This window comes from Campylobacter sp. MIT 12-5580 (assembly GCF_005406235.1).
Classification (GTDB): Bacteria; Campylobacterota; Campylobacteria; order Campylobacterales; family Campylobacteraceae; genus Campylobacter_D.
Map to the genome: position 1 here is coordinate 223,332 of NZ_NXLK01000002.1, position 57,671 is coordinate 281,002.

54 protein-coding genes and 3 pseudogenes (2 of these 57 cut by a window edge) are annotated in these 57,671 nt (G+C 35.4%); 23 read left to right on the plus strand and 34 right to left on the minus strand.

All coding sequences use genetic code 11. The features are described 5' to 3' along the window. Positions 1 to 76 carry the beginning of a class I SAM-dependent methyltransferase gene (locus CQA38_RS03140; RefSeq protein WP_137632532.1) on the minus strand. The gene continues 623 nt to the left of window position 1, outside the view, so only the first 76 of its 699 coding nucleotides appear in the window; its start codon is at positions 74 to 76; the stop codon falls past the left edge of the window. Positions 77 to 154: 78 nt separating this feature from the next. Between CQA38_RS03140 and CQA38_RS03145 the strand changes: the two genes are divergently transcribed. Further along, on the plus strand, positions 155 to 361 hold the full coding sequence (locus tag CQA38_RS03145) for a TOBE domain-containing protein (RefSeq protein WP_137632533.1): 207 nt from the start codon (positions 155 to 157) through the stop codon (positions 359 to 361). A gap of 46 nt (positions 362 to 407) precedes the next feature. Further along, positions 408 to 1,637 (plus strand): HD domain-containing protein, encoded by a 1,230-nt coding sequence (locus CQA38_RS03150; RefSeq protein WP_137632534.1) that lies wholly within the window; start codon positions 408 to 410, stop codon positions 1,635 to 1,637. Here CQA38_RS03150 and CQA38_RS03155 read toward each other — a convergent pair. Continuing rightward, positions 1,634 to 2,389 (minus strand): SDR family NAD(P)-dependent oxidoreductase, encoded by a 756-nt coding sequence (locus CQA38_RS03155; RefSeq protein ID WP_137632535.1) that lies wholly within the window; start codon positions 2,387 to 2,389, stop codon positions 1,634 to 1,636. The genes CQA38_RS03150 and CQA38_RS03155 overlap by 4 nt on opposite strands. A gap of 102 nt (positions 2,390 to 2,491) precedes the next feature. On the opposite strand from CQA38_RS03155, the gene CQA38_RS03160 reads away from it, so the two are divergent. Continuing rightward, positions 2,492 to 2,860, plus strand: coding sequence for a hypothetical protein (locus CQA38_RS03160; RefSeq protein WP_137632536.1), 369 nt, complete (start codon positions 2,492 to 2,494; stop codon positions 2,858 to 2,860). 83 nt (positions 2,861 to 2,943) lie between these two features. Here the strand turns inward: CQA38_RS03160 and CQA38_RS03165 are convergent, their stop codons facing one another. Together CQA38_RS03165 and bamE are read right to left on the minus strand one after the other, a co-directional pair. Continuing rightward, positions 2,944 to 3,294 carry a hypothetical protein gene (locus tag CQA38_RS03165; RefSeq protein WP_137632537.1) on the minus strand — a complete coding sequence of 117 codons (351 nt, stop codon included), beginning with the start codon at positions 3,292 to 3,294 and terminating at the stop codon, positions 2,944 to 2,946. 9 nt (positions 3,295 to 3,303) lie between these two features. Further along, positions 3,304 to 3,636 (minus strand): outer membrane protein assembly factor BamE, encoded by a 333-nt coding sequence (bamE, locus tag CQA38_RS03170; RefSeq protein ID WP_137632538.1) that lies wholly within the window; start codon positions 3,634 to 3,636, stop codon positions 3,304 to 3,306. 142 nt (positions 3,637 to 3,778) lie between these two features. Here bamE and CQA38_RS03175 point away from each other — a divergent pair, with 142 nt between their 5' ends. Continuing rightward, positions 3,779 to 3,973: a hypothetical protein gene (locus CQA38_RS03175; protein ID WP_137632539.1), complete on the plus strand. Its 195-nt coding sequence runs from the start codon at positions 3,779 to 3,781 to the stop codon at positions 3,971 to 3,973. 29 nt (positions 3,974 to 4,002) lie between these two features. On the opposite strand, the gene CQA38_RS03180 is transcribed toward CQA38_RS03175, so the two are convergent. Then, entirely contained in the window at positions 4,003 to 5,307 is a 1,305-nt protein-coding gene (locus tag CQA38_RS03180; RefSeq protein ID WP_137632540.1) for a Na+/H+ antiporter NhaC family protein, read from the minus strand. 466 nt (positions 5,308 to 5,773) lie between these two features. Here CQA38_RS03180 and CQA38_RS03185 point away from each other — a divergent pair, with 466 nt between their 5' ends. Continuing rightward, complete coding sequence (locus CQA38_RS03185; protein WP_137632541.1) at positions 5,774 to 7,480, plus strand: hypothetical protein; 1,707 nt, start codon at positions 5,774 to 5,776, stop codon at positions 7,478 to 7,480. Positions 7,481 to 7,482: 2 nt separating this feature from the next. Continuing rightward, positions 7,483 to 8,280: a hypothetical protein gene (locus CQA38_RS03190; protein ID WP_137632542.1), complete on the plus strand. Its 798-nt coding sequence runs from the start codon at positions 7,483 to 7,485 to the stop codon at positions 8,278 to 8,280. A 51-nt stretch (positions 8,281 to 8,331) separates the two neighbouring features. Here the strand turns inward: CQA38_RS03190 and CQA38_RS09305 are convergent. The 6 genes and pseudogenes from CQA38_RS09305 to CQA38_RS03215 form a co-directional block, all read right to left on the minus strand. Further along, positions 8,332 to 8,550 (minus strand): annotated as a pseudogene (locus tag CQA38_RS09305) (GNAT family N-acetyltransferase); the annotation flags it as partial. 42 nt (positions 8,551 to 8,592) lie between these two features. Further along, the gene (locus tag CQA38_RS09310; RefSeq protein ID WP_212741809.1) at positions 8,593 to 8,775 is read right to left on the minus strand and encodes a hypothetical protein; all 183 of its coding nucleotides are present in this window, start codon (positions 8,773 to 8,775) and stop codon (positions 8,593 to 8,595) included. Positions 8,776 to 8,882: 107 nt separating this feature from the next. Next, on the minus strand, positions 8,883 to 9,236 hold the full coding sequence (rplT, locus tag CQA38_RS03200; RefSeq protein ID WP_137632543.1) for a 50S ribosomal protein L20: 354 nt from the start codon (positions 9,234 to 9,236) through the stop codon (positions 8,883 to 8,885). 93 nt (positions 9,237 to 9,329) lie between these two features. Further along, a complete protein-coding gene (rpmI, locus tag CQA38_RS03205) occupies positions 9,330 to 9,521 on the minus strand; it encodes a 50S ribosomal protein L35 (RefSeq protein ID WP_034905871.1) in 192 nt (63 codons plus the stop codon). Positions 9,522 to 9,586: 65 nt separating this feature from the next. Further along, positions 9,587 to 11,821, minus strand: a complete 2,235-nt coding sequence (pbpC, locus tag CQA38_RS03210) for a penicillin-binding protein 1C (protein WP_249355165.1) — start codon at positions 11,819 to 11,821, stop codon at positions 9,587 to 9,589. After that, on the minus strand, positions 11,808 to 17,144 hold the full coding sequence (locus CQA38_RS03215) for an MG2 domain-containing protein (RefSeq protein ID WP_137632544.1): 5,337 nt from the start codon (positions 17,142 to 17,144) through the stop codon (positions 11,808 to 11,810). The genes pbpC and CQA38_RS03215 overlap by 14 nt, the downstream gene beginning before the upstream one ends. A 169-nt stretch (positions 17,145 to 17,313) precedes the next feature. Here CQA38_RS03215 and CQA38_RS03220 point away from each other — a divergent pair, with 169 nt between their 5' ends. Next, entirely contained in the window at positions 17,314 to 17,616 is a 303-nt protein-coding gene (locus CQA38_RS03220; protein ID WP_137632545.1) for a c-type cytochrome, read from the plus strand. 61 nt (positions 17,617 to 17,677) lie between these two features. On the opposite strand, the gene ccoS is transcribed toward CQA38_RS03220, so the two are convergent. Further along, complete coding sequence (gene ccoS / locus CQA38_RS03225; protein ID WP_137632546.1) at positions 17,678 to 17,908, minus strand: cbb3-type cytochrome oxidase assembly protein CcoS; 231 nt, start codon at positions 17,906 to 17,908, stop codon at positions 17,678 to 17,680. Then, on the minus strand, positions 17,905 to 20,262 hold the full coding sequence (locus CQA38_RS03230) for a heavy metal translocating P-type ATPase (protein WP_137632547.1): 2,358 nt from the start codon (positions 20,260 to 20,262) through the stop codon (positions 17,905 to 17,907). The genes ccoS and CQA38_RS03230 overlap by 4 nt, the downstream gene beginning before the upstream one ends. Positions 20,263 to 20,451: 189 nt before the next feature. Between CQA38_RS03230 and rho the strand changes: the two genes are divergently transcribed. Together rho and CQA38_RS03240 are read left to right on the plus strand one after the other, a co-directional pair. Beyond that, entirely contained in the window at positions 20,452 to 21,744 is a 1,293-nt protein-coding gene (gene rho, locus CQA38_RS03235; protein WP_137632548.1) for a transcription termination factor Rho, read from the plus strand. A gap of 24 nt (positions 21,745 to 21,768) precedes the next feature. Beyond that, positions 21,769 to 23,373 (plus strand): DNA polymerase III subunit gamma/tau, encoded by a 1,605-nt coding sequence (locus CQA38_RS03240; RefSeq protein WP_137632549.1) that lies wholly within the window; start codon positions 21,769 to 21,771, stop codon positions 23,371 to 23,373. Positions 23,374 to 23,399: 26 nt separating this feature from the next. Here CQA38_RS03240 and CQA38_RS03245 read toward each other — a convergent pair whose 3' ends face one another. The 5 genes from CQA38_RS03245 to CQA38_RS03265 all read right to left on the minus strand — a co-directional run bounded on the left by CQA38_RS03245 (position 23,400) and on the right by CQA38_RS03265 (position 27,422). Next, complete coding sequence (locus CQA38_RS03245; RefSeq protein ID WP_137632550.1) at positions 23,400 to 25,520, minus strand: cation-translocating P-type ATPase; 2,121 nt, start codon at positions 25,518 to 25,520, stop codon at positions 23,400 to 23,402. A 3-nt stretch (positions 25,521 to 25,523) separates the two neighbouring features. Next, the gene (locus CQA38_RS03250) at positions 25,524 to 25,727 is read right to left on the minus strand and encodes a heavy-metal-associated domain-containing protein (protein WP_137632551.1); all 204 of its coding nucleotides are present in this window, start codon (positions 25,725 to 25,727) and stop codon (positions 25,524 to 25,526) included. A 60-nt stretch (positions 25,728 to 25,787) separates the two neighbouring features. Then, positions 25,788 to 26,096 carry a multidrug efflux SMR transporter gene (locus CQA38_RS03255; protein WP_137632635.1) on the minus strand — a complete coding sequence of 103 codons (309 nt, stop codon included), beginning with the start codon at positions 26,094 to 26,096 and terminating at the stop codon, positions 25,788 to 25,790. A gap of 2 nt (positions 26,097 to 26,098) precedes the next feature. Further along, on the minus strand, positions 26,099 to 26,434 hold the full coding sequence (locus tag CQA38_RS03260) for a multidrug efflux SMR transporter (RefSeq protein WP_137632636.1): 336 nt from the start codon (positions 26,432 to 26,434) through the stop codon (positions 26,099 to 26,101). A 124-nt stretch (positions 26,435 to 26,558) separates the two neighbouring features. Beyond that, positions 26,559 to 27,422: a DMT family transporter gene (locus CQA38_RS03265; RefSeq protein WP_137632552.1), complete on the minus strand. Its 864-nt coding sequence runs from the start codon at positions 27,420 to 27,422 to the stop codon at positions 26,559 to 26,561. Between the two features lie 135 nt (positions 27,423 to 27,557). On the opposite strand from CQA38_RS03265, the gene CQA38_RS03270 reads away from it, so the two are divergent. The 5 genes and pseudogenes from CQA38_RS03270 to CQA38_RS03290 all read left to right on the plus strand — a co-directional run bounded on the left by CQA38_RS03270 (position 27,558) and on the right by CQA38_RS03290 (position 31,485). Then, complete coding sequence (locus tag CQA38_RS03270; RefSeq protein ID WP_137632553.1) at positions 27,558 to 28,265, plus strand: YebC/PmpR family DNA-binding transcriptional regulator; 708 nt, start codon at positions 27,558 to 27,560, stop codon at positions 28,263 to 28,265. 13 nt (positions 28,266 to 28,278) lie between these two features. Beyond that, positions 28,279 to 28,746, plus strand: a pseudogene (locus CQA38_RS03275) (peptidylprolyl isomerase); the annotation flags it as partial. Between the two features lie 449 nt (positions 28,747 to 29,195). Next, positions 29,196 to 30,580, plus strand: a pseudogene (locus CQA38_RS03280) (DUF3373 family protein). 12 nt (positions 30,581 to 30,592) lie between these two features. Then, complete coding sequence (locus tag CQA38_RS03285; RefSeq protein ID WP_137632554.1) at positions 30,593 to 30,829, plus strand: hypothetical protein; 237 nt, start codon at positions 30,593 to 30,595, stop codon at positions 30,827 to 30,829. A gap of 59 nt (positions 30,830 to 30,888) precedes the next feature. Then, the gene (locus tag CQA38_RS03290) at positions 30,889 to 31,485 is read left to right on the plus strand and encodes a DedA family protein (RefSeq protein ID WP_137632555.1); all 597 of its coding nucleotides are present in this window, start codon (positions 30,889 to 30,891) and stop codon (positions 31,483 to 31,485) included. 66 nt (positions 31,486 to 31,551) lie between these two features. Here CQA38_RS03290 and CQA38_RS03295 read toward each other — a convergent pair whose 3' ends face one another. The 5 genes from CQA38_RS03295 to CQA38_RS03315 form a co-directional block, all read right to left on the minus strand. Beyond that, positions 31,552 to 32,721, minus strand: a complete 1,170-nt coding sequence (locus tag CQA38_RS03295) for a CsgG/HfaB family protein (protein WP_170999464.1) — start codon at positions 32,719 to 32,721, stop codon at positions 31,552 to 31,554. A 10-nt stretch (positions 32,722 to 32,731) separates the two neighbouring features. Then, complete coding sequence (gene lpoB / locus CQA38_RS03300; protein ID WP_137632557.1) at positions 32,732 to 33,358, minus strand: penicillin-binding protein activator LpoB; 627 nt, start codon at positions 33,356 to 33,358, stop codon at positions 32,732 to 32,734. An 18-nt stretch (positions 33,359 to 33,376) separates the two neighbouring features. Then, complete coding sequence (locus CQA38_RS03305) at positions 33,377 to 33,760, minus strand: DUF1425 domain-containing protein (protein WP_137632558.1); 384 nt, start codon at positions 33,758 to 33,760, stop codon at positions 33,377 to 33,379. Between the two features lie 10 nt (positions 33,761 to 33,770). Next, positions 33,771 to 35,129, minus strand: a complete 1,359-nt coding sequence (locus CQA38_RS03310; protein ID WP_137632559.1) for a hypothetical protein — start codon at positions 35,127 to 35,129, stop codon at positions 33,771 to 33,773. A gap of 101 nt (positions 35,130 to 35,230) precedes the next feature. Continuing rightward, complete coding sequence (locus tag CQA38_RS03315) at positions 35,231 to 35,692, minus strand: DMT family transporter (protein WP_137632560.1); 462 nt, start codon at positions 35,690 to 35,692, stop codon at positions 35,231 to 35,233. Between the two features lie 133 nt (positions 35,693 to 35,825). Here CQA38_RS03315 and argB point away from each other — a divergent pair, with 133 nt between their 5' ends. Then, entirely contained in the window at positions 35,826 to 36,674 is an 849-nt protein-coding gene (gene argB, locus CQA38_RS03320) for an acetylglutamate kinase (protein ID WP_137632561.1), read from the plus strand. Then, positions 36,671 to 37,858 (plus strand): aspartate aminotransferase family protein, encoded by a 1,188-nt coding sequence (locus tag CQA38_RS03325; RefSeq protein WP_137632562.1) that lies wholly within the window; start codon positions 36,671 to 36,673, stop codon positions 37,856 to 37,858. The genes argB and CQA38_RS03325 overlap by 4 nt, the downstream gene beginning before the upstream one ends. A 68-nt stretch (positions 37,859 to 37,926) precedes the next feature. On the opposite strand, the gene CQA38_RS03330 is transcribed toward CQA38_RS03325, so the two are convergent. The 5 genes from CQA38_RS03330 to CQA38_RS03350 form a co-directional block, all read right to left on the minus strand. Further along, a complete protein-coding gene (locus CQA38_RS03330; protein WP_137632563.1) occupies positions 37,927 to 39,339 on the minus strand; it encodes a class I SAM-dependent DNA methyltransferase in 1,413 nt (470 codons plus the stop codon). 96 nt (positions 39,340 to 39,435) lie between these two features. Beyond that, complete coding sequence (locus CQA38_RS03335) at positions 39,436 to 40,629, minus strand: restriction endonuclease subunit S (protein WP_137632564.1); 1,194 nt, start codon at positions 40,627 to 40,629, stop codon at positions 39,436 to 39,438. Further along, positions 40,622 to 41,296, minus strand: coding sequence for an RloB family protein (locus CQA38_RS03340; protein ID WP_137632565.1), 675 nt, complete (start codon positions 41,294 to 41,296; stop codon positions 40,622 to 40,624). The genes CQA38_RS03335 and CQA38_RS03340 overlap by 8 nt, the downstream gene beginning before the upstream one ends. A gap of 8 nt (positions 41,297 to 41,304) precedes the next feature. Beyond that, on the minus strand, positions 41,305 to 42,555 hold the full coding sequence (locus CQA38_RS03345) for an ATP-binding protein (protein WP_137632566.1): 1,251 nt from the start codon (positions 42,553 to 42,555) through the stop codon (positions 41,305 to 41,307). Between the two features lie 95 nt (positions 42,556 to 42,650). Further along, entirely contained in the window at positions 42,651 to 45,431 is a 2,781-nt protein-coding gene (locus tag CQA38_RS03350) for a DEAD/DEAH box helicase family protein (RefSeq protein WP_137632567.1), read from the minus strand. Positions 45,432 to 45,679: 248 nt separating this feature from the next. Here CQA38_RS03350 and CQA38_RS03355 point away from each other — a divergent pair, with 248 nt between their 5' ends. Further along, a complete protein-coding gene (locus CQA38_RS03355) occupies positions 45,680 to 47,689 on the plus strand; it encodes an alkaline phosphatase family protein (RefSeq protein WP_137632568.1) in 2,010 nt (669 codons plus the stop codon). Positions 47,690 to 47,695: 6 nt separating this feature from the next. Here the strand turns inward: CQA38_RS03355 and CQA38_RS03360 are convergent, their stop codons facing one another. Then, on the minus strand, positions 47,696 to 48,028 hold the full coding sequence (locus tag CQA38_RS03360; protein WP_137632569.1) for a helix-turn-helix domain-containing protein: 333 nt from the start codon (positions 48,026 to 48,028) through the stop codon (positions 47,696 to 47,698). Between the two features lie 294 nt (positions 48,029 to 48,322). Between CQA38_RS03360 and CQA38_RS03365 the strand changes: the two genes are divergently transcribed. The 3 genes from CQA38_RS03365 (at position 48,323) to truD (ending at position 51,010) form a co-directional block, all read left to right on the plus strand. Further along, entirely contained in the window at positions 48,323 to 48,958 is a 636-nt protein-coding gene (locus CQA38_RS03365; protein ID WP_137632637.1) for an NAD(P)H-binding protein, read from the plus strand. 128 nt (positions 48,959 to 49,086) lie between these two features. After that, a complete protein-coding gene (locus tag CQA38_RS03370; RefSeq protein ID WP_137632570.1) occupies positions 49,087 to 49,908 on the plus strand; it encodes a thiamine-phosphate kinase in 822 nt (273 codons plus the stop codon). Further along, on the plus strand, positions 49,877 to 51,010 hold the full coding sequence (truD, locus tag CQA38_RS03375) for a tRNA pseudouridine(13) synthase TruD (protein WP_137632571.1): 1,134 nt from the start codon (positions 49,877 to 49,879) through the stop codon (positions 51,008 to 51,010). Before CQA38_RS03370 ends, truD begins: the two co-directional genes overlap by 32 nt. On the opposite strand, the gene kcuS is transcribed toward truD, so the two are convergent. The 4 genes from kcuS to fliL form a co-directional block, all read right to left on the minus strand. Then, positions 50,994 to 51,254, minus strand: a complete 261-nt coding sequence (gene kcuS, locus CQA38_RS03380; RefSeq protein WP_137632572.1) for a KCU-star family selenoprotein — start codon at positions 51,252 to 51,254, stop codon at positions 50,994 to 50,996. The genes truD and kcuS overlap by 17 nt on opposite strands. A gap of 11 nt (positions 51,255 to 51,265) precedes the next feature. Continuing rightward, positions 51,266 to 53,446, minus strand: a complete 2,181-nt coding sequence (locus CQA38_RS03385; protein WP_137632573.1) for a carbon starvation CstA family protein — start codon at positions 53,444 to 53,446, stop codon at positions 51,266 to 51,268. A 241-nt stretch (positions 53,447 to 53,687) separates the two neighbouring features. After that, positions 53,688 to 54,032 (minus strand): holo-ACP synthase, encoded by a 345-nt coding sequence (acpS, locus tag CQA38_RS03390; protein WP_137632574.1) that lies wholly within the window; start codon positions 54,030 to 54,032, stop codon positions 53,688 to 53,690. Beyond that, on the minus strand, positions 54,032 to 54,589 hold the full coding sequence (gene fliL / locus CQA38_RS03395; RefSeq protein ID WP_137632575.1) for a flagellar basal body-associated protein FliL: 558 nt from the start codon (positions 54,587 to 54,589) through the stop codon (positions 54,032 to 54,034). Before fliL ends, acpS begins: the two co-directional genes overlap by 1 nt. Before the next feature lie 86 nt (positions 54,590 to 54,675). Here fliL and CQA38_RS03400 point away from each other — a divergent pair, with 86 nt between their 5' ends. From CQA38_RS03400 to CQA38_RS03410, 3 genes are all read left to right on the plus strand, one after another. Then, positions 54,676 to 56,043: a phosphomannomutase/phosphoglucomutase gene (locus CQA38_RS03400; RefSeq protein WP_137632576.1), complete on the plus strand. Its 1,368-nt coding sequence runs from the start codon at positions 54,676 to 54,678 to the stop codon at positions 56,041 to 56,043. A 14-nt stretch (positions 56,044 to 56,057) separates the two neighbouring features. Then, a complete protein-coding gene (locus CQA38_RS03405) occupies positions 56,058 to 56,426 on the plus strand; it encodes a DUF1090 family protein (protein ID WP_137632577.1) in 369 nt (122 codons plus the stop codon). Between the two features lie 171 nt (positions 56,427 to 56,597). Beyond that, positions 56,598 to 57,227: a hypothetical protein gene (locus tag CQA38_RS03410; protein ID WP_137632578.1), complete on the plus strand. Its 630-nt coding sequence runs from the start codon at positions 56,598 to 56,600 to the stop codon at positions 57,225 to 57,227. A 37-nt stretch (positions 57,228 to 57,264) separates the two neighbouring features. On the opposite strand, the gene CQA38_RS03415 is transcribed toward CQA38_RS03410, so the two are convergent. After that, positions 57,265 to 57,671, minus strand: the 3' portion of a protein-coding gene (locus tag CQA38_RS03415; RefSeq protein WP_137632579.1) for an extracellular solute-binding protein. 334 nt of this gene lie beyond the right edge of the window; 407 of the gene's 741 nt are visible here — the last part of the coding sequence; its start codon lies beyond the right edge, outside the window; its stop codon occupies positions 57,265 to 57,267.

Here is a 57,671-nt window from a genome sequence, read left to right on the forward strand (position 1 = left end):
AGCTTTTCTTTTGTAAATGATTTAGTTTTGGCGTGTAGCGAGCGTAGTGTTTAGCTTTTATGTCCCATAAATTCATATTTTTTCCTAAAAAAATTTCATTTTTGTTTAAAAGATGATACAATAAATTTTTAAATTATATTTTAAAGGACAAACAATGAAAATCAGTGCAAGAAATCAACTCAAAGGTAAAATCACAGAGATTGAAAAGGGTTCAGTTAATGCCATCGTAAAAATCGACATTGGCGGAGGTAATATCATCAGTGCAACTATCTCTTTAGATTCTGTTAAAGAGCTTGATTTAGCCGTTGGTAAAGAAGCTACAGCGATTATAAAAGCGACTTCTGTTATGGTAGGCGTATAAATTTACATATTTTTAAGATAAAGCAAAAAAAGGCAAAGTAAAAAAAATGATAGATATTAAACTTATAGAACATATCTTCAAAGCCGCTTCAATCAGTCGTTGGAATGATTATCCTAGAATGGCAAATTTGGTTGAACTTGATAAACAAGCTCATAAATTTATCATCGCATATTTTATCGCTAAAATGGAAAAAAATGTCGATATGAGACGCATTATAGAGGCTGGAATTTTTGAGTTTTTAAGTCGCGTGGTTGTTACTGATATACGTCCTGATGTGTATCGTGAGATCGTCAAACAAAAAAAAGATGAGGTTAATGCTTGGGTTTTAAGCAAGCTTGAGCCCATGATAGAAGGGCTTGAAGGAGGCGAGTTTTTAAAACGTTTTGAGCATTATTTGCACTCAGATGAGTATGAAAAAGAAAGGCTTATCTTAAAGGCGGCTTCTTATTTTGCCACAAGGTGGGAATTTAATATCATCTATCAAACAAGTCAATTTTTAAGCGATATAGAAGAGATTAAAAATAAGGTTGAGGAAGAACTTGAGGATTATTATGAGCTCATAGGTGCAAGGAAAATCGCCTTAAATCAAAAAATCGCTAAAATCATCGATCTAAGTGGTAGACTCCGCTTTCAAAAGCGTTGGGCGCAAACACCTCGCATACCTGAAACTGCGGTGCTTGGGCATATGCTTGTAGTGGCGATTTTGAGCTATTTTTACTCACTTGAGATTAAAGCTTGTGATGCAAGGCTTGAGTATAATTTTTATTGTGCTTTGTTTCATGATCTGCCAGAAAGCTTGACAAGAGACATTATAAGCCCTGTAAAATACGGCATAGAAGGACTTCACACCCTCATAGCTGAATATGAGATGAAGCTTATTGATGAGCGAATTTTACCCTTTGTGCCAAGTGAGTTTAGGGCTGAGTTTGCTTATATTTTAGGTATTCGCAAAGATGAAAATGGCGTGTTTATTAAAAATGAATTTGAAAATAGAAGCTTTAAAAACAATCAAGTTGGCGTATGTAGTGGCAGCTTAGATTCACTTAATAGCAATGAATACAAAGCCATTGATGGAAAGGCTTTAAAATATTGTGATAAATTAGCTGCTTTTATTGAAGCTGGGCTTTCTATCAGTTATGGAGTAAAGTCAAAAGAGCTTGAGAGTGGCTTTTGGGGCATGTATGATTTTTTTAAGGATTATAGCTCTATAAATGGGGTGAATTTTTTTAAAATTTGTGAAGCTTTGATTGAGGATTTTAAGCTTACTCATCCTTAAAGTTTGGCTCTTTTTTGTAAAAAACGCACAAAATAACGCTTGATAAAAAAAGGTAAAAACGCATAAATTCTTGCAATCAAAGCGATATGAAAAGGAAAAATAAATTTTTTCTTTCTCTCTTTTATAGCGTTTAAAATTTCAAGCGAGGCAGTGTCTGCGTCCATCATCTTTAGCTTTAAGTGTTCGGTTAAATTTGTCTTAATAAAACCCGGACAAATGCAAGTAAAGCAAATTTCAGGATAAGCCAAGCTTAAAGCCTCGCAAAGTACTGAAACATAATGCTTTGACGCACTATAAGTAGGAGCATTTGGCAGGGCTAAAAGCGAAGCTATGGAAGAAACTAAGACGATTTGTCCTTTAAATTTACCCCTTAATTCTTGCTTTTGCATAGCATTTATCGCATAAAAGATAAGATTTGTAATGCCTAGGACATTGGTTTTAGCGATTTGAATTTGTTTTTGCTCGCTCTCATCATCACCGCTACTTATGCCAGCATTTAAAATAAGCAAATCCAAAGGCTCTTTAAAAAGCTCCTCACACCATGCTTTGCACGCTTTTTCATCGCACACATCAAAGGCATAAACAAAGGCTTTGCTACCAAATTCTTGTGCCTTAGCTTGCACCTTTTTAAGCCTTGTTTCATCTCTTGCGTTTAAAAAAAGTGTGGTTTGTTCTTGTGCTAAAAGCAGGGCAAGTTCTTTGCCAATGCCAGAGCTTGCTCCTGTGATCGCAGCATTTGTGTAAGTTTGCATGATGATTTCCTTTTTAAAATCATATCTTAACTTAAAAAAGCTTGAATTTGTTTTAAGCTTTGTGCTATAATCATGGCTTATTTTAACTTTTTAAGGAAAAAAATGAAAAAGATTTTTAACTCTTTAGCTCTTAGTGTTTTGGCTTTAAATGCCTTTGATTTTAGCTCTTTAAGCAAAGAAGATATTAGCACCGGCATAGAAATAGGCAAAAATGTATATGAAAAACAAGCTCAAAAAGAAAAAAACAACAAAGAAGAATACAAAGAAGAGCTTAAAAATATGGGTGCAAATGCCTTTAAATCTTACCAAGAAGGCAAAAGTGTAAGTGAAATTTATGAAGAACAAAAACAAGACTTAAAAACAAAAACAAGCGAAGGTATTAGTAAAAAACAAGAAGAAATTAAAACCGAAGTGAAAAAAGAAGCCGCCAAGCAAGCTGTGAAAAAGGTGCTTAATTCTTTTAATAAATAGCTTTTAGCGATTTTTTCGTTAATTTTTTATGAAATTTAAATTAACTGCAAAAGTCTAAAAATAGCTTTCGCAGTTATTGAGTTTTATTCTTCGTTGCGTGAAAGAAACATAAGAAGTAAAAAACCAAGTATCCCAAGAGGCAGAGCAAGCACAAATAGTATCATCTTGATTAGTATTTTGATACCAAAAAGAAGCAAAATAAAAGTTCCAGTTGCCCATAAATTCAAATTCCCAAAAAACAAATCTCTTAAATTGTCCCAAACACAAACCGCAAAGGGATAAAATATAAAATTGATGACTATAAGGCTAATAGTAGGTGCGTTTTTTATCGGGGTATAGTAAAAAAATACTGCAGCTATAAGTGCTGCAAAAACATAGTTTTTGAAAAAATACGCAAAACTTAAATTCCGTAAAGTTCTTTTAATCGCATTCATATTTTTGCCTTAGTTGCCAAGTAGGGGATTTTTGTTTCCAAAGTTAGAACTTTTGTATTTTTTCTTAAGCCTGCCTTGTTTGTCAAATTCAAAAATAGTGCTTTCATCGACATTGCCACCAAATGGATTTGCGCTAATTTTACTAAAGTCATAATACCAAATTTCGCCTCCGTTGAGATTTTGTTTGCGTTGAGGGTAGCCTACTATGGTTTCAACATCTGTTTGCGTGCTTTTGTTGATCTGAAGCTTTTCAAGCTGAGCTTGTGAAATTTCAGTGCCTTGAGTATAAGCACAAGCGGTTATAAAAAGACTTGTGATAAAAACAAAAAATATTTTTATCATGATTTCTCCTTTAAGATAAATTTAACTATAGGCATTATACGACATATTTTCTTATATTTATATAAATTTATGAAATATTGTCGCAATTTGAAATAAAGAAAAAGCTTATTACAATGATAAAAATATTTTTAGGAAAAAAGCTTTGAGATACACCCAACAAGATAAAGCAAGGATTTTAAGGCTTACGACTCGAACTTTGCAACGCTGGAAAAGCACAAAGCCTGAACTTTATGCCCTTATAGAAGCTGGTTTTAAGATGAGAGAGAGAATGAATGAAGACGAGTTGTTTAATGAAGAGATTAAAACCTTGATTAAAAATATAGACAAATCAACTTAATTTTATAAGATGATTTGCCCTATCTAAACTCATAAAAACAAAGTGATAATCGAGCCAATGACGAGCAAAGAGCCATTAAAACAGATAAAAGTTGGTATGCATACATCTTTGATGTGATCAGCTTGTGTGTCTGCTTTTAAGCCTACGCTTACGCCAAGTGTAGTTTCACTTGCTGGAGAGCCTGCATCGCCTAAGGCTCCAGCTATGCCGATGATAAAGATAATGGCAGCATAAGAAAAGCCAAGTTCTAAGCAAAGCGGGCAAAACAGCGTTGCGATGATAGGGATAGTGCCAAAGGAAGTGCCTATACCCATAGTGATGAGAAGTCCAATAAGAAGCATTAAGATGATAGCGATAAGTTTATATTCACGCATAAAAGGTAGGACAAACTCAACAAGGGTATTGATACTTCCACTTTGTTTTAAAACTTCAGCAAAGCCAGCTGCTACAAGCATCACAAAGGCGACATAACCCATGATCTTTAAGCCCTCATCAAAGACAAAATCTACTTTTTTATACTCCACCCCACCTAGAATAATCATCAAAATAAAACTTATAAGCCCACTTAAAGGCAAATTTTGAGTATAAATTTGACATGCAAGCATAAAGATAAGCCCTATAAATACGCCCCATTCTTTGCGCTGCATTTTAAGATTGTCAAGATCTAGTTTTTGAATTTGTGCTTCTTTATACTCTCTTGGTTTAGCATAAAACACACAAACGCCCAAAATCAAGCCCACAAGCATACAAATAGCACCAAGATACATAGTATTGCTTACCATTTCAAGGCTGACAAAGACATTGTTTTGATTTAAATTTTCACGAAGCAAATCTTGAAAGATCAGCCCAAAGCCCAAAGGAAGCACCATATAAGGTGTGGTTAGCCCAAAGGTTAAAGCACACGCTACTGCTCTTCTGTCAATCTTAAGTTTATTAAACACTACAAGCAAAGGCGGTATGAGTATAGGGATAAAGGCTATATGTATAGGCACGAGGTTTTGAGAAAAACAAGCAATAAGGGCTATTGAAAAGATCAAAAGGTATTTTTTGTGCGAGATGAAACGAGAGACAAAATGCACCAAAAAAGCCGTTAAATTCGTGCGAGAAATAGCCGCTGCTATAGCACCTAAGAGTATATAACTTAGAGCGGTTTTGAGGTTGCCTTGCATACCAAGTGTAAGAATTTGCATACTATCTTGCAAGCTAAAGCCACTTAAAAGCCCAGCTACAAGCGCACAGATAAGTATGCTTAAAAGCACATTAAACCGAAACAAACATAAAACACACATCAACACAACGCTGATGAGAATGGGATTGCTAAGAAGTGAAAGCATAAATCAAGCCTTTTTGATAAGATAAAGCCTTTGTTTGAAAAACATTTTGCAATTATAGCTTTTTTATTTTGAGTTTAGGTTTAAAATTTTTGTGATTTATATTTTTAAAATTTGCTTGAAGCGAGGTGGTGTGTGGGTTTAAACTTAATTTTATATAAATTTGTTTATAATACGCTTTTATTTCACTTAAGGTTAAAGCGTGAAGCAAGCGGTGCAAACACAGATTTTTAGGGATTTAAATTCACAAAAAATGAGCCAAATTCTCCTAAGGGGGGGGGGGCTTTAAAAAGTTAAATTTATCTTGCATAGCTTTTTCTTATCTTTTTAATCTTTTTTCTTTCTTTTATATTTTTATTTTCCTTTATTTTAAACCTACAAATAACTTTTTTATCAAAATTAATAAATCAATTTATACCTTGTTTTCACGGAAGCAAGGTATAAATTTATTTTTTACAAGGAGGGTTGTATGCAAAAAGAAGTTTTAGAGCTTGATTTGAGTAATACTGATTTTAAGGCTTTAGACAAAGAAATAGAGCTTTTATCAGCTCAAGATACTTTGCGTTTGCAAATTGATCAAGGCTTAGAACAAAGCCTAGCAGAGCTTAAAAATCTTGAAGCTCAATTACCAAAAGAGCAAGGCGAAACACTCTTAAAGCTTTGCGAAGAAAGGGTTATGGATACTATCATAAGTCAATTTGGCTTAACTTATGTGTTAGAAAGTAAAGATGGGGGCTTGGTAAGCACTACACATAATGTAAGACAAGGAATTTATGCTAATGAAAAGGAAAAATTAGCTTATGAAAATAGGGCTGAGTATGATTCTAAAAGCTATCACCAGCATGAAGAGTATATAAAGATTAACAAATCTCAAGGCGAGTTAAAAAAGCAAGGGCAGTTAAAAGACTATATGACAGGTAAAACTTTGAGTGCAAATGATAAAACTGATTTAGATCATATAGTAGCAGCCAAAACCATACATGATGATAGAGCTAGAATTCTAGCAGATATTGGTGGGGAAAATTTAGTCAATACAAGCTCAAATTTAAAAATGACAGATCCTTCCTTAAACCGCTCTAAAAAGGCAAAAACAGCAGAAGAATTTTTAGCTCATAGAGACAAAAGAATTGCTGATTTGGAACGGTTAGAGCAAAAAAACGGACAGCTTACCCAAAGCCAACAAAATGAAAAAATCAAACTAGAAAAGCAAAAAGAGATTAATGATGAGGAATTTTTAAAAATTTATGATGAGGAAAAGAAAAAGATAGATAAAAAAGTTGATAAGGCGTATTATACAAGTGGAAAACCTTATCAAGAGCTTTTAGCTACCGGAGCTTCTCAAGCAGCTCGTGCGGCTTTGTATTCTATTTTTGGAATGCTGATGAAAGAATTTGTTCAAGGTATGATGATAGAAGTAAGGGCTATATTTGCAAACAAAGGCAAGGAAAGTTTAGCTGAAATTTTTGCTCGCTTTAAGAAAAGAATGTATGCCATTATGGAAAATATCAAGCAAAATTGGAAAAGCTTATTTTCAGGCTCTATAGAAGCTGCGATAATGGCATTTTTATCAAACATAGTCCTTTTTGTCATCAATATCTTTGCAACTACACTTAAAAAGATAAGTCAGGTTATCATGGCTGGTTTTCATTCTCTTTGTGAGGCTGTAAAAATCCTTGTTAATCCCCCAAAAGATATGCCAAAAGATGAAGTAGCTTATGCTGCGTTAAAGGTTATCATTACAGGCATAAGTTCGGCTTTATCTCTTTTAGGAGCTGAGGTGATAGAAAAATTCATCATCTCAACCCTGCCTTTACTTACTCCTATAGCTGAACCTATAGCTATAACTCTTTCAGCAATTGGAGCTGGCTTGGTTTCTACTATAATTATTTATTTCATGGATAAAATCCGCTCACAAGGTAAAATCGCAGGCTTGCAAGTGCAAATCATGGCTCAAAGTGGGGTTGTAGTGCAGTATAGTCTAGCTAAAACTTGGCTGAGTTTAGGTGATGCTTATACACAAACTGCTAGAGATATAGACACTATGCAAAAAGTTATAACTCAGGCTCAAGTTAATATCCATAAAAGTGCCAAAAGAGCTGATGAAGCAGATTTAAAAAGAGCTGAGCTTATGAATAAACTTAAACAATTAAACAATAAAAAATTAATAAAGGAATAAAAATGTGGTTAAATTTTCTTAGTGTAGCATTTAAGGGTTTGAATAATGCACTTACTTCAACTCAAACACAAATTACCCCAAGTGAGGTAGAAAATTGGGATGAGCTTGATGAAAATACCCTAAAAGAAATGGCTTTAGCTGAGGCTACAAGGATTTTTGAAAAGCTTGATGAAGTGGATCATAAAATAGCAGAGGCACACGAATTAGTAAGAGAAGCTGAAAATTTTAGGAATAGAGGTGTGAGTGAAAGGCTTTGGGAAAAACTTCCTTTTGCTACATCTCCTGGTGAAAAAATAGGTATTTTAAATGCCAAAGCAGCTACAGCTTTGGCTGAAGCAATAGCTGAACAAAATGAAATTATTAGAGAAAGTATAGCTTTTACTCAATTTAATTCAAGATTTTCTCAAGCTATGGTAACAGCTTTAAGCTCTATGCTTGAAAATGGTTTTGAAGATGTTAATGGTAGACATAGTGAGCTTAGTGAGGATAGTGAGATTATAGTTGAGCAAATTTTACAACAAGCAGAGCAATTCATTGAAATGGAGACAAATTTAGTTAAGTTTGGTAAGGATATTGATGAATTAAAAGAATTTAAAAACACAATAGATGAAAATACAACAAAGCTAGAAAAAGAACTTGATGAATTTGAAAAAAACCATGCCTTCCAAAAAGAGCAAATCGCAGCAAATACTGAGGCTATTAAAAAACTTGAGGCTAAAACTCAAAGTAAAATTTCACTTTATACCTCTATACTTGCTTTGCTTGTTTCTTTAGCAAGCCTTGTGCTTCATTTTGTTTAATATGGGTTAAAATTTCAAATTTTTACTTAAACTTGTATGTAGGTTTTTAACTCATAGCTTCTTCACAAAACAAACGATGGTATTAGCTTGAGTGAAATTCATCGCTTTGTGAAAAAGCTGGCTTTGGGTGTTTTTTAGCTCACAATCACTTGCAAACTCAAGGCAACCCTTTTCTTTTGCCCACACCTCACAAGCTTTAAGCAGTTCTTTAGCAAAGCCTTGTTTGCGGTAGGCTTCTTTGATGAAAATGGCTTCTAAGTAGCCAACTGAGCTTGAGTTTGTGCCTTCTACATACTCATATCTTAAAGCACATTATGCAAAGCCTATGGCAGCTTCATTTTTTAAAGCGAGAAAAAACCGAGTTTTTTCATCAATAAAAGCTTGTGTAAATTCAGCTTCAAGTTCGCTTAAATTATGATTTTGCCATAGCTTTGAAGCTAAATTTACAAGTGTTTTTATATCTTTTTCTTGGGCGATTTTGATCTTTTGCGTCAAGGTTTTTCCTTTGATCTTATGCTAAAAGTAAGGATAAAATTTACACTAAAACAAGAGAATTTTAAGAGAAAGAAAATCAAGCTTTATAACAAAGCTTGATTGTAGTGTTATAAAGCTTTTTTGACTTCTTCAGCGATTTTTGCAAAGGCTGTGCTATCATTCATCGCAAGATCAGCAAGGATTTTTCTATCAAGCTCAATACCAGCTTTTTTAAGTCCATTCATAAAACGAGAATAACTTAAGCCATTGAGCCTGCATGCTGCATTGATACGAATAATCCAAAGTTTTCTAAATTCACGCTTTTTGCGGCGTCTGTCTCTATAAGCATAGACTAAACTTCTTTCAAGTTGTTCTTTTGCTTTTCTAAAATGTTTGCGACGTCCGCTGTAAAAACCTCTTGCGAGTTTGAGGATTTTTTTATGTCTTTTGCGTCTTACGACACCTGTTTTTACTCTTGCCATTTTTATTTCCTTTCATAAAGTGGCGTCTTTTTGATAAGAACTTGTCCTTGTTTCATAAAAGCAAGGAGAGTTTGAATGACTTTTGTCAAAAACTTAAATTCCAAGCATTTTTTCAACCGCTTTGACATTGGTTGCATGCACATATTTTACGCCGCGAAGATCACGCATTCTTTTAGCTGGCTTTTTAGTCAAAATATGGCTTCTAAAAGCAGAGCCTCTTTTGATCTTATTTTTGCCGACTTTGAAGCGTTTGACTGCACTTTTGACGCTTTTCATCTTTGGCATTTGCGTTTCCTTTGTTAAAATAAAAGCTAGAATTATAACTTAAAAAAGCTTTTTTTTCGCTGAATTTACTCGACTTCAAAGCTTACATTATCGCTTTGTCCGCTTGCACTCATCACAAAAAGTTCGTGCTTACCCTGAGTAAAATCAAGGCTTAAACTCTTTGTTTTTCCTTCAAAAATAAGCTTTTGATCAAGATATAAAAATAATTTTTCATCATTTAAATTTGCAAGTTTGATGATAATAGAATTTTTTTGATGCAAATCCTTAGTGCGGATAAGCTTTAAATTCGAGTTTGGATAAAGGATTTTTACGCTTTTTTCTTGCTTGAGTTTGACTTGATTGTCATTTAAAAAAGCAAGGGCGTTTAAGGGCAAAACAAGCTTTATCCTTTCTTTTGCGAATTTAAAATTCTCATCTAAAGAGTGCAATTCTTTGCCCTCATACTCAAATACTTTTTTTAAAAAAGGCGAAGTGCGTAAAAGCTTAGCTTCTTTTGGAAAAAACGTGTTTGAAGCTTGTGTTTTTAAATTTTCATCATAGCGATATCCTGTTAAAGTATCTATTTTAAGGCTAAAAAGATCACTTGGAGGTGTAAATTCTAAACTCAAGTCATCAAGTTCGCCTAAAAGCTCAAAAAGCAAATCCCCAGCTATACTTACGCCGTAAAGATTAGCATTTGCTTCTCCGTTAAAATTTCCAACCCAAACACCAAGCGTGTATTTAGGCGTAGCTGCCATAGCCCAAGCGTCTTTCCTGCCATAACTTGTGCCTGTTTTATAAGAAATGATTTTTTCGCTTTTGTTGTATTCTTCTAAGCCTACTCTTTTTAAGTCTTTAAGGCTTTGTAAGGTAAGATAAGCTGAACCTTGAGTGAAAATTTGTCTTTCATTTGTGTTGTTTGAGTTTGGGTAAAAAGAAAGCTCTTTGAGTTTGCCATAATTTGCTAAAGCCAAATACAGCTTCATCATATCTTCAAGACTAAACTCTTTGGTGCCTAGTATGAGGCTTAGTCCGTATTTTTTATAGTCTTCATCGCTAAAATTTAAAAAGCTTTTAAGCTGATAGAAAAACTTTTCATAACCGTATTCTTTTAAAAGCTGGACAAAAGGGACATTTAAGGATTTGCTTAAGGCAAAATCAGCTCTGATTAAGCCATAATACTTTTTGTTTGCATTTTGCGGAGCAAAGCTTGAAAAAAAAGTTGGCACATCAAGCACTAAAGAGCTTGGCGCGATAAGTCCTTCATCTATGCTTAAAGCATATAAAAAAGGCTTTAAAACAGAGCCTACGCTACGTTTAGCATTTGCACCATTGACTTGTCCTAAAGCAGATTCATCATAAAAATCCTGCGAGCCTACATAAGCTAGTGTTTCATAGCTTTTTGTATCAGCAAGGATAATGGCAAGGTTGTTGATACCTTTTTGCTTGAGTTTGAGGCTAAATTCTTTTGCCTTTGCTTCAAATTTGATTTGCAAATGTTTATCTATGCTTGATTTTACTTGCTTGTGCGTATCATCAAGGAGTTTTATGGCTAGATGAGGGGCAAGGTTGTTTCTTGGTTTAAAGCTTGGTAAAGGCTCGCTTAGTGCAAGTTTGAGTGTATTTTCATCAAAATAATGCTTTGCATACAGCCTGTGTAAAAGAGCATCTCTTTTAAGGCGGAGCTTGTTTTTGTTTTTTTCAAGATTAATCAAACCCGGCGCATTTGGTAAAACAGCTAAAAGCGCAGCTTCGCTCCAAGTTAAATGAGCTGGGTCCTTATCAAAATAAAACAAAATTGCTGAGTAAAAACCAACAAGATTGCCTCCATAAGGAGCATTGTTAAGATAAAGCTTAAGAATTTCATCTTTACTGAGGCTTTGTTCTAGGCTTAAAGCCTTTATCATTTCATTAAATTTATGCCAAAAAGTACGTTCATTTTGCTCTAAAAGTTTGATAACTTGCATAGAAATAGTGCTTGCACCGCTTTTTTTCTCGCCTAAAAAATTGCTTTTTAAGGCTCTTAAAATCGCAAGAAAATCCACCCCAGAATGTGAATAAAAATTCTTGTCCTCATACAGCAAAACAGCCACTTCAAGCTTTTTTGGTATGGCATTAGCTTTTAAATGCCATTGTTCTTCTTTGTTGATAAAGGTGCTTAAAATTGCGTCATTTCTATCATACAAAACCTTGCTGTATCTTGCTTCAAAATCTTTTTGAAGTTCTTTTTCATCAAAGCTAAAAAACACAAAAAGCACATAAACAAAAATACTACAAAAAGCCAAAAGCAAAAGCTTAAGGCTAAATTTAGCGTGAAACAATGACTTTTTTACCTTCACTTAAGCTTTGATAAGTGTTATCATACATTGCTTCTGCAAAGGCACCACTTAAAGTAAATTCGCCCGGTGTTACTGCGGTGAGCTTGATGAAAAAGCTTTTTGTTTCATCATTAGATAGATCAAAAAACCACATAATCTTATCATCTCTTATATCGATAAAATCAAGTTTTGAGTTGTCGGCAAATCGTGGAATTTTTGTATCTAAAAGCGTATTTGCTACTTCCCAACCACTAGGAAGCACTTGGGTAAGAGCTAAGTTTTGCACTGAAGCAGCGTTATTTAGGCTCACATCAAGTCTCATATAAAAGTTTTGCGAGCTTTGAAGCTTGCTTTCATCGATAGGCTCGCCTTTTTCGTTATAAAAACTTCGTGAAATATTAATCTTATTTGTAAAAGGCTTGCTAAGCTCAAGCTTGATGCCCTCAACACCAAAATGCCCATATATAGTGTTTTTAGCATTTAGCACCGCTTTACCTTCACTAAACTCAATGCTTTGTTTGCTGTCATCTAACTGCAAAGTTTTATTTTGAGCGTTACTTAAAAGCTCGAGTGTGCCTTGAAGTTTTCCTGCTTCATCTTCTTTTTTATTTAAATTTGCACCTTTGGCTAAAGCATAGAGCATATAGCCCGCATTTTGGGTGTTTAGATAAGTATTTGTGCCTAAAATTTCGCTAAGTTCTTTAAATAAAGGCTCATTGATTTTATTATAGATATCTATATAAGAAGCAAGGATAATCGCCTTATCTCTTAGATCAGAGCCATAACTTTGTCGGTAAAATTCCTCACTTGAATTTGGCATAAAAGAAGCATTTGCCACAAGTTTTAAAGCAATATCTTCAAGTCCAGCAAGCTTATAAGCCGCACCAAGTTGCCAAAGAGCAGTGTTGCTTAGCCTATCTTTTTGTTCATACACGGCATTCATCGCAGCGATATTTGGCTCTTGCACTAAGGCTAAAAGATATAAAGAATTCACAAGTATGGCACTATCTGTGTTGTAAAGATTGTTGTCTATATAGTCTTTTTGGTATTCAAGCCATGCATTATACACACTATCACTGACATAAAAACCATTATTTTTAGCCAAAATCATAAATAAGCCTGCGTAGTTGCTTCCCCAAGCGTTTGCTTCTTTACCACCCTGCCAATACGCAAAGCCACCATTAGCCGTTTGAAAACGTGTGTAGCGAGTAAGAGCGGCGTTTATGTTGTCAATCACTTTTTGCTTATTAATCTTTACGCCAAGTTCATCTAAATAAAGCTGAGGTAAAACAGCTGAAGTAGTTTGCTCAATGCAACCATAAGGATAAGCGATGAGGTATTTTAAGCGATGATTTAAATTTAAAATCGGCGTTGAGCTTAGCTCTAAAACAGCTTGCGTGCTTCCTTTGATATAGCTTTGATCGATATGGAATTCTTTTTTTTCATTTGGCTTGATGATGAAATTTTCGCCCTCATAAGTATAAGCATTGATAGCTTTAACATCAATTTGGCTTGTATTTTTAAAGTGATAATCCTTGCTCTTAAGCTCAAGTTCAAGCTCTTCAAGTCCTAATTTATCATCATTTACCGCGATATTAAAGATGATATTTTTAACTTTTTCATCGCCATTAAACGCAATTTGCACTTCTTCTTTATCAAGGCTAAGAAGTTTGTTTTTGCTTTTAAGGCTCAAGCTTGCGTTTGTAACGTTTTCTTCGTTTTTAAATACCTGAGCTAAAAACTCAAATTTATCATTTATTCTTAAGCTTCTTGGAAAGGTTTCAAGCACACTTACAGGCGCACTGACGATGATTTCTTTTTCCGTGCTACCAAAAGCTTTGCCATTGCTTGCTATAAGCATTACGCGCACTGCACCCATATATGCTGGCATTTGAAATTTTAGCTTTGCATAGCCTTTTTTATCACTTTGTATAGGGGCTTGATACAGCACTACAGCTTTAAATCTCTCTGCTTGCTCATCAGCCTTGTTTTTGTTTGCTCTTTTGGCTTTGTTAAAGCTCGCTTCTAAGTCTCCTCCAGTGCTTAGCACCTTTGAAACCTTGCCAAGTGTTTTAGCAATGATTTGTTCGTAAGTATCAAAGACTTTGAGTTTAAAGCCGGTTTTTGCATAAAAATATCCCCAAATATCTGGTGTTTCAAAATCACTCAAGCTTAAAAGTCCCTCATCAACTATAGCCAAAGTATAAGTAAAGGCTTTTTTATCTTTGCTTTGGATTTCAAGCTCAAATTCGCTTTGCGGTAGAATTTTATCAGGAGCTTTTAAATCAAGCTCAAGCTTGGTAGCTTTATCCTCCACAAGCACAGGCACAACCCCAAAAAGCCTCAAGGCTCTATCATTTTGCCATGAATTATAATCTTGTAGCAAAGAAACACTTACATAGACATTTGGCGCGTATTCTTTACTTAAATCCAGCTCAAATTTAGTGCTTGTGCCTTGAGGCTCTAGGCTAAATTGTTTGATGATGCCTTTATTATTACTTATCGTAATAAAAGCTTTTGAATTTTTTGTGCTTTCAAATTCGATTATAGCTTTTTCACCAACTTGGTATTTGTCCTTATCGCTTTTTATTTTAAGGCTTGAGACTATATCAGCGTTATTTACAGCTCCCCAAGAACTCACATAAAAACGCTCGCCGGTGCTTACACCGCTTTCATTATCAACTAGCTCAACAAACATTTCGCCATAATAATCCTTGCTATCAAAGCTAAAACTTACCGGTTTATCAGAGCTTGTAATCTCGCCTTGTGCGATGATTTGGGTGTTTTTGTCTTTTTTGATAGAGCGTAAAAATTCGCTGTAATTATCATAGTCAAACCACCATGAAGAGCTGTTTTTATAAATTTTATAAGTGATTTTTTTACCTTTAAGTGTGTTGAAATTTAAATCACTTGCAATGACGCTAAAGCTGATCTTATCACCGCTATTGATATAGTAGTTTTCAAGCTCTTTAATACCGATAAAGTATTTATACTTTTCAAGTTTCATTGTAGAAAGGGCTTTTGTGCTTCTACCACCAGTTTCAAAGACTTCGCTTGTAAGCAAGGCTTTAAAATTTGTTCCTTGAGTGTTGAGTATAGTTTCACCAAGCGTAATGCTTGAGCTAAGTTTTCCATTTTCATCAAGCACGCCATCATCATTTTTTGAATACTCGCTGATATAAAGGCTAGGATTTTGAAAGATATAATTTGTAAATTTTGGGTTTTTGTAATTATCTTTGATGACATTTAAAGTCGTTTGTGCTTTAAGTTTGGCTGCAGGAGCACCAAAGAGGTATTTTGCTTCTATGTTATACTCAAGCTCTGAATTTTTATTTATATCAAGGCTTTCTTCGTTGTGAAGCTGCACGGCTATGCGGTTTGGAGCTATGGTTTGCACTAATATTTTATGTGAAAAAGTTTGTGAAGCAATATCAAATTTAAGCTCGTAAATCCCAGTAGCTGCGTCTTTTGCAAGCTTTAGCTCTTGATAAAACATACCATTTGAGCTTGGATTTAGCGTGATATTGCTTAGCAAAGTGCTTGATTGTGGATCTTTAAAGCTTTTTAAAATGATGGGGTGGTTTATCATCGCTTTTTTATTTCTTGCGACGATGTTTAAATGCACGTTATCGCCGGGTCTATACACGCCCCTATCTGTGTATATAAAAGCTTCTATCAAACCTGCTTCTTGTGCGCCGCTCACATCAAAGCCATCAGTTGAAAGTGGATTTGATAGCCTTAAAATGCCAGCTTCCTCGCCCTTGCTTGCGATGATAAAAAGCACATCTTGTTCTTTTGCATCAAGCACAGCTTGTCCTTGCACATCGCTTATAGCACTTGCAATGACTTGATTTTTGCGGTTGATAGCTTCTATTTTTACGCCATTTAAAGCGTTTAAATTCGTGTAGTTATTTACACGCACAAAAATTTGATCATTTATAGCCTCAGCCATAATACCAAGATCAGAAAAAACAAGATTTTTACTCACTATAGCTCTTCGGTAAAAAAAGCGATCTTTCTCCCAATCCTCATAGCCTTCATCTTCAAAAAAGCTTGGAAACATAAGATCTTCTTCTTTAAAACTCAGCTCAACGATAAAGGCTCCTTTTAAGTCCTTAAGTGCGTCAAGCTTGATCTCATTTTGCACCCAAGTATTTGCCTGCGCGTCAAGTTTAAATTCTTTCTCAAGCACCAAATCACTTGTATATGTAGTATCATCTTCTATATCGCTTGAGTTAGGGCTTAAGCCTTTTTTACCAGTGAAGTTTTTGTATCTTAAGTATTCGTGTAAGGTGTTGGCATAAATTTGATATACTTTTAGCCTTGCTTTGTTGATATTTAGGCTTTTAAAGGCGATCTTTTTATCAGCTAGGCTTGGTAAAAAAACACCATCACTTGAAAAGCTAATCGCAGGGGCTTGGTAGCCAAAAGAGATATTTAAACTTGTGCTTTCTTCAAGTTTTGTGTTTTTATTTGAGCTAAGATTTGAAGAAAGCGTGAGTTTGTATTCATTTTGTGGTAAAAATGCAGCGTTTATTTTAAGTTTGTTGCCTATAGCAAAGGCTTTAAAATCGATCTTTGGCTCTATGCTGATAAGATCATTAAAATTTTGCTTTTCATTTAGGGCTTGGGAAAACTCAAGTTCGATTTCATCGTTATTATTTTTACTATTGATGAATGCAAATTTGTTTTTTGATGGGCTATTAAAATGAAAATCCTTGTCTTCTTTTAAGCCAAGTTTGTCAGCCCTTATGTGAAGTGTGAATTTTGAGGCTTTATCACTTAACTCAAAAACTTCACTTTGCAAGCTTATAAGTCCTTGATTGACATTTTGCAAGAAAAAATCGATCTTTTTTCCATCTCGGGTAAGACTCATACTTTGAGCTAAAATGCTTTGATTTAAGTTTTCAAATGAGCTTTTTAACTCTATAACAAGCGAGCTTTTATCCTCGCCCTTGGAGATAAATTTTGAATTTTCAAGATTTAAATTCATATAATCTGTTTTAAACTCAAGTTTCACAGGGATATTTGCTATATTAAATTCAATCTTATAGTTTTTATTAGCTTCTAAATCTGGGTATAAAAGAAGCGTTTGGCTTGAGTCAAATCTGATAGCAATCTTACTTTCTTTGCCATTGATTTTTGCATCAATGCTGTTTTGGCTTAAAATTTCTTGATCTAAACTTGTATTCATAAAGCTTACAAAAACATGTTCATAGGCTTTTATCACACCGCTTGTTTGAGCTCTTATAAACTCAGGAGAATTCTCCTTACAAGCTATAAAGATAAACATTAGCAAAAATGGTAAAATAAGCTTTTTAAACATAGTTTTTCCTTGAAAAATTTTCTCATATCATAGAGAAAAAAAGCTTAAAAATTCATTTATTTTGTCTTTATCGTTGTGATATGTTTTGAGAATTTGATAAAAAATTTGACAAAGTTAAACAAAAATAATGTATAATCAATTGATTAAATTTTTTCAAAAAGGAGAACAAATGAAAAAAGTATTAGCAATTACAGCTTTAGCCTGTATGGGGATTTCAGCTTACGCTGCTGATGGAGCGACACTTTATAAAAAATGTGCGGTTTGTCATGGAGCAAAAGCTGAAAAAGTGTATCTTAACAAAGTTCCAGCTTTAAACTCTCTCACATCAGCTGAGAGACTTCAGTATATGAAAGATTATGCTGAGGGCAAGAGAAATGCTTATGGACAAGGTGCGATTATGAAGATCAACCTTAAAGGCTTAACTGAAGCTGATTTTAAGGCGATTGAAGAATACATCGAAACCCTAAAATAAGCTTTTTTGAGCAAGGAATTTTTTCCTTGCTCTTTTTCTTACGAAATTCTTTTTTGAAATTTTATTTTTTTATGTTTTTTTCATCATTTTGAAATTTTTTGCGTTTCAAAGCTTCTTTTTTTCGCTCTTCAAGCTTGATCGCATCATGTAAGGCTTCTTCGCTATCATTTAAGCTTGTAAATTTGTATTCATCATCAAATTGTTTGTTTTTAATCCCCCATAAAAATGCGCTTAAAGCGATAAAAAAGACAAAAATCGACACCGCTATCATCATCATAATCACACCATTCATTTAAGCCCCTTTATACGCAAAGCATTAAGCACCACAACTATACTACTTGCAGACATTGAAAGAGCGGCGATGAGTGGATTAATCAGCCCTAAAAAAGCTAGCGGTATAGTCAAAGCATTATAAAATAAAGAAAAAGCAAGGTTTTGCTTAATGATAACAAAGGTTTTTTTAGAAAGCCTAAGCGCATTTTTAAGGCTTGTTAAATCATCACTTAGCATAATCACATCACTTGTTTCATTTGCTAGATCAGAGCCTTGCTTTAAGCTTATGCCAACAGCTGCATTTTTTAAGGCTAAAGCATCATTTATGCCATCGCCTACCATTAAAACTTTGTATTTTTTATTAAGCTCTTGCACGATTTGCATTTTTGTTTGTGGCAGACAAGAAGCTTTAAAGTCCTTTATATCAAGCTCTTTAGCTATTTTTGCTGCGGCTTTTTCATTATCTCCAGTAAGCATTATCATAGGAATTTGATTATCTTTTAAGTAAGCAACAAGCTCTTTTGCTCCTTTTTTTAGCACACTTTTAAATTCAAAAAAAGCAAGAATTTCATCATTTTTTGCATAAATAAAATGCGAATTTTCAAAGCTATATGCGACATTTAAGCCCTTTTCTTCTAAAAAATACGCATTTCCACCAAGCAAAAAATTCCCATTTAAGCTCGCACTCAAGCCTTTTGCTCTAAGTTCTTTAAAATCTGTGAAATTTAAATTTTCATCTTTTGCTCCCTTTTTGATTAAAAACTCAGCCAAACTTGCAGATACAGGGTGCTTTGAAAGACTGATAAAGCCTAAGAGTTCGTTTAAATTTAAGTTTTTGCTCCATTCAAAGCGCGAAACTTCAAGTTTTGCAGAGGTTAAGACGCCAGTTTTATCAAACACAACTTGATTGCACTTGCTTAAGTCCTCAATCACGCTTGAGTTTTTAAACAAAATTTTAAACTGCAAAGCCTTAAATAAAGCGATAAGATTGCTAATGGGCGTTGCAAGAGCTAAGGCACAAGGACAAGCGATGATTAAAACTGAAATTCCTGTAACCAAAGCAAGCTCAAAGGAGCTTTGAAGCACAAAAAACCACAGCACAAAGCAAAGTAAAGCCAGAACAAGCATAATTCTTGAAAAATACATACTGATTTTTTCGCTTAGGCTTTGAATTTTTGGCTTTTTGTTTTGAGAAAGCTCAAGCAAGGAGATGATTTGGCTGAGTTTTGAGTCTTTGTAAAGCTTAGTAGCCTTGTATTCTAAGCTTCCATCTATGACTATACAAGCTGAGTAAAGCTCTTTGCCTTTGTTGATTAAGATAGGTTCATTTTCCCCGCTTAAACTTGAGCTATCTATGCTTGCCTCGCCTTTGGTGCAAATTCCATCAATGATGATTTTATCGCCAGTTTTAAGGCTGATAATATCGCCAATTTGCACCGCATACGGATCTTTTGCTACAAATTTTTCGCCATCAAACACTAGAATTTCAGCTTTTAAAAACTCACTTAAGCTATCCATCGTATCGCTTGCATTTTTTTTCATCAGCACTTCAAGGTATTTTCCCACAAAAACAAAGCAAATAATCATCGCCACTGAGTCAAAATACACTTCCCCAACCCTTGAAAACATCGCCCAAAGCGAATACACATACGCCAAGCTTGAACCGCTAATGACAAGTAAGTCCATAGTAACGATTTTATTTTTTAAAGCATAAAAAGCGGCTTGATAAAAGCTTGAGCCGGTGTAAAACAGCACCGGACTTGCCAAAACAAACTCAGCAAAATTTAAAATATCTTTTGTCTCCTCATCCATACCGCTGAAAAAACCAGCGTATTTTGCTATGCTTATCCACATGATATTCATCACGCAAGCTATGGCAACGATGAGCTTTGAGTAAAACTCCCTTTTTAAAGCTATAGCTTTTGACTCAGCTTTTAAAGGATCATACGCACTTGCTGTGTAGCCTATGCTTTGAATGAGGGTTAGAATTTGCTTTAAAGAGATTGATTTTTCATCAAAAACTATACGTGCTTTGTGCGTTAAGGGGCTGATTTGCACTTCGATAATGCCTTCTTCGCTGATGAGAATTTTTTCATTAAGCCAAATACATGCCGCACAATGAATTTTTGAGATGATAAGATGAATTTCACTAAAGCCGTCTTTGTTATGACGCACAAAATTATCAAAATTACTTATTTCTTCTAATTTGGCTGGCTCAAGGCTTTGTGTGCCAAGCTTTTCATAAAAGCTTGTTAAGCCTTTATTTTCAAGTATCTCAAACACACTTTCACAGCCCTTGCAACAAAAAAAATGTCCGTTTTTCTCAAGCATTTGTGCCTTATTAAATTCAAGCTTGCAATGTGTGCATTTCATCTTTTTCTTTGTTTTATTACTTTCTTTATTGCGAATTTAAAGTTTTAATTGTAGCATATTTGCTTGAAAAAGGGCTTAGGTATAAAAAAATGCAAATTTAGCTTTTTTTTAAGTAAAACTGCTTATAATTACAAATGAATTTAAGCTTAAACATACAAAACAAACTACTTATCTAACTTACGAGGTTTTATGGAAAATAACAAAAAACAAAGAACCCACATTCCAGTGGAGGGGTATAAAATCGAAGATTTAAAGTTGCAAGACTTAGAAAGTCTCGTTAAAATCGCTAATGAACTTAGCATTGAAAACCCAAGAGAACTGCGTCGCCAAGAGCTTATCTTTGAGATACTAAAAGCTCAAACTAAAGCAGGTGGCTTTATACTTTTTACAGGGATTTTAGAAATTTCAAATGAAGGCTATGGCTTTTTGCGTGGAATGGACGCAAATTTAAGCGATAGTGTAAATGATGCTTATGTTTCAAACTCTCAAATTCGCAAATTCGCCCTAAGAGTAGGAGACATCGTTACAGGACAAGTTAGAGAGCCAAAGGATCAAGAAAAATACTATGCCTTGCTTAAGATTGAAGCCATTAATTATATGCCTTTGCAAGAAGCAAGAGAACGTCCTTTATTTGACAATCTAACCCCTATCTTTCCAACAGAAAAAATCAAACTTGAATATGAAGCCACTAAACTTACAGGACGCGTGCTTGATCTTTTTACGCCCATAGGCAAGGGGCAAAGAGGACTTATAGTAGCACCTCCTCGCACAGGAAAAACTGAGCTCATGAAAGAACTAGCTGCAGCAGTTGCTAGAAATCACCCAGAAATGCAACTCATCGTGCTTTTAGTCGATGAGCGTCCAGAAGAAGTTACTGATATGCAAAGATGTGTTAAAGGAGAGGTGTTTAGCTCAACTTTTGATCTACCAGCTTATAATCATGTGCGTGTAGCTGAACTTGTCATAGAAAAAGCAAAAAGAATGGTAGAAATGGGACAAGATGTTATCATCTTGCTTGATAGCATAACAAGACTTGCAAGAGCGTATAATACCGCTACTCCAAGTTCTGGCAAGGTTTTAAGTGGGGGCGTTGATGCCAATGCCTTGCATAAACCAAAACGCTTTTTTGGAGCAGCTAGAAATATAGAAAATGGCGGCTCTTTAACCATAGTCGCAACTGCGCTTATAGATACAGGCTCAAGAATGGATGATGTGATCTTTGAAGAGTTTAAAGGCACAGGAAATAGTGAAATCGTGCTTGATCGCAATATCTCAGATCGCCGAATTTATCCAGCCATTAATATCATCAAATCAGGCACAAGAAAAGAAGAACTTTTACAGAATCCGGGTGATTTGCAAAAAATTTGGGCGATTCGCTCAGCCATTTCTCAAATGGACGATGTAGAAGCCTTGAAATTTTTATACTCAAAGATGTTAAAAACTAAAGACAATGTCGAGCTTTTATCTATTATGAACGAATAAATTGAAAATTCAAAGAGAGTAACAATGCTTCAAGCCCTTGCCATTAAATACCGCCCTAAAACCTTTGATGAACTCATCGGGCAAAGCACGATTAGCACGAGCTTAAAATACGCTTTAAACCACCAACGCCTAGCCCATGCTTATCTTTTTTCAGGGCTTCGTGGGAGTGGAAAAACTTCAAGTGCAAGGATTTTTTCGCGTGCCTTGGTGTGTGAAAAAGGACCAAGTGCCACACCTTGTGGGGAGTGCAAACATTGTCTAGCAGCACTTGAGGGCAAGCATATAGATATTATCGAGATGGACGCAGCTTCTCATAGGGGCTTAGAAGACATTCAAGAGCTTATCGAGCAAACCAAATACGCTCCTTCTATGGCAAGATTTAAAATCTTCATCATCGATGAGGTGCATATGCTTACGCCTCAAGCAGCAAACGCTCTTTTAAAAACCCTTGAAGAGCCACCAAGTTATGTTAAGTTTATACTGGCAACTACTGATCCTTTAAAATTACCTGCTACCGTGCTTTCTCGCACTCAGCATTTTCGTTTTAAGCAAATTCCTCAAAGTGAGATTGTAAAACATTTAGAGCATATCTTAAATTTAGAAGGCGTGAAATTTGAAAATGAAGCTTTAAAACTTGTCGCAAGAAGCGGGCAGGGCTCTTTAAGGGATACACTTACACTTTTAGATCAAGCCATTATCTTTTGTGAAAATGAACTTACTAGCCTTAAAATGGCTGAAATGCTTGGATTTTTAGATCCTCAAAAGGTGAGTGAGTTTTATACGCTTATCTTACAAAAAGATAAAGAAAAGGTGCTTGAGTTTTTAAAAAGCTTGCAAGATTATGAAGCGAGCAATGTTATAGATGAGATGATTTTTTATCTTAAAGAAAGTTTTTTTGCTAAAAGCGAGGAATTTTCTTTGCTTGTTTATGAACGTTTTTTTAGGATACTCTCAAGAGCAAAAACCATGCTTGCTCACTGCGATGATGATGCTTTTGTGCTTTGCGTTATGGCTTTTATGCTTATGGAAGCAAGTGCTCTTAAGAGTATTGATGAAGAAATTCAAAACTTAAACAAGGCTCAAGCACCACAAAATGAAGAAAAACTTATAAGCACGCAAAAGATAAGCCCTAATGAGCCAAGCCCTCAAACAAGCATAAAAGAAGAAAAGAAAAATCCTTATGAACGCTTACTTGAAGCAATTTATGATAGGGATTATACCTTAGGACAATGTTTTGAACGTTCCACAGCCTTTATAAGCTTTGAAAATGATATTTTAAGTATAAGTTCTCATGCTAGCGAGGAAGATAAAGGTATTTTAAATCGTGGCTTTAAGCTTATCCAAGAGCTTGCCTTAAAGCTTTTAAATGCCAAACTCAGTGTGCAAAAAGCTATGCAAATTGATGAGAGCAAGCTTCAGGATTTACAAAAAGCTAAACAAAGCTCAAATTTAGACGAAAAAAAAAATATAAATGAAACGCAAGATTTTCAAAATGCTCAAGGTTTAACGCCTCAAAAGGATTTAAAAGCCGAGTTTGCAAGCCTAAGGCAAGGAGCAAAGGCTCGCGATCATCAAGCTGAGGCAAAAGCTGCGCTTGATGAGTGTTTTGGCGAACCTACAAAAGAATGATTTGAGTTTTTGGTTAAGCTTGTTTTTTAGATATCCTTTTTAAGCCGCAAAGAATTCATCACCACGCACAAAGAAGAAAAGCACATAGCAAGAGCAGCGATATGCGGACTTAAGCTAATACCTGGCACAAGCCCAGCAGCAAGAGGTATGCAAAGGGCATTATAAATACAAGCCCAAAAAAGATTAAGCCTAATAATACTAAAGGTTTTTTTAGAAAGCCTCAAAGCATAATCAATACCCATCAAATCATCTTTCATCAAGATAAAATCCCCATTTTCTTTAGCCAAATTTGAGCCAGCATTTAAAGCAAAACTCACACTCGCAAGTCTTAAGCTTGCTGCATCATTAACTCCATCTCCTACAAAAAAGGCATTTGGTCTTTTTTTAATAAACTCAAGCTTATCCTCAGGCTTTAAATTTGCATAATATTCTTTAATATCAAGCTTTTGAGCTACACTTTGCACGCTTTTTTCATTATCCCCGCTTAAAATGAGGCTTTTTATACCTAAAGCTTTTAGTGAAGCAATGAGCGTATGTGCTTCTTTTCGCAACTCATTTTGCAAGCACACGCAGCCAAGACAAGTTTTATCTTTAGCAAAATACACTACAATAGGAGCAAGGTTAGCATTTTCAAGCACAAAATTGTGCTGTTCTTGAGAGATTGTAACGCCTCTTTCTTTTAAAAAAGTCTCATTCCCAGCTAAAAACACAGCCTTTTCATCTGTATATAAAAGCCCACGAGCTGTGAAAAACTCAAGCTTGTCTTTATTAATATGCTTAACTTGATCCACATCATTTGTTTTTATCGCATTAGCTATAGGATGAGTGCTAAAATACTCAAGCTTGCCAAGCAATTCAAAATTTTCTTTGCTTAAATTATGAGTATAAATGCTTAATTTTTCCTCACTTAAAGTGCCTGTTTTATCAAAAATCCCCTCTTTTATCTTTCGTAAAAGCTCTATAGCACTAGGGTTTTTAATAAGGATATGATGTTTTGAGGCATTATGTATAGCTAAAACTAAAGCAATTGGCGTTGCAAGCCCTAAAGCACAAGGGCAAGAGATAAGCAAAAGCGCACTTGAATGCAAAAAAGCCTCATTTAAGCCGGCTATAAACCACCAAGCCATAAAAGTGATAAGGGTGAGCATTAAAATCGCACCCACAAAATACGCTGAAAGCTTATCAACAAGCAAAGTTATAGGCATTTTAGCATTGCTTGCTTGAAAGATGAGATTTTTAATATGCTCAAGATTACTATCCATAGCCTTTTTGCTCGCTCTTATACGCAACAAACCACTTACTAATAACCCACCAGCTTCTACCTCATCTCCTTTTTGTTTAAGCAAGGGCATAAACTCCCCACTTATCACACTCATATCCACTTCAGCCTTACCCTCAAGCACCACACCATCAACGCTAATGCTTTCACCTTCTTTAACAAGCACTTCATCGCCTACTTGCAAAAAGGAAGGATTTACAAGGCTAAAAGAGCCATCTTTTTGCACTAATCTTGCAGTTTTTAGCTCAAATTTTTCAAGCCCTTTTTGAGCGCTATTTGCCTTAAATTTAGCATTTTCTTCTAGGAATTTGCCTAAAAGCACAAAAGTGATAATCATACTTGCTTCAGCAAAATACAAATGTGTTTGGAAAATACCCAAAAAAGCCAAAAAGGAGTAAATCACAGCACTTAAAGAACCCAAGCTTACAAGAGTATTCATATCAAGAGCAAGATTTTTCAAGCCCTTAAACGCATGTATAAAAAAGCCTCGCCCACAATAAAACACCCCAAAAAGTCCCAAAATCATCTGCAAAAGCTCGCTTAAAATCCCATGAAAACTCATCATTAAAAGCATAGCCAAAGCACTTATTATCACACTTAAGATGAGGTTGAATTTTAACTTTTGAAGCTCTTTGAGTTTAAACTCATATATATCCTCATCATTTTGTAACACTTCATAGCCTAAATCTTTGATTTTTTGTTGAATTTTTGCCTTTACTTCCTCGCTTGAAAGTAAAAAAATCCCACTGGCGTTAAGATATGAAACACTTGCCTTTTCAACACCTTGCATTTTAGAGCATATACGCTCAATCGCATTTGAGCAGTTTGTGCAAGTCATTTTGCCGATTTTTACACGCAATTCTTGCATAGCTTAAAGTTCTTTTAAAATGCTAAAATTAAGCTCTTCAAGGGCTTGTTTAAACTCTGCTAGTCTTTCATCACTTAAGTTTATGCTTAAAGTTTTTGGCTCTGTGTTAAGATTGATTTTGATACTGCCAAACTCATCTTCAAGGGCGTTTTTGATTAAATTGACACAATTTTGACATTTAACATTAGCAATTTGAAATGTTTTCATGGCTTATCCTTTGCTGTGAACTTGATAAATTCTATCTTTTTAAGATGAAAAAAAGCTTAATTAAATATTTAAAAGCACGACAGCTAAGATAATGCAAGCTATACCTAAAATGCCGATGAAATTAAGCTTTTCTTTATAAAAAACATAGCCTCCCAAACAAGTGCCAATGATACCTATAGCTCCCCAAGTGCTATAAGCTATACTTAAAGGCATATATTCTAAGCTTAAAAAAAGGCAGAAAAAGGCTAGGATAGCTAGGATAATGGCAAATATCCCCCAGCTTTTTTTCTCAAAGGCATTTGATTTTTTAAGAGCCAAGTTAGCAAAAATATCTAAAATAGCTGAAGCAATGATGATAAATATATAAATTTTCATGGCTTAACCTCGCCAAAATTGATTAAAATGATACCAACAAAGGCTAAAACAATGCCACAAATTTGAGTAAAACTCAAACTTTCTTTAAAAACAAATAAAGCTATACAAACTATACCAAGCGTGCCTAAAAGCTCCCAAAGTGCATAAGCAATACCAACTTGAATACGCTTTAAACAAAGTCCCATAAAAAAATAAGAAATAGCAATAAATACAGCCATCAAAAAAAGAGCCAAACTCACATTTTCAAGCTTTAAAAAGCTCGTGCCAAGCACTTCAAAAGCTATAGCTAAAAGCAAAAAAATCCAAGACAAAAACTTTGAAGAATTGAACATAATCCTAAGCCAAGATCGATCTTTCACTCTTTTTCCTTGATTGATTTTCTAAAAATATACACTTTTAAAAAGCGTGATTATAACCAAGCAGGCTAAAATTTGTCAAGCTTATTCATGAGCTTAGTTAAGCCCTATTTTTCGCATTTAAAATCACGCTTAAGATGATGAGTATAAAAGCAAAGATATCTATGAAAGTGTATCTTGTGCCTAAAAAAGCAAAGCTCATAAGTGCTGCAGCCACGGGCTCAACGCAGGCTATCATACTTGCTTTTAATGCTCCTATATACTCAACACCCTTTAAATATAAGCAAAATGCTCCTATAGTGCCTATGAAAATTATACCAGACATTGCTAGAAAGGCTTTTATGTCAAGTTCGTGGTAAGGTATTTTAAATCCTAAAAGTACAAAAAGCATACAAGCTGCAAACAAACTTGCAAAGCCCATGACAAAAAAGAGCCCATAAGAAGCGATAATAGCCCTTGCTCCAAGTGAATAATACGCCACCCCAAAAGCACCAGCCAAAGCCCAAAATAAACCCCAAAAACTGATATTTAAAGAGTGAAAATCTCCGTGTGTTGCCAGTAAAAATAATCCTATAAAAATGAGTATTAAAGCAAGTATTTCAAGCTTTTTAGGTAAAACCTTAGCCTTAAAGCAAACAAAGATCATGATTAAAAGTGGGGCAGAGTATTGTATCATCGTAGCTGTGCCAGCGTCTGTATAAAATATAGCCTTAAAATAGCCATATTGAGTAAGCAAAAGTCCAAGCAAAGCAAAGCCTAGCAAAGAAAAAACTTTATTTTTGTGTTTAAAAAGCACAAAATTTCTTTTCTTAAAACTCAAAGCAATAAGCACAAATGAAGTAAATAAAAGCCTATAAAAGCTCACCCATTCTACGCTAAAGCCACTCTTAAAGAGATATTCAGCCAGCACCCCGCTAATCGCCCAAAACACAGCACCTAAAAGCACCAAGCCTACACCTAGCATTTTCTCCCCTATTTGAAAAAAGCTAGTATATCCCAAGTAGCTTTTATCTAAGCTTAGAAAGCTTGCTTTGAAATTTACATTTTTATCCTATACTTTCATTTTAAAAAGTCAAATTTTTATGAAAAAAGGACAGCCATGGGACGTGCGTTTGAGTATAGAAGGGCTTCAAAAGAGGCTCGTTGGGATAAGATGAGTAAGCTTTTTCCTAAACTTGCTAAGGCTATTCAAGTAGCCGCCAAAGAAGGTGGGCTAGATCCTGAGATGAATCCCAAGCTTCGCTCAGCCATCGCTACAGCAAAAGCTAGCAATATGCCAAAAGATAATATCGACGCAGCCATAAAGCGAGCCAGTGGCAAAGATGGAGCTGATATAAAAAATATCCATTATGAAGGCAAAGCTCCACACGGAGCTTTGATTATGGTTGAGTGTATGAGTGATAATCCCACACGCACAGTAGCAAATGTCAAGGCTATTTTTAGCAAAAATGGCGGAGAACTTCTACAAAATGGCTCTTTAAGCTTTATGTTTTCAAGAAAGGCAGTATTTCATCTTGAGCCTTTTAAAGGCGATTTAGAAGAACTTGAGCTAGAACTTATAGACTTTGGACTTGAAAGCTTAGAACAAAATGAAGAAGAACTTTTAATCATGGGCGATTATACCGCCTTTGGCGAGCTTAGCACCACTCTTGAAAATAAGGGTTTAGTGCTTAAAAAAGCTGGGCTTGAGTATGTGCCAAATTCGCCCCTAAGTTTTGATGAAAATCAGCTTTTAGATATAGAAAAACTGCTTGACAAGCTTGAAGATGATGATGATGTACAAGCTGTTTATACAAATATAGATTAAAAAAGGACAAACAATGCTTAAAAAAATAGATACAAGCAAGGCAAATGAGTATCAAAACGCTTTAATTACGACTTCTAAAGGGGACATAAAGCTCAAGCTTTTTGCAGATGAAGCGCCTCAAGCGGTGTGTAATTTTGCAAATTTGGCTCAAGAAGGCTTTTATAAGGGTTTGAAATTCCACAGAGTAATCCCAAATTTTGTCATTCAAGGCGGTTGTCCTTATGGTAATGGCATGGGCGGTCCAGGTTATGAGATAGAATGCGAGTGCGATAATCAAAGGCACAAGCACCTTCGTGGCACGCTCAGTATGGCTCATGCAGGACGTGATACAGGCGGAAGCCAGTTTTTCATCACACATAGCCCACAGCCTCATTTAGACGGCGTTCATACTGTGTTTGGACAGATTGATTTAAATGATGAAGCGAGTTTAAAGGTGCTTGATAGTATTAAACAAGGTGATATTATCGAAGATATAAAGATTTTTAAAGATGAAAAGGCTAAAAGTCCAACTACAAAAGCTAAAAACACCCAAACTTCCAAGGCTCAAGATGATAAAACAACCACGCAGATCAAAAAAGCTTTAAAAAGTAAGCAAAACTTAGATAAAATCTCAACACAAAAAGCTGAAAAAATTCCAGCCCAAACCCAACGCACCAAGCTTAAAAGCAAAGCTAAAAAAAGATAAACTCAATTTTTATAGCCTTTATATCGTTTAAGAACAACGATATAAAGGCTTTGATCTTTCATCAGTTTGTTTGTAGTTTTTTGTATTTTCATCTTTACTTTTTTGAGCTTAAAATACTAAGAATTTAAAGTCAAAATTTCACAAAATGCTTCTTTTTGTATGATTTTTTTAAAAAATATAAGTTTTTAAGTTTTATTTTGCTAGAATTGCAAGCGATAATTTCAAATTTTTAAGGAGATTTTTACATGAAATCAAAATTTTCAGTAGTTTTAGCTCTTGCCTTGCTTGGCTCTTCGCTTTATGCAGCCCCAAGGCAAAATGCTCCTAGACAAACTCCGCCTCAAAGAGTTGCGCCGGCTCCTCAGCCAACAGCTATGCAAAGACTTGAAACAAGGATTAGTGAGCTTGAAGAAAGACTCGATGACACAGAGTTTCAAACAGGTTTGGATAAGATCAAATTTGGTCTTGATTTTTCAATGGGCGTGGGCGATACAACCTACAACATTAACGATCAAAAATACAAAGCTCACAACAAATGGGCGAGTGAATTGCATCTTAATATGAATGCGGCGATTAACGACTATACTAAATTCTATGGTCGCTTATCTATGGCAAAAAACTGGGGGCAAATGGATGTTGCAAGTGTAGGCGATCCACTTGATATAGATGCTGGACGCAACACTCGCACAAGTGGATCAAGTATCTATGTAAGTCGTGCTTATATCGATCTTTTTGCCACTGAAGAAGTAGTTTTCACCTTAGGACGTCAGCCAGGAACTGAAGGTCCAGGAAGCAACCTTAGAAACAATGCTCTTCGCCAATCAACCTACCCAGCCCTTGCTATCAATACTTTAGGTGATGCAGCGGTGGTTACTTTTAAGCCAGCTTTGCTTAATGATTTTGCTTTTGCAGTGCGTGGAGCGTATGGAAAGGTGTATCAGTATGATGAGGAAGGAACTATTAGGGATTGGTCAGGATCGACTTCAAAGGCAGATTCTGATTTGTGGTATGCTTCAGCTGAGATGAGACTTCCTTTCGAGCAATTTGGTGTAGGTAATAACCTCTTAATGCTTTCTTATGTACGTTTGAATAATTTTTCTTTACCACTAGGTGCTACTTATGGTGGCGTGCGTAATTTGGGAAATTCTGATATCGTAAATTTACACTTTGAAGCGTATAATCTTTGGGATATAGGCTTGAATTATTTTGGCTCTTTGGGTTATTATAAGGGAAGTGATGCAAAAGAGCTTGCACCTTCTGTACCTACATCAAAACTTTTCAATGAAAAAATGCCTATGCTGCACATGTAGGTTTAAGATATGATTTTAACCAATACTTCAAACTTGGTGGCGAATACTTCTACGGAAGCCGTTTTTGGTATACCCTTTCAAGATCAAGCTTTAATGATCCTTTAAATATAAGACAAACAAGAGGACATGCTTTTGATGTGTATGCGATCGCTCAAGTGGATAAAAATCAATTCTTCCGCTTAAGCTATACAAGGATTAACAATCTTTGGGGCAACAGAGGCTTACCTATAAATGGAGCACCGGGTAAAAATCTAGGCAAAAGCGTGGGTGCTGATAGCACAGCAGATAACATTATGCTTATGTATAATGTGAAATTCTAAAAAGGAGTAAAGATGAAAAAAGTTTTATTAATAGCACTTTTTGCTTTACCAAGTTTGAGCTTAGCAGCTGATTGTGCAGCACTTTCAAAGCAATATCAAGCTCCAAATCCAGCCTCAAAAACTATGGCACAAATCGAGCGTTGGGTAAAAAACAAAGTCAGCAACCCAGCCGATGCTGATGCACTTAGAGAATGCCTTTTAGCTGGAGCTGCTGATAATCCAAATCAAGCTTCATTTGCTGGTAAATAAACCTAGCCTTTTAAAAAGCCCTTTTTGGGCTTTTGCTTCTTTTTTGTTGAAATGAATTTATGCAAGAACTCATAGACTTTATACTTCACACTGCAAGCGAGCTTGGCTATCTTGGCATAGTGCTTTTAATGACTTTAGAAAGCTGTTTTATCCCTTTTCCTAGCGAGGTTGTGATGATACCGGCTGGATATTTAGCTCATAAGGGCGAGTTTAATATATACGCGTGTATAGCGTGTGGGGTTTTAGGATCTATTTTAGGGGCTTTGATTAATTACTATCTTTGCTTTTTCTTTGGGCGAGCCTTTGTGCTTAAATGGGGTAGATATATAGGGATCAATGAAGTTAAATTTGCTAAATTTGAGGCATTTTTTAACAAACACGGCGAGTTTTCAACCTTTGTGTGTCGCTTGATACCGGGCATTCGTCAATATATCTCTATGCCAGCTGGCTTAGCGAAAATGAACCTAAAAAGATTTATCTTTTTTACAGGCTTGGGGAGTTTTTTGTGGGTCAGTATCTTAGTCTTGCTTGGATATTTTTTAGGGCAAAATGAAGAGCTTATCGCTGAGTATTTGCACCAAATTCTTATTATTATCTTTATCCTCATTGCTATTGCAAGCGTGCTTTATATCTATATACGGAAAAAAGCTAAGTAAAAGTAGAAAAAAGATCAAATAGACAAAGGGACTAGCTGTCTTTTTGTCTATTTTTGTTTTGTGAGCTTAAAAGCCTAAATTCACACCGCCATTTGTGCCAAGTTTATAAGTAGCTTCTCTGCCTTGTTCGCTTGAAAGCGTGCAAGTATCATTAAAGCTTGCTGTGCCTTGTAAAACTTTGCCTTTTGAGCTGTTTTTATTGGCACTTGTGATTTGCACCTTTGAGCTTGTGCCATTGCTTTTGTTTATACACTCATACACTGCGTTTAGCTCAAGCTCTTCTTCAAAGCTTACTTCGCCTTCATTTGCAAGCGTGATATAAGCTGGATAAAGTTCATTTAAAATGTCTTTTGAAAGAGCATTTGCTATCTTTGTTAAAGCTTCTTCATTTGTTTTAACACTCTCATCTTTAAGGCTAAGTTGCAAAGTAATGGTATTTGCAAGCTTAATCTCTTTTGTAGCAAATAAGATCAAGCGATAATCCACTGCCACATCGCCTTTAAGCGTGTTTGATTGAGTGGTAAGCTTTGAGCTTTTACTTGAACTTGCGCTGATATCTCTTAGGTTAAAAATCAGCATATAATCACTTCCTATGACATTGCCAAGCTTGAAAATATCTTCACTTGAGCCATCTTCACTCTCAATCACAGCTTTTTCAGCCTTATAATAGGCTTCGTTTTTTCTATCTAAGACATTAAATTTCTTGCTTTTTGTGAAATCATTAACAAGTTTTTGTCCTAAGTTTTCGCCCAAAGCCTTAAATCTTGAAGCATTAAAAATCACCAAATTTGGCTTTTCATTGCGTGAAAAAAGCGTCTTAAAGACATTAACGCTCACAAAATACCTTCCATTTGGCTCTAAAGCTACTTTAGTAAGCTCATAGCTGTCTATATAGCCTTTTGTGGCTTTAAAAGTTGAACTTGTGAAGACTTGAGGTTGAAAAAGATTGAAATTTGAAAAGTTTTGTGTGCGGATTTGTTGTTTGAAATTTGCTGTATTAAAGCCCTTAAGTTTCATTACCGCATCGATTATAGCAAGTCGCACAGCTTCTTCTTGAGTTGGCGCACTTGCTTGTCCGCTTGAAACTTTGATAAAGGTACCTTCTTTGCTTACAACAGAAGTGGCAGTATCTGGGCTAAAATTTGTCGCAGTAGAATTTGATTCTACTGCTTGCTCGTTTGGTTGGGCTGAAACAAAGCTAAAGGTGCATAAAACGAATAAAAAAAACCTTTTCATCATAAAAGCCTTACCAAGTTACAGACTTTTTATCGCCTGCTTTTGAGATAGTTTGTTCATCTTCCCAATACGCCAAACCGCTGTTAAGATCAGTTACGCTAAGCAAGAAGAAGTATTCAGCTTGAATATCGCCATTTCTTAGCTTAACAGTATCTTGTCTGATCTTGCCAGCTAGTGAAAAATCCGGTGCAACAAGAGTGCCTTTTTTAGCGATAGTGCCTTGATTAAACTCATCATTATCTCTTAACTCTCTTACATCATGGCTCATACTATCTCTTGCCCCACCAGCTGCTACAGCTGTAGTAAGCACAAATTTACCTGATTTTCTAAGAGCGATAGTGATCTTTGAGATGAGCTTGTCTGTGTCAATCCTTTGAGGTGTATCATTGACTATGCGTCCTATAGCGATAACCTTTCTTTGTCCTGGAGCGATATTTGCAAAAGCTGGATCTTTAAGCATACTTTGTATCATCACATCAGCAGCATTTTCAAAATCCTCTCTGTCAAGTCCTAAAGTCAGCGCATCGCCTTGTTTGACTTGTCCGCTTTTACCATCAGTATAAACAGGCTTAGTGCCGCACGCTGTGAGTAGTGCGCCAAGCATAACGCTTAGAGCTAGTGTTTGAATTTTTTTCATTGTTTCTCCTTTTTGAATTTATTTTTCACTTAAAATGATCCTAAAATCGCTAGCGTCTTTATCGCTTGCTACTCTTTGGATCAAAAACTCTTGATTTTCTTTGAGCGTAATGTCTTTAAACACACCATCTTGATAAGTCTTAAGTGTAAAGCCGTCTTCATCTTTCCACGAAATTTGATAGCTGAGTTTAAGTTCATCTTCACTTAAAAGCACAAGTTCAAATTCAAGCAAGCCGTTGCTATTGGTTTTATAGTTAAATTCTTTTACGATTTGCTTTTCTACGCCTTGAAAGCTAATGTGCTTTTGCACCCTTTTTTCTAAAGCGTTTGGTTCTTTACTTGAGCAAGCAAGAAAGACAAAAGCAAGACTTGCAAGGCTTAAGATAAGTAAATTTTTCCTCATTTTTTCTCCTTTAAGGTTGGATTAGATAAAACGCATTTGGTAAGTATCTTAAATACGATCTTATCACAAGCATAGCATTTTCATCTTTGTTGATTTCATTGTTTGTGTAAAGAATCCTGCCATCATCGCTTTTTATGACAAGTTCGCCATTATTTTCTATCATTGCTACGCTTGCAAATTTAGGCAAAGCATTCCAAAAACGCACATCAGCTCTGCTTGTCGAGGCTGTAACTATGCTACTTGCCATGCTAAGTAAGCCCCCTGTTGGATCATTTTTAGCTACTGCAGCATTAAGCGTGGTTTTAAGTATGGTTGAGCTGATAGCTTTAGTGATCTTACTTGCAAGCTCTGTTTTAAACTCAGTAGCAATCACATCATCAAAGCTGACAAATTGTGAAGTTTTAGTCTCATTTGCAAGCAGATAGCTAAAGGAATTTTCCCTTTTTTTCAAGGTTGGCAGTGCAAAAGAACTTGTGATGAGATTATCGTCAAAGATAAAAGGTAAGGTAAAGCTAAGCTCATCAAGCCCAGCTCCAAAGCCACTTTCATACACAACGAAGATGTATTTTTGAAGTCTTTGTGGGTTTGTTGAGGAAGCGTATTGGTTAAACACTCTAAATTCTTTTTTAAACTCGGCACTTCTTGAGTTAATCACCGCCACTTCTTTAAGCAAATCAACCGCCCTTGTATAATCTTTATCTAAAAAGAAAAATAAGGCTGCGGTGTAGGTAGCATAAGGGTTGATAAAGTTTTTACTTGTATCAAAGTCTTTGAGGAGGTGATCGTATTGCGAGAGCACATTTTTATAGTTTTGCTGCATATTTTCATCAAAGTTTTGAGTTTTTTTGGCTTCTTCAAATTCAACTCTACTGGCTGCGATTTGGCTTGCAAAATACTCTTTTGCCTTGTCTTGACGCATTAAAGCCCTATTAAATTCAACTCTTGCGTTTTCAAAGTCGTTTAAACTCATAAAATTTAAGCCCTTATAGACATTAACCATTATCCTTTCATAAAGCGTGCCTTGATAATCAAACACAGCTTCATTCACAAGGGCTGATCCAACAAGCCTTGCACCTTTTGATCCAAGTCCTTCTAAATCCACATCGTATTTATAAGCCTCTTCAGCTTTATCTAAAAAATCATTGCTGGTATTAAAATCTTGACAATTTCTTGCGATGGCTCCTGCGTTTAAGCCTGTGTAAATGATATCTTTGTTGCTATCCATTCGCTTTTGTTCTGCTTTAAAGAAGCTTTCAGAACAAAAATGATCGCTTAAAGCTTTTTCGTAAAATTGATTATCTGCTGCGTGATTTGCACAAGCACTGAAAATAAGCAAAAGAGCTGGTAAAACAAAAAGTATCAAACGCAAAGCATATCCTTTAATCGATAAAAAATTAACATTATAACATAAAAATCTTTTTTTATGAAAAATGAGCTTTTAAAGCTTGTATTTTTTTACAAAATATAAATTTAAAAACTCGTTTTTAACTCTTTATAAAAAAAGATCAAAAGCCCTATGATAATCACGGCTAAACCAGCGATTTTAAATACTGAAATTTCTTTGATCTCTAAGCCAAAAGCACCGATTTTATCAAGCGCTAAACTTGTGATGAGTTGTCCTACAAGCACGAGTAAAAACATATTGATAAGCCCTATTTTTGGTGCTAAAAGCACAGTTCCAAAGACAAAAAACGCGCCCAAAACGCCTCCTAAAAATAGCCACCAGCTTTGCTGAAAAAGATTTTTAATCAAATTTACATTTAAAAATCCCAAAAATAAGCTTAAAATCACAAGACAAATCAAACCCACTAAAAAAGAAACAAGAGCGCCGATAAGTGGTGAGCTTTGCAAAGATCGAGCCAGACTAGCATTGATAGGCGCTTGCATAGCGATAGCAAGCCCCATGCAAAAAGCGGTAAGATAGTATATCATTAGGTATCCTTTTTTGAGTAATTATAATTTTTTTGATTTAAAAACTTATAAATTTATATAAAACACATTAAAAATAAAGCAAAAAGATACTACAATTTTAAGAAAATTTTTGTATAAAAAGCGAGAAAAAGCGATGAAAACTTATCTTGAAAAAGCAAATACGCTCATTGAAGCTTTGCCATATATACGCAAGTTTAATTCTAAAATCATAGTGATTAAATACGGCGGATCGGCTATGGAAAATGAAGCCCTTAAAATCAGTGTTATGCAAGACATAGCCCTTTTAAAGCTTGTCGGCTTAAAGCCTGTTATCGTGCATGGTGGTGGTAAAGAAATCACTTCAATGTGCGAAAAACTAAATGTCAAAAGTGAATTTAAAAATGGACTTAGAATAAGCTCAAAAGAAGCTGTAGAAGTGGCTGAAATGGTGCTTTTTAAGATCAATAAAACCTTAGTGCAAAACCTTGAATGTCAAGGCGTGAAAGCGCTTGGAATTTGTGGCAAAGACGGCGGGCTTTTACATTGTGAAAAGCAAGATGAAAGTTTAGGCTTTGTAGGGCGTATCAAAAGCGTGCGCCAAAGTGTGCTTAAAGACTTGCTAGAAAAGGACTTTTTGCCTATCATCGCTCCTATTGGTATGAATGAAAACTATGAAAGTTTTAATATCAACGCTGATGATGTAGCGTGCGAGGTTGCAAAGGCTTTAAGGGCTGAAAAACTTGTGTTTTTAAGTGATGTTGAGGGACTTTATAAAAACTACGAGGATAAAAACTCGCTCATCTCAAGGATAGGGATCAAAGAAGCAAAAGAGCTTATCAAGCACACTCAAGGCGGTATGCTTGTAAAGCTCAATTCTTGCGTTGATGCCCTTGAAAATGGCGTAAAAAGAGTGCATATCTTGGACGGACGCGTTAAACACAGCCTTTTGCTTGAAATTTTTACAGATGATGGTTTAGGGACATTGATAGGAGGGGATTTATGAAGTCATACAAAGAACAAAGCCATATAGTGCAAACTTACAAACGCTTTGATCTCGTGCTTGAAAGAGGCGAGGGCGTGTATCTTTACGATGATAAGGGACAAGTTTTTCTTGATTTTGCTGCTGGGATAGGGGTTTGTGCTTTAGGCTATACGCACAAGGGCTTTAATGAAGCCTTAAAAACACAGCTTGATAGGCTCATACACACAAGTAACCTTTTTTATAACGAAAATATCGCTACTGCTGCTTCAAACCTAGCCAAAGCAAGTGGTTTAAGCCGTGTTTTTTTCACAAATTCAGGCACAGAAGCTATAGAAGGAGCGATGAAAGTTGCTCGCAGATACGCGTATAACAAAGGCATTAAAAATGCTGAGTTTATAGCGATGAAGCACTCTTTTCACGGACGCACACTAGGAGCTTTAAGCCTAACAGCAAATGAAAAATACCAAAAGCCCTTTAAACCACTTATTCGCGGAGTAAAATTTGCCGAGTTTAACAAGCTTGAAAGCGTGCTAGCAAAACTAAGCGATAAAACTTGTGCCATAGTGCTTGAAAGCGTGCAAGGCGAAGGAGGGATTAACCCAGCACAAAAGTCTTTTTATGAGGCTTTAAGAAAGCTTTGTGATGAAAAAGACATTTTGCTTATCGCTGATGAAATTCAGTGTGGTATGGGGCGAAGTGGGAAGTTTTTTGCATACGAGCATTTTGGCGTTTTGCCTGATGTGATGACAAGCGCAAAGGCTCTTGGTTGTGGGCTTAGTGTGGGAGCTTTTGTAGTAAGTGAAAAGGTAGCTCAGCACTCGCTTGAGTATGGCGACCATGGAAGCACTTATGGGGGCAATCCTTTAGCATGTGCGGCTGTCAATGCTGTATTTAAGGCATTTAAAGAAGAAAAAATCCTAGAAAATGTCAAAAAACTCAGCCCTTACCTAGAAAAAACCCTAGATGAGCTCGTGCAAAAATACAAATTTATACAAAAAAGAAGCGGCTTAGGCTTTATGCAAGGACTAAGCTTAAGCCCTAAGGTAAAGGTAGCTGATGTGCTTAGCAAAGCAAGAGAGAACAAACTCATACTCATTAGCTGCGGCAAAAACGACTTACGCTTCTTACCACCCCTCATCATCAAAAAAGAGCATATAGATGAGATGAAAGACAAGCTAGAGCAGAGTTTGAAAGCTTTTGTGTGAGTTAAAATTTACTTTGCTTTACTTTTAGGAGAGAGTCTTTTTACTCTTTCCTAAAGCATAAGACACTTTTACAAAATCCCCTCAATCTCGCTTAACGCAAGCTCTAAATTCTGTCTTATTTGTTCGCATAAAATTTGCGGGCTTTCTAGCATTTCTAAGTCTTGTAAATTCTCATCTTTGAGCCAAAAAATATCTAAATTGCTCTTATCTCGCTCTAAAATCTCACTTATACTAAAGCTTTTAAATCGCTCGCTTTCCTTGCGCTTTTTAAAATCTCCAGCGCAAAAACATTCCTCAAAGTCCCTTAAATGCTCGCTACTTAGCGTGTTTGTAACCAAGCTTAAATTTATATTTGTGCGTAAGTCATACACCCATACTTTTGCGTCTTTATCGCTTGTTTTGACTTTGTCAAAAAATACCACATTTGCCTTTACACCTTGTGCGTAAAAAATCCCAGTTGGCAGGCGCAAAATCGTATGCAAGCTAAAATCATTTAAAAGCTTTTTTCTCACCTTTTCGCCAGCCCCGCCCTCAAAAAGCACATTATCAGGAAGCACCACAGCGGCTTTGCCTCCGATATTTAAAATACTCATTATATGTTGTAAAAAATTTATTTGCTTATTTGAAGTGCTTGCAAAAAAATCATCTCGGCTATATTCTTCTTTTTGATTTTTCACCTTGCCATCGCTGCTAAGCACCTTTGTAGCGGACTTTTTACCAAAGGGCGGATTAGTTAGCACCATATCAAAACGCTTCTCGCCCCTTTTAGCAAGAGAATCGCCTATCTCAATATCTGGCTTATAAATTCCATGCAAATACATATTCATCGCACACAAACTCGCCACAAGTTGTGTTACATCTTTGCCTACAAGGCTTTGCGTCTTTAGCTTTTCTAGCTCATCTTTATTTGGTTTTTGTTTTTTCATATACTCAAATGCACTCAGCAAAAAGCCGCCAGTCCCGCACGCAGGGTCGCAAACACTCATGCCAATTTGTGGGCGCATAAGCCTTACAATGCTATCAATCAGCACCCTAGGCGTAAAATACTGCCCCGCTCCAGCCTTTGTTTCAGTCGCATTTTTTGCCAGCAAGCCCTCATAAATCGCACCTTTTACATCGACATTTAGCCCCATCCAAGTTTCACTATCAATAAGCGTAAAAAGCTTTTTGAGTTTATTTGGTTCTTTTATTTTATTTTGTGCGCCATTATAGATTAGCCCCATTACACCACCTTGCTTTGAAAGGGCGTTAAGCGCGTTGTTATAAGCCTCCAAAAGCTCCTCGCCATCAAGGGCATTAAGCCGCTGCCAGCGAAACTTGCTTGGAATCTGCGAAGTCTCGCCCACCTCTTCTTTTTCATCTTCCATTTTTAAAAAGAGTAAATAGCTAATCTGTGCCACATAATCCGTATAAGTAACCCCATCATCACGCAAAATAGTCGCAAAATTCCACACTTTTGTAACGATAGCATTTTCTTGCATTTTTATCCTTTTTTAGATTTATTTATCGCTTTGAGATAGCTTTTTGTCATTATGGAATCCCTCCGCGTCATTGCGAGGGCGACCAATCCATAATGCCTAGCATACTAGTTCCCCACTAAAAGCCTTATTTAAAAGCGAGGCTTTTAATTTGCTAAGTTTATCCAAACTATCATTTACAAAATAATGTAGCTTTTCTATGCCTTTAAATTTAGATTCTAGAATCTCTACGATTTGTTTTTGAGTGTCTAGAGGTGGTAGGAGAATTGGTAATTTTGCAAAATTATTTTTATTTAAAATTGGTAATGTGGTAGATGAGGCATTTGTTTTGATAAGCTCTTGAAATTTAGGTGATATGCAATAAAAATACATAAATTCTGGCAAAAAATTATCAGAAGGTAAAATAGCGTTAATTTGCTGATTGCATATACCTTCTTTTCTTATTAGCCCTGTTTTACCAATAGTTGCACCAATACAAGTAACCAAAACTGAACCACTTTGAAGTTGCCTAGAAATTTCATAACCTTTTAAAGAGACATTATCCAATGCACTATCAACGAAATATCCATTATTTAAGTCCGTTGGCTTATAAAATGGATAGTCATTTCCGTAATATTCAGCATTTTTCTTACTAGGTGTTGAGCCTGTAACAATTTCGCACACTTCCCCAAGTGTTTTAACTTCCCAATCTTGCGGTAAATTAGAAGCAGTATCATCGCGGCTTAGTGCTTGCAAGTCATTATTTTGCAATAAAGTCCCATTAAAAGCAGAGTTAAGTAATGAAGCCTTGAGTTTTACTAAGTCTTTTTTAACTAAATTTAGTGCATTTGTGGCATTTTCTATTTTAGCAAGCTTAGATTCTAGAATCTCTACGATTTGTTTTTGAGTGTCTAGGGGTGGTAGGGGGATTGGTAATTTTGAATATTCTGAAATCCAATATCTTTTATGTGTGTCGCTTCTGTGCTGAATTGTTTGCATAAAATAAAAAACAAATTTAACATTTGCGATTTTTGTTGGATTGAGAATTTTCATTGCTGATGATTTGACTTTAAAATCAAAATCCACAAATTTAGAATCTGTTGTGAAATCATCAAAAATAATTACAGGCGTTTTCATAAAAATATTTTCTGTTTCATTTGTATATCCAAGTATAAAACTTTTTCCAGCTGTTAAAACAGGAATTTCATACTCATCGCTATAAGAGGTATTTTTTACTATATATTTTGTAGGCTGTTCATACTCTAAACAATCAGCCAGTGTTTTAACTTCCCAATTTTTTGGTAGTTTAGTCATTGTTTTTGCCTATTTCCTTTATTCTTTGTACCAAATAAACTACTTGTGTATATGGGCTTATAGATTGCGACTCATTGAGTGCATTAACTTCGTTAGCATTTTTTATCGCTGTTTCAAGACTGGATTCTATAATTTTTGTAAAATCGTAATCTTTTTTGTAATCTTTTAGAAATTTTTTGTGTTTTTGAACTTCATCACAAGGACTAAGTCCGCTTGCTCCAAATTGCTGGGTTGTTTTTGTGAAATGTAACAGTATCCAAAATTCAAAACAAGGGTCAGAAACAATGCCTTTAAAAATTATATCTTTATTGCTTTTTTTATTGCTTTCTTGTATATTCTTAATAGTATTGTGAGCATTATTAAATTTTGCATGTTTGTCTTTGTCAAATACACAATAAATTTCATCATAAACATTGGGATTTTTGTCAAGTTTTTCTTTTGCGTATTTAACCACACTATTTGGCGCAGAACCAGATCCTGCATCAATGACAACTTGGACGCTTGGAACTTTAAACATGTGCTTCAAAGCCTCAAAATAGTTTTTTTCTGTTTTTTCTCCCTCGCATACTATGAGCAAGACTTTGTTTGCTGATAAATTCTTTGTAGCTCTTGTTGGCTGTTTTTGTGCTTTTTGTTGGCGTTTTTTGAAAAGATTATCAGTTCCCATGCGATACCTTAAATTTCTTTTATATTTGGTAAAGCGCCAAAGCGTCCTAAGAGGTAGGATTTTTCAAAGTCTATGCCTTCTCTTAAACCTTTAAAATCACTCATAGAATATAGCTTAGAAGCTTTGTTTTCTTTTTCGCAAAAATAAATTTGATCTTTTCTAAAAATCTCATCACTCAAGATAGAAGTTTCATGAGTTGTAAATATAAGCTGGGCATTGTTTTTGTTGATATTTGGATCATGAAAAAGACTTATGATTAACTTTGTCATCAGTGGATGAAAACTTGTGTTTAGTTCGTCTATGATAAAAATTTTTCCTCTTTCCAGTATATGCATAATTGGACCTAAAAATCTAAAAAATCTTTGTGTGCCATCTGATTCTAATTTTTCTAAGTCAAATTCTACTTTTTGGCCATTTTGTTTTAGGTGGATGGTTTTTATATCAACTATGATTTTTCCTTCTAAATCTTTTTTAACTTGTTCTGGAATTTCAGCAGGAAGATTTTCAATGCTTATTTTTTCTTTTTTAATATCCACGCTTTCAATATCCAAATCTGCTACTTTTAAATACTCTACAAATTGCTCTTTGTGTTTTTCAATCATATCAACACTAACTCCTGTAGAATTATCAAATCCAGAGACATCAGAGACTTGCAACTTGCTCAAAAACCAATCAAACACAGGCTTTAATTGCTCGCTATTTAATTGCACGGCAGTTGATAAAAAAAGCGCGTTTTCTCTTGTGGAGTTTTGCCATAACTTTTTTTCGCCTAAAAAATTTGAACCAAATTCGTATTCATATTTTTTTTCTTTTTCATCAAATGCTCTTTGAAACCATTTTTGCATTCTGTTGTTTGGATAAGCAAAAAGCCATTCTTCTAAAATTTGTGTTTTATTTGCTTTAAAGCCATATCGATAGCGGATGTTATCATCTGTTTTTGGACTTTTTGCGATAAAACTTAACTCAAATTCGCTAGGCTTGCCCTCCTCATCGCCTAGTAAAAAAGGAGTGATGGGTAAGGAAAAACCTCTTTGTGTTTGAGCACTTGTTAAGACAATTTGTTTTACACAACTGATGGCTTTGATGATGTTTGATTTTCCAGCTGCATTTGCTCCGTAAATCACCACGCTTTTTAGCAATGTAAAATCATTTGTTTCAAAAGTGTTTTGCTTGAATATTTTATTTTTATTAGCTATAAGACTTAAAACTTGCTCTTTTTGGATAGAGCGGTAATTTGAAACTCTAAATTCGATCAACATAATGATCCTTTTTTAAGATATAAATTTTGATTATATACTATTTTATATTAAAAATTTGCAATATTTTGTAAAATTTTACAAATAAAATATACTTTTTAACCCACCAAAGCCAAATTTAATTCCTCAAGAATTGTATCCAAATCCTCTTTGAAAATCGCTCTTGCTCTATAAATTCCGCCCATATCCTCGCAAATGCTTTGTATATCTTTTAAGATAACACAACCATTCATCGCTATATAGTCTTTTATAAGCTCTAAAAATTCAAGTTGTTCTTTGTTAAATTCAATGCCTTTTTTGATACATCTTCCAAGCCAAAGATTATAGCGAGAATTTGCTAGATTGCTAAAATCTTGTAAGATTTTATCTTGTCCTAGGGCAAAGCGGACAAGCTGGATTATATTTGTTAGGTTTTTGGCTGGATTTTTGCATTTTGCTACTTTTTTGGGTTCAAGCATGGTATAAGCATTCCAAAGCTTGTTTATATCGAAATTTTCAGCCCTTAACTTCTTGCTTAGCTCATTTATCAGCTCGTAAGTTAAATGCCTTTTTGCGTAGTTTTGTGAATAGATGATTTGTAGGGCTGTGATTTCATCTTTGTTTTGCAAGATAAATTGCGTAAAATCATTAATCAAATTTTGGGATTTTTCCTTGCTAAAATCAGCTTCTATAAGCTCATCTTTGCCGGCTATATCGATATAAAGCTTTGATTTTTGTGCAAATTCTAGGAGTTTGTTTGTGAATTTTTCGTTGTGAAAGATTTTGAGAATTTCTTTATTTGAGCTTTGACTTTGTACCGGGTTTTTCTCATCTAAAGGCTCATTATTTGGCTTATCCTTTATCTCAAACTCATCAGCTAAATTTAAAAGCTCGCTTGCTATGGTATTTAGGCTTTGAGGAGTTGTTAAAGTTTGCTTATCATCGTTTTTATTTTCCACTTCATCATTTGAGTTTATATCAAAGCTTGTCTCTGGGATAAAGCTTTGCAAAATTTCCATATCGGTTTCATCAAGCTTGTTTGTGATTCTAATGAGCCTTGAAGCAAGACTGGTTAGGATTTCTTTAGCTGGGTTTGGCTGTTTAAGCTCGTTTAAAAGCTCTTTAAAGCTCATATAATGCTTTTGCTCTAGCACTCTGGTGTGGTGCTTTTCACTCTCAGTTACGCCTATAGCATCAACGACATAAAAATGCGTTTTAGAATCTGCATTTGGCGTAACTTCTTGCAAGTCCTCATCGCTTATACTTCTTGCCCCACGCCCTAGCATTTGTTCATAATACGCACTTGATTTGATATCACGCATAAAGATAAGCACTTCTAGGGGTTTGATGTCTGTTCCAGTAGCTATCATATCCACACTTACGGCGATTCTAAAGCTTTGAGAGTGGCGGAATTCATTTATCAGATCGCCTGCATTTACTCCACTTACGCTATAGGTGATCTTTTTTACAAAATCATTACCTTTGTTAAAGACTTCTCTTGCTATCCTTGTGATATTTTCAGCGTGATTATCATCTTTTGCAAAGATTAAAGTTTTTGGGATAAGATCAAAATTTGCCTCTCGTTGTGGATAAAGCTTGGTAAAAATGCTGTCTTTATAGGCTTGCAAAATCGTGCGGATTTGATCTGGAGCTAAAATCCTAGAATCCAAATCTTTTTTGTCATATTCTAAATCCTCATCTAGCTCTTCATACTCAATCTTTCTTGTGTTTTTATTCATCACAGGCACTTCAAATTCGCAGTCTTTTTTGATGATATTGCCATTTTCGCTGATTTGTGTTTTTATACGCAAAATTTCATAATCCACATTAACCTTATCGATGATGGACTCTTCAAGCGTATAACTTGAGACTAAATTTTGATCAAAAAAGGCTATGGTATGTTTTGAAGGCGTGGCGCTAAGCCCTATAAGAAAGGCATCAAAATACTCCAAAACCTGTCTCCACTCGCCATAAATGCTTCTGTGACACTCATCGATAATGATAAAGTCAAAAAAGCCAATGCCAAGCTTTGGATTATAAACAACTTCTTTTGTCTTTTTATCGCTTTGATAGCTGTTTTCTAGCTCCTCATTAAACTCAAGCTCGCCTTGAAGCATAGAATAAAGCCTTTGAATCGTGGTAATAACGACTTTAGAATCATCTGCGATGGTGTTTGTTGTGAGGTGATTTACTTCATAAATTTGTGAAAATTTATACTTTGAATTTGGTGGATTAAAATCATCAAATGCCGCTTTTGCTTGTGAGCCAAGGTTGTTTCTATCCACAAGAAAAAGAATGCGTTTAGCATGGGCATATTTAAAAAGGCGGTAGGTAAAATTACAAGCCGTGAAAGTCTTGCCAGCTCCTGTTGCCATTTGGATCAAGGCTCTTTGCTTGCCTGCTTTAAGTGAATCTTCAAGGCTGTTTATAGCTTCAAATTGACACTGGCGCAAATTTAAACGCTCAAGAGGTAAAATATCATGAAGTCTTGCTCTAAGGCTAGTTTGCTCGTTTATAAGCTCTTTGAGCTCTTTTGGGTTATGAAAAGCAAAAAGCCTTCTTGCTCTTGCGTTTGGCTCTTTATAGTTTGTGAAATAAATTTCATTAGCATTGCTTTCATAGCAAAGAAAAATGCCGTATTTATCGGCATAGCCCTTGCTTTGACTTTCTGCTCCACTTAGCGCTAGCCCTTGCTTTTTTGCTCCAATGATAGCTGCTGGCTTAGAATCCACAAAAAGCACATAATCAGCCCGCTTATCATCATCAAAGATAAATTCCATCACCGCAACATTTGCTGTCAAATGCAAGCTAGAGTTTTGAAAATCCTCAAATTTACACAAAACATAACCAGCCTTGCTTAAAAGCTCATCGATTAACACTCGTGCGGATTTTTCTGGCATTGGTATCCTTAAATTTAAATTTATGACAATTATAGCACAAAACGCTTACTATCACCGAGTAAATATATCTTAAGCGTCATTATGATATTTTTATTTGCCAATCTTAAATTTGGTGCATTTTTAGCTAAAAATCTTGCAACTCAAAAGCATTTTTAAAATAGATATTTTGCTTTTTTTTGATATACTAAAGTTTAAAATTAAGAGTTTAAGCTATTTTATGAGTCTTTGCTCTTATCTTAAGGAAGTAAATGCTTACTCATAGAAATTTTTTACTTTTATGCTTTGTTTTTGCGCTCATCTTTGCCTTGAGCTTTTTTATCATGCGTTTAAGCCTTGATCTTGCTTTTTTGCCTCACCTTGACTTAGATGAGATATTTGCTCTTTATAAAATGGGCTTTTTGCTAGATATGAGAGCGATTAGCCCTATGCTTTTAATCATTTTGTGTTTGGGTTATATCGTGCTTTTAAAGCAAAAATTTGCGTGCTTTCTTGCTTCAAAGGGCTTTAACTCCGTCTTTTTTTCAAATTCTTTTGATAAAAGGTTTATTATTTTTGTGGTGGCTTGTTTTGCTGCTTTTGTCGCTTTTAGCGCGCTTGGGGGATTTTATTATTTTAAAGCTTATCATACTAAGATAGATGTTTTTATCTTTGGCTTAAAAGATGATGATACGGCTGCGATTTTAAAGATCATTTGGCAAGATTATCCTGTGCTTGTCATTACTTTTGTGTGTGTTTTATACGCATTTGTGTGTGCTTTTGTTGCTAAAAAGATACTTTTGCTTTCTTTTGCAAGACAAAGCTTTATTTTAAGTGTGATTATAAATGCGCTAGTGATTGTTTTGCTTGTCGTTGGAGTGCGTGGGAGCATTGGCACTTTTCCTTTGCGTGAGGATATGCACCATATCTCTAAAAATCCTTTGGTAAATCATATCGCTACAAATCCTATCATCGCATTTAGCTGGGCTTTAAAGCATTATAAAGAACAAGAAAATTTCCATCAAGTCAAACTTAGCGAGGGCAAGGCTCTTGAAGAAAAGCTTTTTCCTATCTTTTTTAAAGAAACTTCGCCGTTTAAGATACAAAAGCCTATGAATGTTGTTGTGGTTTTAATGGAAAGCTTTGGCACAAATATGCTTTATCTTGATGATGTAAAAGATTTTGATCTTTTGGGCGAATTTAGGCAGCATTTTGAAGCTGGTTTAAAAACAAAAGAAGGGCAGAGTGATTTTACTTTTATGCGTTTTTTATCTTCTGCTAATGGCACAGCTCCTTCTTTTGCCAAACTCTTTTTTCTTTCTGCAAGTGCGAATATCTCCTTAGGACAAGCTAAAAACACCAAGCTCGCTTTTACGCCTTTTGATATATATAAAAAGGCTGGATATGAAGTCGTTTTTATCACGACAGGCAATCGCTCATGGCAAAATTTAGGCGATTATACAAGTGTTTTAGGAGCTGATGCGGTGTATGATAGTAACTATATAATGGAGCATTTTAAAGGGAGTAGGGAATCAAAAAACACTTATGGCGTGCTTGATGAGTATGCGTATAAACTTGCTTTTGAGGTGCTTGAAAATGCCACAAAGCCTACTTTTATCGCTATGCTTACAACGACAAATCATCCACCTTTTACCCTGCCAGCTCATTTTAATGCCCCACAATACAAGCTTGAGGGCAAAACGCAGTTTTTCAAGTATGAAGAACAAGAAAAAATCAAAAATATGCTTGGTGTCTTCACTTACGCAAGCGATGCCTTTGGGCGGTTTATTTCTCAGCTTAAAGCTTCAAAACTTGCTTCAAACACTATCATCGCAGGAAGTGGCGATCATATAAGTCGTGATGTTGTGCTTGAAAATCCTTTGCTTATGCACGCAGTGCCACTTTATATGTATATACCAAAAGAGCTTTCAGCACAGCTTCATTTTGATGAAAAAGTGCTTGGCTCGCACAAGGACATTTTTCCTACTCTTTATGCTTTGAGCTTGCAAGAATATGAATTTCTCACACTTGGCGGACGCAATTTGTTTGATGGCACAAGTGATGAAAGGTATAATTTTGCTCTTAATGATAGCATTTATATCGATAAACACGGATTTTTTGCTAGGGGGGGGGGGCTTGAGATGTTGGAGTATGAATTTAAAGATCATTTTTTTATGCCAACAAATAAAAGCTTCGCGAATGAAAAACAAGGCTTTTTTAAACTTTACGATGAGCTTGATTGGTGGCAACTTAATTACCGCGTAAAAGGGCTTTTAGAGTAGCTCTTATTACGCAAGTTTTTTATAATACTCACCCCAATTTACAAGACTATTAAACACACTATCCAAGCTTAAACCAAGCTCAGTAAGTGAGTATTCCACTCGTGGTGGCACTTCTGCGTATACTTTTCTTTTGACAAGTTTTGCGCTTTCAAGCTCTCTTAAGTTTTGTGTTAAAACCTTTTGAGATATGCTTTGATTTTTCGTTGCTCCTATACAACGTTGCAGTTCATTAAAGCGTTTGGCTCCATTCATCAAATCCCTTATAATAAGCATTTTCCATTTATTGCCGATGAGATTTAAAGTCGTTTCAACAGGACATGGGGAAAAATATGTTTTCATTTTTACTTCCTTTTTTAAAAAATTTAAAAAAATTATAGCTTTTATTTACTTAATTTTCCATAATACTTACCAAAAAGATAGTATAGAATAAAAAAGTGCCTTCTTGACTTTTGAAACTGACTTTGATAAATTTTCATCATCACTTTGAGTGAATAAGCTAGCTTTAAATTTAAAGGAGAAAAGATGGATAAGCTTTCAAGAAGAAAGTTTTTACAAAAAAGCTTGGCAGGCTTAGCAGTGATTACTGCAGGAGCAATACCAGCTTTTACACAAACACACAAAAAAGGAGAAAAAATGAAAACAATCGCAGTTTTAGCCGCAAGTGGCAGATCAGGTAGGCTCATCGTAGAAGAAGCCTTAAAAAGAGGATATAGCGTTACAGCTTTTGTAAGAAGCGCAAACAAGCTTGAAGAAAAGCCGAATTTAAAAGTTGTTGTTAAAGATATCTTTGCTTTGCAAAAGGCGGATTTAGAAGGCTTTGATGTGATCGTTGATGCTTTTGGGGAATGGAAGGACTTAAGTTTACACAAAAAACATATCGATCATTTAGTGCCACTTTTGCAAAATAATAAAGCCAAATTCCTTGTTGTAGGTGGTGCAGGAAGCTTATATCTTGATCAAAGCCACACTACGCGAGTAATGGATACGCCAGATTTTCCAGATGAATTTAAAGGCGTGGCAAATGCTACAGCTGAAGTTTTGGGCGTTTTAAGAGGACAAAAAAGCTTTAATTGGGTGTATGTATGCCCAGCAGCTGTGTTTGACTTTGAAGCTCCTGCTACAAACTCATACAAAATCATCGGCGAAGTATTTGAAACAAACGCAAAAGGCGAAAGCAAAGTAAGTTATAAAGACTACGCAAGTGCTATGCTTGATATCGCAGAAAATGCGAATTTAAATCAAACTCGTGTCGGTGTTATAGGCTTATAAAATCAAAAAATGGGGAGGATAAAACCCTGCCCCATTTTTAGCATTCACTTTAATACTTGTCTTATTTTTCCTTAAATTCCAGCACTTTTCAAAGAGTATTTTCAAGCTTTTTAGCTATAATGTGGCTTATGGATAAAGAAAGTTTAATCATCAAAGCCTTTGAAAACGCTAAAAACGGAGATGATGGCGCTGTTGTTGGTAAGTATTGCTTTTCAAAGGATTTGTTTTTTGAGGACGTGCATTTTAAGCGGACTTGGTTTGATTTAGAACAAATCGCATACAAAGCCATGCTCGTGAATATCTCAGATGCCATAGTGATGAATGCTAAGGCTAAATACGCTCTTTTAGGACTTGCTTTACCAAAAGATATCAGCAAAGATGAGATCAAATCCTTACAAAAAGGCTTTTTAAAGGCAGCTAAAGATTTTCAAATTCAAATCATTGGTGGCGATACGATAAGTTCTGATAAAATCGCTATTTCAATCACACTTATTTCAAAAATTCGCAAAAAAGCAGTATTGAGAACAGGCTTAAAAAAAGGCGATTTGCTTGCTTTTACAGGAAAACTCGGGCAGGGTTTGCAAGGATTAAGAGCATGCGAAAAAGGTATAAAACTTGATAAAAATCATCGCTTTGTTAAGCCAAAGCTAAGGCAAGATTTTTTTTATAGCGTTGCTTCTAAGCTTTCTTGCGCGATGGATATTTCAGATGGCTTAAGCAAAGATTTATCAAGGCTTTTGGGTTTAAATAAACTTGGGCTTAAGTGGCTTTGTGAGTTAAGCAAAGACGAGCTAGAAAGTGGCGAGGAATATGAAATTCTTTTTGCCTTTGAGCCAAAACACAAAGAATTTATAGAAAAAATGGCTCGAAAAACACGCACAAAGATCACTATTTTTGGGCAAGCACAGAAAGGAAGATATGAATTTAGAGGAAAAGAACACCATTTTTAAGCCCGTTTTTACGCTTAATCATAGTCCTATAAAGGCGTATTTTAGTAAAAATTCAAAAGATTTTGTGGTGCGTGAAGTGCCTTTGTATGAATTTAGCGGTGAGGGCGAGCATTTAGTCTTTGAAATCGCTAAAAAGGACTTAAGCACACATGAGGCTTTAAGGCTTTTAAGCGAGCATTTGGGTGCAAAAATGCGTGATTTTGGTTATGCTGGGCTTAAAGACAAACAAGGCTATACAACGCAGTTTTTATCGCTTCCTCGCAGTTTTAAGTCAAGGCTTTTGGAGTTTAAGCACGAAAAACTTGAGATTAAAAATACTTTTTTGCATAAAAATAAGCTCAAAATCGGGCATTTGAAAGGAAATTCTTTTTTTATCAGGCTTAAGAAAGTAGGAAAAGTTGAGGCTATCAAGCTTGAAAATGCTTTTAAGGCACTTAAGGAGCAAGGTTTTGCAAATTATTTTGGCTATCAACGCTTTGGCAAATTTAAGGATAATTTTAATCTAGGGCTTGAAATTTTGCATGGAAAAAAGCTAAAAAATAAAAAAATGAGTGATTTTTTTATCTCGGCTTTTCAAAGCGAACTTTTTAATCGTTATTTGAGTAAAAGAGTTGAGTTATCACACTTTGCCAGCAAACTTAGCCTTAAAGAATTTGCGCTTATTTATAAACTTGATGAGGCTAGAGCAAGAAAGATTGTAGAGCAAAAGCAGTTTTTTAAACTCCTTGAAAATGAGGTTTTGGGGCATTATCCTTTTGGTAAATGCTTTTTGTGTGAGGATTTGGATACAGAAATCAAGCGCTTTTTAAACAAAGAGCTAAGTCCTATGGGACTTTTACTTGGTGTAAAAGCTTTTGAGTGCAAAGAGGGTTTGGCTCAAAACTTAGAAGATGAAATTTATCATGATTTTTATACATTCAAAAGTAAAATGCAAGGCTCAAGACGCTTTGCGTGGAGTTTTTTAGAAGCAGCTTGTTGTCGATATGATGAGCAAAAGGCACATTTTTGCTTGGAATTTTTCTTACAAAAAGGCTCTTATGCTACCACTATCTTAGAAGAGCTTTTACACGCCCGCTTTGATGAGTTTAGCAACAACGCGTAAAACCGCCATTGTATCTTGCATCAAGAGCTTCTTTGAAAAAATCACTTCTTGAAAGAATTTCTTGATCTGGGTGCTTTGTTTTCATATGCTCGACATATTTGTCATAACTTGGCATTCCCACAAGCAAGTTGATAAAGCGATCACTTTTTCTGTAGAGTTTTTTAAATTTATCAAGCAAGCTTTCCCTGTCAAGCCCCAAAGGGGCTGGCAGGGTGTTGCTTCGCTTTACTAAAGCTGTTCCCATTCACTTTTGCCTTAATGAGAGCTTGAAAGTGAGTAAGAATAATCACTTGCTTTATGATAAGGTTCTTCACTAAGTGGCCATCTTTGTCCTTGTCCTTTGTAGGTGTAATAGCAAATTTTGATTGTTTCAAAAAGCACTACAAAAACAACAATCATAAACAAGCCGCAAAGCACAGCATCAAGTAAATTGTTATGGAAATTAATCTGTGCTGCTTCTAAAGCTCTTTGTGTCGCATTTGGATCATTAAGCACAGCCAAAGCTTTTTGCACCGCAGCCACATGGCTTACCGCATCATGCACAGCTTCGCCATTCATCGGCATAAGTTTTTGGAAAGATGCCCAAAGTGTGGTTAAAAGCACCCAAAATGCTGGAACTATAGTAACAAAAGAGTATTTTGCTTTACCCATTTTGAAAAGCACAACCGTTGCAAGTAAGAGTGCGATGCCCGCAAGCATTTGATTTGCTGCACCAAATAAAGGCCAAAGTGTGAAAATTCCACCTTTTGGATCAATAACACCTTGATAAAGCAAATATCCCCAACCAGCTATACAAAATACAGAAGCGATAAAGCCATAATACACAGAGCTTGTATCACCCATTGGTTTATAGATATTGCCTAAAATATCTTGGATAAGATACTTACCACTTCTTGTACCCGCATCAACGGCAGTCAAGATGAAAAGCGCTTCAAAAAGTATGGCAAAATGATACCAAAACGCCATTGTGTGTTCCCCACCGATAAAAGGAAGTTTATGCAAGATATGTGTTAAACCTACCGCAAAAGTTGGTGCTCCACCTGTTCTTGAGACTATAGTTTGCTCGCCAATTTGAGCTGCTGTTGCTGGGATAAGTTGATCATAAGGCGTAGTAAGCGCTGTTGAATCAAGTGTAAAGCCAGCATTTTGTAAAATAGTTTTTAAGTTTTGCTCAACTACTGCTAAATCCGGGCTTCCAGCCTGTCCTAAAAGTGCGGTTGTCGCATTTGGATCAAGAGTGTTAAGCGGAGTGTTGATCGCAAAATAAAGTCCAGGCTCAAGTATGCACGCTGCGATTAAAGCCATGATACCAACCATACTTTCCATAAGCATAGCCCCATATCCTACCATACGCGCATGTGTTTCTTTTTCAAGCATTTTTGGTGAGGTGCCTGAAGAGACTAAAGCGTGAAAGCCTGAAATCGCACCGCATGCTATAGTGATGAAAAGAAAAGGAAAAATTGAACCTGCAAAAACCGTACCTTTGCCATCAATGAAATTAGTAACGCTTGGCATTTGTAAATCAGGATTTACAATGATAACACTGATCGCCATGATAGCGATAACGCCTACTTTTAAGAAGGTGCTTAAGTAATCTCTTGGAGCAAGGAAAAACCACACCGGAAGCAAAGATGAGATGAAGCCGTAACCAATCACGATTAAAGCAAGAGTTTTTTTATCAAGCAAGAAATAATGATGAAGTGGATGTGCTGCATCAGCTATGCTGTGTCCATACCAAAGAGCGACGATAAGGAGGATAAAGCCGATGATACCAGTTTCTCCTATCCTACCCGGGCGGATAAAACGCATATAAATTCCCATAAATATCGCAATAGGAATAGTCGCTGCCACAACAAAAAGTCCCCAAGCTGATTCAGCAAGAGCATTAACCACAACCATAGCAAGAATGGCTACGATGATAAACATGATGAAAAGTATGCCAACCATAGCAATACCGCCGGTAACTTTACCCATTTCATCTTTGATCATTTCGCCAAGTGATCTTCCTTTGCGTCTCATTGAAAGGAAAAGCACAGTAAAGTCATGCACGGCTCCAGCTAAAACAACGCCAACTAAAAGCCAAATCATACTTGGCAAGTATCCCATTTGAGCGGCTAAAACAGGACCTACTAAAGGACCAGCTCCAGCAATAGCAGCAAAATGATGCCCAAATAAAATGATCTTATTTGTTGGCACATAGTTTTTGCCATCACCATTATATACCGCTGGTGTGGCACGATTATCATCAAGCTCAAACACCTTTTGTGCGATAAATAGGCTATAAAATCTATACCCTATCATATAAACGCACACAGCAGCAATAACGATCCAAATCGCACTAATGGTTTCACCTTGTTTGAGTGCAACCACACCAAAACACCAAGCCGCAATGATAGCGACTAAAATCCAAACTAAACTTGAGAGTGTTTTATTCACCTTAATTCCCCTCCATAAATTTATAAAATTTATCAGCAATTATAACATTACTTTTTTTAAAATACTCCATTTTTGATTAAATTTTATTCAAAATAAAATAAAAACTAAACAATAAAACTTATTGAAATCAAATAAAATCGGTATTGAATACAAGAGAAAATTTTAAACAAAATATTTATAAAAGATGAATTTAAGAATCTTTTAAATTGTTCTTATCAAATGCCAAAATGAAAATTTATCTTTAGCATTTGATGAGTATAACAGCCATAGCAAAGCCACTATCATGACTAATGCTTAAACTTGTGCTTTGAATGTGAAATTTTTCTTTGATTCGGGTTGAAAATTCAAGTCTTGGAGCGTTTTTTGTGTCTTTGTAAATTTGCATATCAAAAAAACTACACTCTTTGCTTATACCAACCCCTAAAGCCTTGCTCGCAGCTTCTTTAGCAGCCCAAAATCCAGCTAAAGAAGCTGGATTTTTGATATATTCTTGCTCTCTCTTGCTTAAAAACTTATCCCAAAAAGCTTGTTTGTTAAATAGCCTTTCTATGCGTTTGATAGAGACTAGATCACAACCTATTCTCATCAAGAAACAACAAAATCTGTAAAATAGATATTTTTAATGAAGCCATCAGTTAAAACCTCATTGATTCTGCCTACAAGTTCATCTTTTAATCTTTCTTTGCCCTTTGTGGTGCTGACTTCTTCAAAGGTTTTTGAAGTCAGTGTTCGTATGATGATATCTCTTATGATAGCATTTTTCTTTTCAAGCTCGGGTTGCAAAAGCTCGGTATTTTGCTCAAGCTGAATAGTGCATTTAACATATCTTGCCCCACCATCACTGAGTAAATTTAAAGTAAAAGGCTGAAGCGGATACATAGGACCTATATTTGCAAAATCACTACTTCTTTGCGTAGGAGCGGCTGCGTTTTTACTTGCGGCTGAACCAGTTGTTGTGGCTGTGTTTGCGCTTGCTGTGGTGGCTACATTTGCACTTTCATCACTTGGAGCAGAAAACATTAAAAAAGCGATCGCACCGATAACCACAAGGAGTAAAACAAATAAAAAAATGACGATGATAAGAACTAAAGAACCGCCTTTTTTCTTTTTCTCTTCACCATTCGTTGCTTCTTCGTTTTCCATTAAATCTTTCCTTTAAGTAAAATATTGTAAAATTGTAGCAGAAAATCGTTTGTATTTCAAAGAAAATTTAAGAAAAAAGGATAAAAATGCTAAGCGTGATCTTTAGAGAGTATGATATAAGAGGGCTTTATGGCAAAGAGCTTAATGAAAAAAGTGTTAAAGTCATAGGCTTTTTACTAGGGCTTAAAATGCTTGAGAAAAAGTGTAAAAATGTCAGTGTTGGTTATGATGCAAGGTATAGTAATGAAGAGTTTTTTAGCTATCTTGTAAGTGGCTTAAACAAAGCTGGCATTAAAGTGTATAAACTTGGGCTTGTGCCTACTCCGCTTGGGTATTTTTCGCTTTATGAGGGCTTAAAATTTGATGCAAATATTATGATTACTGGCTCTCATAATCCAAAAGATTATAATGGTTTTAAGATCACTATAGGCAAAGAAAGCTTTTTTGGAGCTGAGTTAAAAGCCTTTGGCAAGGAAGTTGAGGCTCATTTAGATGAGGAAATTCCTACAAATGAAAGCTGTGAAGAGTATGATATATTGAGTTTATATATACATTTTATGAGCGAGCAATTTAAGCATTTAAAGGGCTTTGAATATAATTTTGCTATTGATTGTGCTAATGGAGCAAGTGGGGTTGTGATAGAGCCTTTGATGAAGGCTTTAAATTTAAAGCCAAAAGTGCTTTTTGCAGAGCCAAACGGACAGTTTCCAAACCACGCTCCTGATCCAACTGAAAAAGAAAATTTACAAGCCCTGCAAGAGCTTTTAAGAGAGGATCAAAGCCTAAATATAGGCTTTGCTTTTGATGGGGACGCTGATAGAATGGTGGCTTTGAGTAGAACACATATTTTTTGTGGGGATGAGCTTTGTTATTTGTTTGCTAAAAATATCCCAAATCCACGCGTTTTAGGCGAGGTAAAATGCTCAAAAAATCTCTTTGATGAGGTAGGAAAATTTGGTGAAATTTTCATGGGAAAAACAGGGCATTCAAATATCAAAAAAATGATGAAAGAGCAAAACATAGACTTAGCCGCTGAAGTAAGCGGACATATCTTTTTTAAACATAGATATTTTGGCTATGATGATGGAATTTATGCCTTTTTACGCACTCTTGAGCTTATCCACAAGGGTTTTGATTTAGAGGGTATGATCACTTCTTTGCCAAAGCTTTATACTAGTGATGAGCTTAAAATCGCAGTCAGTGAAGAGGAGAAATTTGCACTTGTGGAGGCTTTTAAAAAAGCAGTTGAAAAAGGTGAGCTTGAGGGCGTGAAAGGACTTTGTGAGATTGATGGAGCAAGGATTGATTTTGGCTATGGTTGGGCTTTGCTGCGTGCTTCAAATACCAGCCCTTACCTCATCACTCGCTTTGAAGCTACAAGTTTAGAACAGGCTAAGGACATTCAAAGTAAAGTTTTGGCATTATTTGAAAAAGTCAAAGCAAATTTAGCCTAAAAAAAGGAGATGAAATGATGAAAGTTGTAGCTTTAAGTATCTTAACTGCAAGTCTTGCTTTTGCAAACACTCAATGCGAACTTAAGCTTAAAGAGCTTAACAAAGAACTTGAATTTGCCAAACTTCACAAAAACGAAGCGCAGAGTAAAAAGCTTGAATTTGTAATCAAACAAATTCAAGAAGATTGCGCAAGCGATCCACTTTTTTATGATAAAAAGGCTCAAAATAAGCTTGAGAAAGAACAAAGACTAAAAGCGCTTGAAATTCAGCTTAAAGTACTTGAAAATAACAAATCTATGATGAGTAAAAATGAGTATAAAGCCCAAAAACAAAAACTCAAAGATGAAAAAGATGAGATAAAAAAAGCCTTTGAAGGACTTTAATCCAAACAAAGGCTCATTTTTAAGGAGTATTTCTATGAATAAATTGTGTTATATAAGTAAAAATTATAAAGCACTTAAGTTAATCATTCGTAATAAAAATACTAAAGCTTTTTTGTTTTTTGTCGATATTGCTTATACTTTATGAAATTTAAGGAAGGGAAGGAAAAAAGGATGCAAGTAGATTCGACCTTAACAACGACTTCAGGCGTTGCAACAAGTGCTAAAAAAGCAAGTGATACAAGCGCAAAAAATACGGAGTCTTTAAACACAAGTGAGCTAAGCAAAGACAATCTAGAAAAGCTCTCAAAGCTCGGAGGTAAAGGTATTACTCAGCTTTATATAGCTCAATTTCAGCAAGAAATGTTTAGCTCAAGTTTTGGAAATTTTAGCTCTCAAAGTGGAGTTTTAGGACTTTTAGGGAATTTTGGTAGCAGTGCGGATAATATCGCAAAAGCAGCTACAGCATTTTCAAATGTTGATTTTGCAGCTATTGGCTACACAGGCAAAAATCCTTTGTCGATGAATCAAAATGAGCTTAATGCTTTAATCGGTGAAAATGGCTTTTTTGGTGTGGAAAATACAGCAAATAGAATAGCTGATTTTGTCATACAAGGGGCTGGTAATGATCTTGAAAAGCTTCAAAAAGGCTTTGAAGGTATGAAGCAAGGCTTTAAACAAGCTGAAAAGATGTGGGGTTCAGCTCTTCCTCAGATCAGCCAAGATACTATTACTAAGGCAATTGAAAAAGTAAGCGCAAGGATAGAAGAGCTAGGCGGCAATGCTGTAGATATCAAAGCTTAAGAAATCCCCTTTTTAGGGGATTTAATAAACTTCAAAATTATTTTTCAAGCCATTCATATTTTTGCCAAATTTTTTGAGCTTCTTTGCTTTGTATGAATTTCACAAATTCAAGTGCTTTTTTATTTTTTAGCCCCTTGTTTGTAGGGATAATTTCTGATGATCTATAAATGACTGATTCTTCACTTAACTTCACAAATTCAGCTTTACCTTCTAAAACTTTTGCCCAATGAGACCAGATGATAAGAGCGTCTATGTTTTTATTATTATTCCAGCTTTCAAGAGCTTCTTTTGAATTTTTAGCATATAAAACTATATTTTTGCGTAGAGCGACTAAATTTTCTCTTTTGCCAGTTTTAAGTGCCATATCTTCGTAAAGTCCTACTTGTCCAGCTCCATCAACGACCATGATTTTAATATTTTTTTTGAGCAAATCTTCAAAGTTTT

Coding starts and splice junctions, on each gene's coding strand:
- CQA38_RS03145 (WP_137632533.1), top strand. CDS start 155: ATGAAAATCAGTGCAAGAAATCAACTCAAAGGTAAAATCACAGAGATT.
- CQA38_RS03150 (WP_137632534.1), top strand. CDS start 408: ATGATAGATATTAAACTTATAGAACATATCTTCAAAGCCGCTTCAATC.
- CQA38_RS03155 (WP_137632535.1), bottom strand. CDS start 2,389: ATGCAAACTTACACAAATGCTGCGATCACAGGAGCAAGCTCTGGCATT.
- CQA38_RS03160 (WP_137632536.1), top strand. CDS start 2,492: ATGAAAAAGATTTTTAACTCTTTAGCTCTTAGTGTTTTGGCTTTAAAT.
- CQA38_RS03165 (WP_137632537.1), bottom strand. CDS start 3,294: ATGAATGCGATTAAAAGAACTTTACGGAATTTAAGTTTTGCGTATTTT.
- bamE (WP_137632538.1), bottom strand. CDS start 3,636: ATGATAAAAATATTTTTTGTTTTTATCACAAGTCTTTTTATAACCGCT.
- CQA38_RS03180 (WP_137632540.1), bottom strand. CDS start 5,307: ATGCTTTCACTTCTTAGCAATCCCATTCTCATCAGCGTTGTGTTGATG.
- CQA38_RS03185 (WP_137632541.1), top strand. CDS start 5,774: ATGCAAAAAGAAGTTTTAGAGCTTGATTTGAGTAATACTGATTTTAAG.
- CQA38_RS03190 (WP_137632542.1), top strand. CDS start 7,483: ATGTGGTTAAATTTTCTTAGTGTAGCATTTAAGGGTTTGAATAATGCA.
- rplT (WP_137632543.1), bottom strand. CDS start 9,236: ATGGCAAGAGTAAAAACAGGTGTCGTAAGACGCAAAAGACATAAAAAA.
- rpmI (WP_034905871.1), bottom strand. CDS start 9,521: ATGCCAAAGATGAAAAGCGTCAAAAGTGCAGTCAAACGCTTCAAAGTC.
- CQA38_RS03215 (WP_137632544.1), bottom strand. CDS start 17,144: ATGTTTAAAAAGCTTATTTTACCATTTTTGCTAATGTTTATCTTTATA.
- CQA38_RS03220 (WP_137632545.1), top strand. CDS start 17,314: ATGAAAAAAGTATTAGCAATTACAGCTTTAGCCTGTATGGGGATTTCA.
- ccoS (WP_137632546.1), bottom strand. CDS start 17,908: ATGAATGGTGTGATTATGATGATGATAGCGGTGTCGATTTTTGTCTTT.
- CQA38_RS03230 (WP_137632547.1), bottom strand. CDS start 20,262: ATGAAATGCACACATTGCAAGCTTGAATTTAATAAGGCACAAATGCTT.
- rho (WP_137632548.1), top strand. CDS start 20,452: ATGGAAAATAACAAAAAACAAAGAACCCACATTCCAGTGGAGGGGTAT.
- CQA38_RS03240 (WP_137632549.1), top strand. CDS start 21,769: ATGCTTCAAGCCCTTGCCATTAAATACCGCCCTAAAACCTTTGATGAA.
- CQA38_RS03245 (WP_137632550.1), bottom strand. CDS start 25,520: ATGCAAGAATTGCGTGTAAAAATCGGCAAAATGACTTGCACAAACTGC.
- CQA38_RS03250 (WP_137632551.1), bottom strand. CDS start 25,727: ATGAAAACATTTCAAATTGCTAATGTTAAATGTCAAAATTGTGTCAAT.
- CQA38_RS03260 (WP_137632636.1), bottom strand. CDS start 26,434: ATGTTCAATTCTTCAAAGTTTTTGTCTTGGATTTTTTTGCTTTTAGCT.
- CQA38_RS03265 (WP_137632552.1), bottom strand. CDS start 27,422: ATGCTAGGTGTAGGCTTGGTGCTTTTAGGTGCTGTGTTTTGGGCGATT.
- CQA38_RS03270 (WP_137632553.1), top strand. CDS start 27,558: ATGGGACGTGCGTTTGAGTATAGAAGGGCTTCAAAAGAGGCTCGTTGG.
- CQA38_RS03285 (WP_137632554.1), top strand. CDS start 30,593: ATGAAAAAAGTTTTATTAATAGCACTTTTTGCTTTACCAAGTTTGAGC.
- CQA38_RS03290 (WP_137632555.1), top strand. CDS start 30,889: ATGCAAGAACTCATAGACTTTATACTTCACACTGCAAGCGAGCTTGGC.
- CQA38_RS03295 (WP_170999464.1), bottom strand. CDS start 32,721: ATGAAAAGGTTTTTTTTATTCGTTTTATGCACCTTTAGCTTTGTTTCA.
- lpoB (WP_137632557.1), bottom strand. CDS start 33,358: ATGAAAAAAATTCAAACACTAGCTCTAAGCGTTATGCTTGGCGCACTA.
- CQA38_RS03305 (WP_137632558.1), bottom strand. CDS start 33,760: ATGAGGAAAAATTTACTTATCTTAAGCCTTGCAAGTCTTGCTTTTGTC.
- CQA38_RS03315 (WP_137632560.1), bottom strand. CDS start 35,692: ATGATATACTATCTTACCGCTTTTTGCATGGGGCTTGCTATCGCTATG.
- argB (WP_137632561.1), top strand. CDS start 35,826: ATGAAAACTTATCTTGAAAAAGCAAATACGCTCATTGAAGCTTTGCCA.
- CQA38_RS03325 (WP_137632562.1), top strand. CDS start 36,671: ATGAAGTCATACAAAGAACAAAGCCATATAGTGCAAACTTACAAACGC.
- CQA38_RS03330 (WP_137632563.1), bottom strand. CDS start 39,339: ATGCAAGAAAATGCTATCGTTACAAAAGTGTGGAATTTTGCGACTATT.
- CQA38_RS03335 (WP_137632564.1), bottom strand. CDS start 40,629: ATGACTAAACTACCAAAAAATTGGGAAGTTAAAACACTGGCTGATTGT.
- CQA38_RS03340 (WP_137632565.1), bottom strand. CDS start 41,296: ATGGGAACTGATAATCTTTTCAAAAAACGCCAACAAAAAGCACAAAAA.
- CQA38_RS03345 (WP_137632566.1), bottom strand. CDS start 42,555: ATGTTGATCGAATTTAGAGTTTCAAATTACCGCTCTATCCAAAAAGAG.
- CQA38_RS03350 (WP_137632567.1), bottom strand. CDS start 45,431: ATGCCAGAAAAATCCGCACGAGTGTTAATCGATGAGCTTTTAAGCAAG.
- CQA38_RS03355 (WP_137632568.1), top strand. CDS start 45,680: ATGCTTACTCATAGAAATTTTTTACTTTTATGCTTTGTTTTTGCGCTC.
- CQA38_RS03360 (WP_137632569.1), bottom strand. CDS start 48,028: ATGAAAACATATTTTTCCCCATGTCCTGTTGAAACGACTTTAAATCTC.
- CQA38_RS03365 (WP_137632637.1), top strand. CDS start 48,323: ATGAAAACAATCGCAGTTTTAGCCGCAAGTGGCAGATCAGGTAGGCTC.
- CQA38_RS03370 (WP_137632570.1), top strand. CDS start 49,087: ATGGATAAAGAAAGTTTAATCATCAAAGCCTTTGAAAACGCTAAAAAC.
- truD (WP_137632571.1), top strand. CDS start 49,877: ATGAATTTAGAGGAAAAGAACACCATTTTTAAGCCCGTTTTTACGCTT.
- kcuS (WP_137632572.1), bottom strand. CDS start 51,254: ATGGGAACAGCTTTAGTAAAGCGAAGCAACACCCTGCCAGCCCCTTTG.
- acpS (WP_137632574.1), bottom strand. CDS start 54,032: ATGAGAATAGGTTGTGATCTAGTCTCTATCAAACGCATAGAAAGGCTA.
- fliL (WP_137632575.1), bottom strand. CDS start 54,589: ATGGAAAACGAAGAAGCAACGAATGGTGAAGAGAAAAAGAAAAAAGGC.
- CQA38_RS03400 (WP_137632576.1), top strand. CDS start 54,676: ATGCTAAGCGTGATCTTTAGAGAGTATGATATAAGAGGGCTTTATGGC.
- CQA38_RS03405 (WP_137632577.1), top strand. CDS start 56,058: ATGATGAAAGTTGTAGCTTTAAGTATCTTAACTGCAAGTCTTGCTTTT.
- CQA38_RS03410 (WP_137632578.1), top strand. CDS start 56,598: ATGCAAGTAGATTCGACCTTAACAACGACTTCAGGCGTTGCAACAAGT.